This window comes from Streptomyces sp. NPDC090119, assembly GCF_044747085.1.
Lineage (GTDB): Bacteria > Actinomycetota > Actinomycetes > Streptomycetales > Streptomycetaceae > Streptomyces.
The window spans coordinates 565593-610018 of the sequence record NZ_JBIVDK010000002.1 but is presented as its reverse complement, the minus strand read 5'-3'; the positions used below and the strand labels follow the sequence as shown (position 1 = coordinate 610018).

Sequence of the window (44426 nt, the reverse complement as noted above, 5' to 3'; positions counted from 1 at the left end):
GGACGGGGACGGCGCCGGGATCCTGTACCGGCAGGCCGCTGACCTTGGCGACACCAGTGCCTTGGTCCGCCTGGTCGAGCTCCGGGAGGAGGTCGGCGATCGGGACGGAGCCGAGTCTCTGGCTCGGCAGGCCGCTGACCGTGGCGACACCAGCGCCCTGATCCACCTGGGCGACCTGTGGGAGGCGGCCGGGGACTGGGAAGGCGCCGCGATCCTGTACCGGCAGGCGGCCGATCACGGCGACAGCGTCGGCCTGCTGGGACTTGCCGAGCTGCGGGAGAAGAGCGGGGACCGGGACGGCGTCGAGTCCTTGGCCCGGCAGGCCGCCGACCTCGGCAACCAGGACACCCTGGTTCGCCTGGCCGAGCTGCGGCAGGAGCTCGGGGACCGGGACGGCGCTGCAGGGTGGTACCGACAGGCGGCTGACCATGGCGACATCAGAGCCTTGCTGCGTCTGGCCGAGCTACGAGAGCAGGACGGGGACTTGCATGGCGCCGAGGTCCGCTACCGGCAGGCCGCGGCTCTCGGCTGCGTCGATGCCCTGATGTGCCTGGGCAACATGCGGGATGTGGTGAGGGACCAGCACGGCGCCGAGGACCTGTACCGACAGTTCGCCGACCACGGCGGCTCCCTCCCGGCGTACCCCTCACCCCTGACGAGCCTGTGGCCACGTGGGCTGGATCCGGACGGCCGGCCGACACCTCGATGGCAGTGATCCAAAAAGCTGATACTCGCAAGCGCGGGCGGTCCGAGGGTTCCTGCATCCTTACGGAGTGTCGTCAAACTGGCGAGGGAAGCGCCTGCGGCCGCTCGCCGCGTTCTACCGTGCTGTCAGTGCCTCGTGAAACCCTGTCACCTCTTCACCTCATCGTGCTCCAGGGGAGAGCCCACATGCAGGATCAGCCCATGCGGTACTGCCTCATCACGCCCGAAGGCGATCTGTCGTTCGACACCGCGACCCTCCCGGAGATACGCATCCGTCTCGGCGCGAACATGGCCGGCGAGACCGGCCTTGAGTGGCTCGACAGCCTCTACCCCGTAGCCGCGTACTACTACGTGCCTTTCGCTCAGGACACGAGGCGCATGAACAAAGCCGCCAACGGAATGTTCTGGGAGCTGAGTGCGCCCGTGGAGCGCGCCGACGACGATGGCGAGCCGGAGGAGCGCGATCCGGCTGACCGTGTCATCAAGATGCGTGGTCCGGTCGCGTTCATCAACCGGTACGCCTGGGGCGTGTCCGAGGAGCAGGAGGCGGCTCTGCGCACGTCGTATACACAGGTGGTTACGCGGCTCAGGGATCGCGGCTGGCTGTAGCCCGACTGCATTACGGCGCCCTCCTGCGTCCGAGGCGGGGGCGCCGCACTCGGTGCCGACTGCACCCCGACTGCGGACGGGCTTTCCCATTTACATCCCCGCCCATCTACCGGAATGATCTTCCCTAGCTCAGAGGAGCCCAGGGGGAAGCATGAACATCACCAGAGCAATCGCAGCAGCCGGTGCAGTCTCGCTCGTTGCGGCCACCGCTGGGGCGTGCGGTAGCAGCGAGCCAGCACCTCGTGTCACCGTAACCACCACCCAGACCGTGACCGCAGCCCCCAGCAGCCCGCCCGCCCAGGACGAAGGCGTTGCACTGAAGATGGGCACCGCTCAGACCCTCCAGGACGATCAGGGCGTCACCTTCACCGTGCAGGCTATGGAGTACCAGCAGCCCTTCAAAGGGCCGCAGCCGGAGAAGCCGGACGCCAGCCTGGGCGGCGACACCTGGGCCACAGTCCGGGCCAAGGTCTGCGACGGCAGCGGGGGACCGCTCATCGTGGACCAGTCTGTCTGGTCATTGAGCTATGTCGATGGCACCAGCATTGCGACGACCGGCCTGAACGGAGGGGACATGCCGAAGCCGGAGTTCCCCGTGGAGAAGACCCTCAGCCCCGGCCGATGCGCGGCCGGCCTGATCTCCTTTCCGGTGCCCGGCAAGAAGAGGCCGGACCGGATCTCGTATCAGCTTGGAGGAAGCTCGCCAATCGAGTGGGCCGTCCGAAAGTAGCGATGCCATCCTGAGGACCCGCACAGCGAGTGTGATGGCCCCGCCGTGCACTGGAGACCTTCCGGGGCGAGGCACGGACCGGCGTCGCGCGGTTGGCAGGATGTTCATGTCCGACTCTGTTGCATTTTCGCCAAGTGAGACACATCACCAATTCAGGTTCGATCTCCACCCGCCCCGCCGTTTCTCGACTGTCGGCCCGGGGGGTCACCTTCTTCTTCTGGCTCGGAGCAGGGCTGTGATCACGGACACGGCGACTGCGGCGAACACCAAGACGAACAGTGCTTGCCCCCAGACCGGCAGGTCGGGGCCGCCGCCGGGTGCGGCGAGCTGGTGGTGGTTCATCGGGGGTCCTCTCGGTGCGGAATTGCCATTGTGTGGGGGCGACCGTCCGGCGGGAAGGTGTGGCTGACGTCGGGTCAGGGTCGTATTTGCGGATGATGGGCCGGTTATGTGCCGAAGAGAGCTGTTCCTCCCCTGAGCCCCTCGCTGACGGGCAACACACGCGATGTGTCGTCGGATTAACGCGCGGAGTACGGGCGGTGTCGCGGCTCGCGACGATCGGTTGCCCTGCGGTAAAGCTGCTATAAGGTGTCGCTGGATCAGGCGTGCGAAGGCGCGCCGATTGTTCGCCCGTTCGGGTACGCGAATCCGCTGCCCGCGGGCATCCCGCGACGGTGAAACGTATACGGCGGCAGCCAAGCCCCTGCGTACTGATCGGCCCGTGACGGGGTCGAGCCGGATCGGCGGGAGGACCCGCCACCCACGAGGAGGAAGCTCAGTGCCGGGACGCGACAAGGGGCCGGACACCGGCCAGGGGCCGGCCGTCACCGGCGAGCCGATCGCCGCGGCACGACCGGTCATCGGCGAGGAGGAGATCGCCGCCGCCGTCCGCGTGCTGCGCAGCGGCCGGGTGGTGCAGGGCCCCGAGGTCGCCGCGTTCGAGGAGGAGTTCGGCGAGCTGGTGGCCGGCCGGCACTGTGTGGCGGTCAACTCCGGCACCTCGGCGCTCCAGCTCACGCTGCTGGCCCTCGGGATCGGACCGGGCGACGAGGTGATCGTGCCCTCCTTCTCCTTCGCCGCCTCCGCCAACGCGGTGCGCCTGGTCGGCGCGGAACCGGTCTTCGCCGACATCGACGCCGACAGCTTCTGCCTCGACCCGGACGCCGCTGCCGCCGCCATCGGCCCGCGTACCGCCGCCATCATGCCGGTCCACCTCTACGGCCACCCGGCCGCGATGGACCGTATCCAGCCGCTGGCCGACGCCCGTGGACTGGCGGTCGTGGAGGACGCCGCGCAGGCGCACGCCGCGGCCCTCGACGGCACCCCGGTGGGGGCGTTCGGCGCGGCCGGCTGCTTCAGCTTCTACCCGACCAAGAACATGCACGCCCTGGAGGGCGGCATGGTCTCCACCGCGGACCCGGCCCTCGCCCGGACCCTGCGCCTGCTGCGCAACCAGGGCATGGAGCAGCGCTACGCCAACGAGATCGTCGGCGCCAACATGCGGATGACCGACGTCTCGGCCGCGATCGGCCGCGAGCAGCTGAAGAAGCTGCCCGGCTGGACCGAGCAGCGGCGCGCCAACGCCAAGGCGCTGGACGCGGGCATCACCACGGTCACCACGCCGCCCGTCGCACCCGGCGCGAGCCACGTCTACCACCAGTACACCGTCCGGATATCCGGCGACCGTGACGCGGCCCAGGCCCGGCTCACCGAGGCGGGCGTCGGCAACGCCGTCTACTACCCGACGCCGATCCACCGCCTGGTGCCGTACGCGAAGTCGGGTCCGTCGGCGTCCCGCGACTGGGACCTGCCGCAGACCGAACGGGCCGCGGCCGAGGCGCTGTCGCTGCCGGTGCACCCGTCGCTGACCCCGGCCGAACTGGACCGGATCATCGCCGCCGTGAACGCGCTGGAGGACGTGCTGTGACCGGGTCGGGTAAGAAGCTGCGCGCCGGACTCATCGGGGTCGGCGCGATGGGACGTCACCACGCCCGCGTGCTGTCCGGCCTCGACGGCGTCGAACTGGTCGCCGTGGTGGACCCGGCCGGGGACCCCGGCGGCGCGGCGCGCGGTGTGCCGGTGGTGGCCACCGTCGCCGAGCTGATCGCGCGCGGGGTGGACTACGCCGTCATCGCCTGCCCGACCGCGCTGCACGAACCGATCGGCCTGGAACTGGCCGAGGCCGGGGTCTGCGCGCTGATCGAGAAGCCGCTGGCCCACTCGGTGGCGGCCGCCGCCCGGCTGGTCGAGGCGTTCGAGTCCCGCGGGCTGGTGGCCGGTGTCGGCCACATCGAGCGGTACAACCCGGCCCTGCAGAGCCTGCGCAAGCGGCTGGAGGCCGGTGAACTCGGCGAGGTCTTCCAGGTCGTGACCCGTCGCCAGGGCCCCTTCCCGCACCGCATCGCGGACGTCGGCGTGGTCAAGGACCTCGCCACCCACGACATCGACCTCACCGGCTGGGTCACCGGCCGCGACTACGTCTCCGTCGCCGCCCGCACCGTCTCCAAGAGCGGGCGGCCGCACGAGGACATGGTCGCCGTGGTCGGCGAGCTGTCCGACGGCACGATGGTCAACCACCTGGTCAACTGGCTCAGTCCGCTCAAGGAGCGGTCCACGGTCGTCACCGGCGACCGCGGCTGCTTCGTCGCCGACACCCTGACCGCCGACCTGACCTTCTACGCCAACGGGGCCGTGGACACCGAGTGGGAGGCGCTGCGCGCCTTCCGCGGCGTCGCCGAGGGCGACATGGTCCGCTACGCGATCGCGAAGCGGGAGCCGCTCCAGGTCGAGCACGAGAAGTTCCGCGACGCGGTGCTCGGCGTGGGCTCCATGGCGGACCTCGTCACCCTCCGGCAGGGGCTGCGGACCGTCGAGGTCTCCGCCGCGGTGCTGGAATCCGCCGAGCGCGGCCTGACCGTGGACTGCGCGCCTGCCCGGGACACCGTGGCCGCGCACTGACCCCGGACCGGACGGCGGGCCGCCCCGCCCGCCGTCCGGAGGCCATCCACCGCGGACCGGTCACGGAGCCGGCGCACTCATCCAGAAAAGGCAGGCAATGGACCCTGAGAACGGCTCCGGGACGCGCGAGCGCCGCGGACGTGTCGTCATGCTGGTGGACAACGGGGTCAACGGTGACTCGCGCGTCCAGAAGCAGGCCCGGTCGGCGGCGGACGCGGGCTGGGAGGTGATCCTGCTCGGCCGCGCGCCGAACGGCAAGGTCGCCTCCTGGAAGCTCGGCGACGCCGACGTCCGGCTGATCGAGGTCGAGGCGCACCTCGACAAGCACCCCATGTACTTCCGGCGTGCCTGGCTGCGCCGCCCGTTCGCGTACCCGCCGTTCCACGTCGCCCGGTACCGCACCGCGCAGGTCGACGCCTGGCACGCCTATCTGCGCGAGCGCCGGACGAAGCTCGACGTCGCCGCACGCGAGGGCGGTTCGCCGCTGCGGATCGCGGTCGGCCGGGCCGCGCTGGTGCCGAGCCGCGGCGGCGCCTTCGTCGCCAAGCGCTGGGTGGCGTTCCGGCGGCACCAGCTGGAGTCCATGCAGCGGGCCAGGCGGCGCCAGGACACCCGGTACGACCGGCTGGTCGCCCGGATGCAGACGGTGCTGCGCGGCGACAGCGCCTGGCGGCGGCTGGAGCCGGGCATGTGGGACTTCGAGCTGGCCTACGGGCCGGTGATCGACCGTCTCAAGCCGGAGCTGATCCACGCCAACGACTTCCGGATGCTCGGCGTGGCCGCGCGGGCGGTCATGCGGGCGCGGGCGCGCGGCCGCTCGGTCAAGCTGGTGTGGGACGCGCACGAGTTCCTGCCCGGTATCAAGCCGTGGAAGGACACCGCCCGTTGGCATCCGGCGGCGGTGGCGATGGAGCGTGAGTACGCACCGGCCGCGGACGCGGTGGTGACCGTCTCGGAGATGCTCGCCGACATGCTGCGCGAGACCCACGGGCTGGCCGGGCGCCCGAGCGTGGTGCTCAACGCGCCGAGCGCCACCGTCGCGCCCGACCTGGCCGCCGAGCCGGTTCCCGACCTCCGCGCGCTGTGCGGGGTGGGCCCCGACGTGCCGCTGATGGTCTACAGCGGCGCCGCGGCCAAGCAGCGCGGGCTCGACATCATGGTGGAGGCGCTGCCCCGACTGGAGGGCGTGCACGCCGCGTTCGTCGTGCTGTACCCGGAGGACGGGTACATGCGCGGCCTGCGGGCCAGGGCCGCCGCGCTCGGTGTCGCCGACCGGATGCACGTACTGCCGTACGTGCCGCACTACCAGGTGTCGAGGTTCCTGGCGGCCGCGGACATCGGCGTCATCCCGATCCACCACTGGCCCAACCACGAGATCGCGCTGATCACGAAGTTCATGGAGTACGCGCACGCCCGGCTGCCGCTGGTGGTCAGCGACGTGAAGACGATGGGCGGCGTGACCGAGTCCACCGGGCAGGGCGAGGTGTTCCGCGCCGAGGACCTGGAGGACTTCGTGCGCGCGACGAAGGCGGTGCTGGCCGACCCGGCGCGGTACCGGGCGGTGTACGACCAGCCCGGCCTGCTCGACCAGTGGACATGGGAGGCGCAGGCCGAGATCCTCGACGACCTGTACGCCGATCTGCTGGACCGCCCGCGCCTGGAGCGCCTGGCGGAGCAGCCCGAACCCGCACAGACCGGAGTCAGATCGTGAGCGAATCCGCACCGGCCGCGGAACCCGTCGTCCCCGCCGGGCCCGATGTCACCGTCGTCGTCGCCGTGTACAACACGATGCCGTACCTCACCGAGTGCCTGGACTCCCTGGTGGCGCAGAGCATCGGCCTGGACCGGCTGGAGGTCGTCGCCGTCGACGACGGGTCGACCGACGACAGCCCGAAGGAGCTGGCCCGGTTCGCGGCCGCGCACCCCGGCGTCTTCCGGGTGATCACCCAGGAGAACTCCGGCGGCCCGGCCGCCCCCAGCAACCGGGCGCTCGACGTGGCCACCGGCCGCTACGTGTTCTTCCTCGGCTCCGACGACCACCTGGGCCCCGAGGCGCTGGAGCGGATGGTGGCCGCCGCCGACGAGCACGGCACCGACGTCGTCGTCGCCAAGATGGTCGGCGTGAACGGGCGTTGGGTGCCCCAGGCGGTGTTCGAGCGCACCCGGCACGACGCGACCCTCCGCAACTCCCCGCTCCCGTGGGCGCTGTCCAACACCAAGCTCTTCCGCCGCGCGCTGATCGAGAAGCACCACCTGCGCTACCCCGAGGACCTGCCGATCCTCAGCGACCAGCCGTTCACCCTGGAAGCCTGCTTCCGCGCCGAGGGCATATCGATCCTCGACGACTACGACTACTACTTCGCGGTCCGGCGCGGCGACGAGGGCAACGTCACCTATCGCGGCAGCCTGGAGCACCGGCTGACCGGCACCGAGCGCATCATGCGGCTCACCGAGCGGTTCACCGAGACCGAGGACGAGCGCTACGGCCTCAACCGCCGCCACCTCACCAGTGAGATGTCCTTCGTGCTGGGCTACCGGCTGCTGGCCGCCGAACCCGACGTACAAGAGCGGATCATGGCGGGGGCCCGGCCGCTGCTGACGGACTTCGCCACCGACGCGCTGCTCGGCCGACTGCCGCTCACCGACCGCGTCCACCTGACGCTCGCCCGCTCCGGCGCCTTCGACCTGCTGCTGAGCACCCTGCGCTTCGAGGCGGAGCACGGCGGCGCCGAGCAGGTGGACGAGAAGAAGCTGCCGCTCACCGTCGTCGACGGCCGCGCCCACCTCGCCTACCCCTTCGTCGGCGACGCCCGGTTCGCCGACCTCACGGCCCTCGTCGACCGCACCCGCGCCGCGGTACGCGGACTCGGCAAGGCGCGGGCGTCCTTCGTCACCGACGCCACGGGCCCCGCCCTGATGCTGACCGCTGACACGCCGGTACCGAGCTACGGCGGCCTCGTCCGCTCCGCGTCCCTGGGCTGCGAGCGCAAGCCCGCGGGCGGCGTACCGACCGGCCTGGACTGCCAGGTCGAGTACGCCCCGGCCGACGGCGGCACCCGGCTGAGCACCCGTGTCCCGCTCGCCCCGCTGCTCGCCGCCGCGTCCGCCGGGCGTACCGCCTGGTCGCTGCGCTGGCGGCTGGACACCACCGACGGCGAGCTGCCGGTCCCGGTGGCCACCGGGACCGGCACCACCGGTGGCCCGGCGTCCGTGCGGCTGCGGCGCGGCCTGCACCTCTACCGCGCCTCCGCGACCGTCGAGTCCGACGGGACGCTCACCTTTGTCCTGAACCCCATCCGGCTGCGCCGGGTGATCGCTCAACGCCTGCGTCGGCTGCGGGCCACCGGAAGGAAATAGCAGTGCAGATCTGTGTCGTCGCCCTGGGCAAGATCGGGCTGCCGCTCGCGGTCCAGTTCGCCGCCAAGGGCCACCGGGTGATCGGTGCCGACGTCAACGAGAAGGTCGTCGAGCAGGTCAACGCCGGGGTTGAACCGTTCCCCGGCGAGGCCGAACTCGACATCCGGCTCAAGCAGGCGGTGGAGAGCGGCCTGCTGACCGCGACCACCGACACCACCGCGGCGGTCCGCGAGGCGGACGCCGTCGTGGTCGTCGTCCCGCTGTTCGTGGACGCCGACGGCGTCCCGGACTTCGGCTGGATGGACTCCGCCACCCGCGCCATCGCCGCCGGTCTGCGTCCCGGCACCCTGGTGTCGTACGAGACGACGCTGCCGGTCGGCACCACCCGCGACCGCTGGGCGCCGATGCTCGCGGAGGGCTCCGGCCTGACCGCCGGTGAGGACTTCCACCTGGTCTTCAGCCCCGAACGGGTGCTGACCGGACGGATCTTCGCCGACCTGCGCCGCTACCCGAAGCTGGTCGGCGGCATCGACGAGGCGTCCGCCGCGCACGGCGTCCGCTTCTACGAGTCGGTGCTGGACTTCGACGAGCGCCCCGACCTCGCGCGCCCCAACGGCGTCTGGGACCTGGGCTCCGCGGAGGCGTCGGAGCTGGCGAAGCTCGCCGAGACCACCTACCGCGACGTCAACATCGGGCTGGCCAACCAGTTCGCGCGCTTCGCCGACCAGGCGGGCATCGACGTCACCAAGGTCATCGAGGCCTGCAACACCCAGCCGTACAGCCACATCCACCAGCCGGGCATCGCCGTCGGCGGCCACTGCATCCCGATCTACCCGCGGATGTACCTGTGGAACGACCCGCAGGCCACCGTGGTCCGCTCGGCGCGCGAGGCGAACGCCGCCATGCCGCTGTACGCGGTGGACCTGCTGGCCGCCGCGTACGGCGACCTGACGGACGCCGCGGTGCTGGTGCTCGGCGCCGCCTACCGGGGCGGGGTGAAGGAGACCGCCTTCTCCGGCGTCTTCCCGACCGTCCAGGCGCTGCGGGAGCGCGGCGCGGTGCCGTACGTCTCCGACCCGATGTACACCGCGGACGAGCTGGCCGCGCTCGGCCTGCCGCCGCACCGCGGGGAGGCCGTCACGGCCGCCGTCCTGCAGGCCGACCACGCGGAGTACCGCGAGCTCGCGCCGTCAGACCTTCCCGAGGTGCGCGTCCTGGTCGACGGCCGCCGCACCACCGACCCGGAGCGCTGGCAGGGCGTGCGCCGGGTGGTCATCGGCGGCTGAGTCCGCACCGCCCGCACGGTGCCGGGCCCGCTCCAGCAACAGGGGCAGGCCCAGCACCGTCGGCACCCACATGAGCACCCCGAGCCGGTCCGCCTCCTGGACCAGCGGGTGCGCGGCCACCTGCACCACGCCCACCAGGGCCGTGGCCGCCGCGAACCAGCCCAGCCCCCGGCCGTGGCGGGCCAGCGCCCAGCCCGCGAGCAGCGTGGGCACCACGTAGACCGGCATCGTGGCCTGCTCGCCGATCCAGTGCGCCCAGTAGCGGACGTCGAGATCGATCAGCCGCCCCCAGGGGTCCGCCACGTCCGGGGACGCGAAGTGCCGGGTGAAGGTGTCCTGGAGCGTGGTGGCCGACGACGGCAGGGCCAGCGCGGACATCGCCGCGCCGGTCGCCACGGCGCCCAGCGCCGCCAGCCCGGCCAGCAGCGTCGTACCGTGGTGCCGCAGCCGCGAACCGGCCCAGCAGGCCACCGCCGCGGCCGCCAGCAGCCCGGCCAGGACCAGCGCCGTGGAGTAGCGGGTGACCGCGCACACCCCGAGCGCCACCACCAGCAGCGGCGCCCCGGTCCACGGCCGCCGCCCGGTCAGCAGCACCGCGGCCCACACCGCGCCGAGGACGCACAGCGTCACCAGGCCCTCGCTGAGCGCCTGAAGACTCCAGCGGGCCAGCGGGGTGGCGAGGAAGACCAGCTGCCCGCAGAGCGCGGCCGGTGGCGTCAGCCCCGCGGAGCGCAGCAGCCCGACCACCAGCAGCGAGCAGCCCGCCGCGGTCAGCAGCCCCAGCGTCCGCATGCCGTCCGCCACGCCGAAGGCGCCCACGAAGGGCGCCGCCAGCAGCGGATAGCCGGGACGGGAGGAGAAGATGGCCTGGTAGCGGGGGTCGGCGGTGGTGATGTCCGGTGCGTCCGCCCAGCGGGCCACACAGTCGGCCGCGCTCATCGTGCCGGTGGGCAGCGGCGCGCCGTCGAGCGGCGCCAGATCGGCGGTCGCCCGCGCCGCGTCCGCCCGGGTACGGCAGAAGGCGTCCAGCGCCTCCCGGTGCGCCTGCTCCCTGCTCTGCCCGGCGAACTGCTCCGCCGACCGCGCGTACCGGTACGAGTCCGGGTACAGCGACCACTGCCCGCCCGCGGTGAACTGCAGCAGTACGAAGACGACGGCCACGGCGGCGGCGAGCGGCCACGCGCGGGCGGTCAGCGCCCGCGACGCGGCGGCGGCCCGGCTCGCACCGGGTGCCGTTCGCGGCACCGTCATGACGCGTCGGCCGCGCCCTCGGGTCCGGCCGGGGTGAGCACCCCGGCCCGCTCGGTGTAGCGCTCCCCGGTCCGCGGGCACTGCCATGTCCCCGGCTCGTCGGCGCTCTCGACGAGCCGCTCGCCCGCCCGGCCGACCCAGCCGATACGGCGGGCCGGGACCCCGGCGACCAGCGCGAAGTCCGGGACGTCCCGGGTCACCACGGCCCCGGCCGCGACCAGCGCCCAGCGCCCGATGGCGACCGGCGCCACGCACACCGAGCGGGCGCCCAGCGACGCCCCCTCGCCTACGGTCACACCCACCGCTTCCCAGTCACCGCCGCGCTTCTGCTTGCCCTCGGGGTCGACCGAGCGCGGGTACTGGTCGTTGGTGAGCACCGCGGCGGGGCCGACGAACACCCCGTCGCCCAGCACGGCCGGCTCGTAGACCAGCGCGTAGTTCTGGAGCTTGACGTTGTCACCTATCCGTACGCCGGTGCCGACGTAGGCGCCGCGCCCGATCACGCAGCCCGCGCCGAGCACCGCCTGCTCGCGGATCTGGGCGAGTTCCCAGACGGTGGTGCCTGCCCCCAGCTCCGCGGTGGCGTCGACCTGGGCGGTGGGCTTGACCGTGTAATCCACAACTGCGCCTTTCCGAAAACGCTCCTTGATCGGCCGAGCATACGGCGCGCCGCCGACACCGGCTGCTTTGCCCGGCCTTTACGGCCCCGCGTGCGAGGGGCGGCCGTGTGCGTCACGGCTCCGCGTCCTGCCGGAGGTTCCGGCTCAGCATCGTCGCCCCCAGCAGGGTCAGGGTGTGGATGACGGAGTTGCCGTGGCGGTGGCTGGTGATGAGGCCCGCGTCCCGGAGGGCCGTGGTGTGGTGGGTGGCGGTGGCGGGGGTCACCCCGGCGCGGTGGGCGGCCTCGGTGGTGGTGGCTCCGGCGGCGGTGGCACGCAGGACCGTCGCCCGGGCCCGGCCGAGGAGGACCTCCAGGGAGGGGGAGCCCGGCGTCGCGCGGGGTGGCTCGTGGTGCAGGGAGTAGATGAGGACGGGGGGCAGCGTCGGGTCGGCCAGGGAGACCGGGCCCTTCCAGCAGAAGTACGAGGGGATCAGCAGCAGCCCGCGGCCTTCCAGGCGGATGTCGTGCTCCGTCGGGTAGGCGCCGATCTCCAGCCGGGGATGACGCCAGCGGACCGTCGGGCCGAGTCCGCCGAGCAGGCCCTCGGTGCCGCCGTCGAGCAAGTGCCGGGCCAGGCGCACGCGTTCGCTGTGGACGCCCTCGTGCATCCACTCCTCGTGGGGCTCGATCACGGTGCGGTGGTAGGCCCGCAGGACGCTCACCAGCTCCTCGCGCGCCCCCTTCTCCGGCAGCCGGGCCAGGTGGGGCGGGATACGTCTTATCCGGGACAGGGCCGCCAGCTCCGCCGCCACCCGGGCCGGGGGAGTGGCCAGGATCGCCGTCAGGCCCGCTTCCAGACCGGCCGCACCCTCCACCGGGGTGAGGAAGTCCGGCCAGTACGACGCCCGGGGATAGAGCGGAAGCAGGAGTCGGCGTACCGCGCTCTCCAGCCCGGCCTCCCGTAACCGCTCGCGGGCCGTGCGGTACCAGGCCGCGTACGCCCAGCGGCCCGCCGGGGTCTGGAAGCGGTGGAGGCTCGCGGCGATCTCCCACAGCGGGTGCGGGGCGGCGGCGACCCGGGTCCGGGCCAGATCCTCGGCCGAGAAGTGGAAGCGAAGCACGCTCAACACCCTTTCCACCGGCGTCATTTGACCCTCTTCGAATGAGCATGACAGCCGAAAGCACACACCGGAGCATGAACTCGCTCCGCCGCACCGATCCCCGAGGCACCACCCGCACCTTCCGCATGTCCCCAGCCGTACGACGAACGGACACCGAAGGAAACCGATGGCGAAGATCCTCACCCACCCGGCCGCGGCGGCGGCCCTGCTCGCGGCCCTCGCCGTCTCGGCGCCCGCCACCGCGTCGGCCGCACCGGCCAACGCCTCAGCCACTGCCACCAGTTGCTACGGCGGTGCCGTCACCGTCAGCTATGGCGACGCCGTCGAGTTCGGCCCCTACACCACCACCTCCCGCTGCGCCGACATCAACCTCCGCATGGTCAGCGGTGACGCCGAATTCGTCTGGGCCTGCGTGAAGTTCACCCGCGTCGGCGAGTGCAACTACTGGACCAAGGTCGGCCGGAGCTGGAAGACCATCGCCACCGACGTCAAGGACGGCAGCAAGTTCACCGTGCCGCTCGGCGTGGACCTCGAAGGCTCCTCCGCGCGCGTCCAGATCGCCTTCTGAACCCCCCTCTCTCCCCAAGTGATCGGACCCGACATGACCCGCACCCGGAGAACGGCGGCCGTCCTCGCCGCCACGACCGCGCTCCTCGCCGCCGGTGCCACCGCGCCCGCCGTCGCCCAGCCCGAGCAGGCCGCCGCCGCCACCTCCTGCTACGGCGGCGCCAAGTCCCTCACCTACCGCTACTCCACCGCCGCGGTCGAGTACGGCACCTACACCACCACCTCGCGCTGCTCCGACATCAACATCAAGCTCAGCAGCTCGGCCACCGGCTTCCTGGACGCCTGCATCGTCTTCGTGGACCACACCACGCTGTGCAACCACGACAACACCTACTCGACGTTCGGCCCCCAGTGGGCGACCGTCGCCACCGACGTCAAGGACGGCACCCGCTTCAAGCTGCGCGTGCACGCCTACGACACCGACGCCCAGAACGTCCCGTTCCAGCTCGCCTTCTGACCACCTGTACAAGGGAGTTCACGATGACCTTCGCTCCGAACCGCCGCACCATCCTGCGCGGCACCCTTGCCGCCACCGCGGGCATCTTCGCCGGGCCCGTCCTGCTCTCGGGCAGCGCGCAGGCGTACAACTGGACGCGCACCATGAACCAGGGCGCCACCGGCGCCGATGTCACCGAGCTGCAGATCCGGGTGGCCGGCTGGGCGGCGGACTCCGCCTCGCAGTCGCGGGTGGGCATCGACGGCGACTTCGGTCCGGGTACGGCCGCCGCGGTGCGCCGCTTCCAGGCCGCGTACGGCCTCTCCGCCGACGGCAGCGCCGGGCCCGCGACCCAGGCGCAGCTCAACGCCCTGGAGCAGTCGGACGGTTCGACCGCACACTTCAACTGGACCGAGTTCTACGACCGTTCGAGCGGCAACTTCAACGGCGGCAAGGTGAGCGCGGCCGCCGTCAAGGAGAACGCCCGGCGGGCCATGTACAAGCTGGAGGCGCTGCGCAAGAAGCTCGGCAACGTGCCGATCACCGTCAACTCCGGCTTCCGCAGCATCGCCCACAACGCCGAGATCGGCGGCGCCAGCGACAGCATGCACCTGTACGGCACCGCGGCCGACCTCGACGTGCCCGGCGTCGCCAACCGCACCGTCTACCAGAAGGCCGAGACCTGCGGCTTCTCCGGCCTGGAGCGGTACGACGTCGACCACCAGCACGTCGACAGCCGCGCCGACCTCGGCCGTTCCTGGTGGTGGGAGAGCGGCACCATCTGAAGCCGCCGCAGCCCGGGGCCGGGGACCGCACGAGGTCCCCAGCCCCGCCCGCACCCCCACCGCCCCCACCCGGAAGGTCACACCCCCATGCCCCGCATACCCCTGGGCCGCGCGGCCCTCGCCGGTCTCGGCACCCTGGCCGTGATCGCCGCCGCCGTGCAGCCCGTCAGCGCCGCACCCCGGACGGACAGAGCCGAGGGCCCCGTCGCCCGCGCCTTCAGCAGCGCGGCGGCCGAGTACGGCGTCCCGCGCGACCTCCTGATCGCCCTCGGCTACAGCGAGACCCACCTCGACGGCCACCACGGCCTGCCCAGCCAGGCGGGCGGCTACGGCGTGATGCACCTGGTCAGCAACCCCGACCAGCACACCCTGGAGCTGGCGTCCCGGCTGACCGGCGACACCGCCCGCGAACTGCGCACCGACACCGCCGCCAACATCCGCGGCGGCGCCGCCGTCCTGCGCTCCTACGCCGACCACGCCGGACTGAGCGCGGCCGAGCGCCACGACACCGACACCTGGTACCCGTTCCTCGCCCGGTACGGCGGCGCCACCGACCCCGCCACCGCCAAGCTCTACGCCGACACCGTCTACACCTTCCTGGCCCAGGGCGTCACCGCCCGCGCCGAGGGCGGCGAGAAGCTGACCCTGCCCGCCCGCGAGGTCGCCCCCGAGCGCGGCAGCCTCGCCCCGGCCGCGCAGAGCCCCGACTACCCCTCCGCCCTCTGGGTCCCGGCCAACTCCGCCAACTACGCCGTCGGCCGCACGGCCGCCATCAGCAAGGTCGTCATCCACGTCACCGAGGGCTCGTACGCCGGGACGATCAGCTGGTTCCAGAACCCGTCGGCGCAGGTCAGCGCGCACTACGTGGTGCGCTCCTCGGACGGGCAGATCACCCAGATGGTGCGGGAGAAGGACACCGCCTGGCACGCCCGCTCCGGGAACGCGACCGGCGTCGGCATCGAGCACGAGGGGTACATCGACAACCCGAGCTGGTTCACCGACGCGATGTACCGCTCCTCCGCCGCGCTGACCGCCTCCATCTGCGCCCGCTACGGCATCCCCAAGGACCGCGCGCACATCGTCGGCCACTCCGAGGTGCCCGGCAACGACCACACCGACCCCGGTCCGAACTGGAACTGGACCTACTACATGCAGCTGGTCGGCGGCAGCACCGGCGGCGGCGAGGTCCAGCTCAGCTTCCCGTCGTACGACACCCTGCGCTCCGGCTCCACCGGCGCCCAGGTCTCGGCCGCGCAGTCGCTGCTCAACGCGCAGGGCTTCGACGCGGGCACCGTCGACGGCAGCTTCGGCACGAAGACCGTCTCCGCCGTGACCGCCTTCCAGAAGGCCCGCGGGCTCGGCGCCGACGGTGTGGTGGGCGCCCGTACCTGGACCGCGCTGCTCTCGGCGGGCAGCACGCCCGCGCTCGGCCAGGGCAGCACCGGCGCCGCCGTCCAGCGCCTCCAGCGGGCGCTGACCGCCGCGCTCGGGCGGACGATCACGGCGGACGGCGACTTCGGCTCGGGCACCGGACAGGCCGTGCGGGACTACCAGACCAGCCGCTCGCTCGGCGTCGACGGTCAGGTCGGACCGGCCACCTGGGGCGCGCTGCAGGCCGGACGCTAATAGCCTGGGAAGGCACGTGCGGGGGGAGCCGCCCGTACCTTCCGATCCAGGTGGGGGGCGTTCGGAGCATCGCCCATGACCACTACGCGCACCTTCCGATCCGACCGTGCCACGGACCGCACCGGCCTCGGCGCCGCCGCCGACTGGGGGCTGCTGTTCATCAGAATCACCTTCGGCCTGGTGATGGCGGCCCACGGGGCGCAGAAGCTGTTCGGGATCTTCGGCGGGCAGGGGCTCACCGCGACCGGCAAGGGGTTCGAAGCCATCGGCTACCGGCCGGGAAAGGTCTTCGCCACCATCGCGGGACTGTCCGAACTGGTCGGCGGCCTCGGCCTGGCCGTCGGGCTGCTGACGCCCCTGGCCTGCGCCGCGCTGATCGGCGTCATGATCAACGCGATGGCGCTGGTCACCGGCGCGCACGGCCTGTGGGCGTCGGACGGCGGGCTGGAGTACAACCTCTGCATCGCCGCCGTCGCCCTCGGCATCGCCGCGACCGGCCCCGGCCGCCTCTCCCTCGACCGCTTCTTCCCCTGGGGCCGGGGCGGCTGGTGGTCGGCCGCCCTGGCCCTCGGCCTGGGCGGCATCGGCGCGGCGATCACCCTCAGCTTGTAGACACAGCGGGGTTGCTCAGCCGACGATCGCGACCGGGGCGTCCCACGCGTCGCGGTCCACCGTGATCGTGTAACCGCCGCGCGTCTCCTTGCTGTTGACCATGTACTGGTGGGCGCGGCTGTGGTCGGTGAACTGCTTCGGGTTCCAGGGCCAGTCGGCCGTGGTGGTGTCCTTGCCGTCCCACAGGGCGTACCAGAGGTTGCCCGGCAGGTCGGTCCGGTCGGTGGCGGTGGCGACCGCCTTCGCGCTGGAGCTGGTGAAGCCGTAGTAGCCCGCGCGGTACACCTTGCCCCGCAGCGTCTTGCTGAAGGAACGGACGTACGTCAGCACGGCGTCGTTGCACGCCTTGTTCGCGGTGTCGTACGGCTCCATGTCGAGGTAGACCGCGCTGCCCGCCTTCATGCCGAGCGCGGACGCCTTGGCCACCGCGTCCTTGGCGTCCGCCGCGCCGAGGGAGGCCGCGTCGGCGGCGGTCATCTTCTCCGGGTTGGCGCTCTTCTGGCAGGGCGGCTGGGCGCCGACGTAGAGCGGGATCAGCTTCCAGCCCATGGAGTTGACCGACTTCACCCAGGACGCGGTCAGGTTCGGCTGCGCGCAGCCCCGGTTCTTGCCCCCGATGTAGACGGCGGCGGCGCCGTAGTAGCCCGTCGACTTCCACGCCTTCATCGCCGCGGCGGACGGCGCCGTGCAGGTGTCGAAGGCGCGGCCGGTGAAGGTCTTCTGCGCGGGCCAGACCGTGGCCGCGCTGGACGCCTGCGCCGCGATACCGGCACCGGCGACTACGGCGACACCGGCGGTGGCCCAGGCGAGGTAACGGCTCTTCTTGGACAGCCGATGGCTGGACATCCCCACCCCAGATGCTCATGCCCCCCGGCACGCGAAAGGGCGCGGCGAGGGGCGAACGATGTGACTTCCGGTACGGCGGTCGCCCGGTTGCGGGACCGCTGACGCACGAAGTGACAGCACTCTAATGGAAGGGGTGTGCGAGGGGATGTGCGCCCGGTGTGCCGGTTTCCGTCAACTGGCCCGGAGAACGGGGTGATCGCATTCTTTTCGCCGGGCGGGCTTGGGGCGGTCGCGTTCTGGGCACCGTCCTCCTACCGGTGTTCGGTGTCGGTTGGGAGGAGGGTGACGTGGAGCGTCAAATTCGGGTACGGGTCAGTCGTCGGCCTGCGGCTCCGCGGGGCCAGGAGATCGACCGCAGGACGCCCTCGGGTCGCGTCCTGCCCTACTGAGACTCCGGCGCGGGCCTCAGGCGGCCAGCGGGGTCAGGACCAGCGGAGCGATCCGTCCCTCCAGCATCTCGCCCAGGCCCTGCACGGCACAGATGTCGGGGCGTTCCGCGATGTGCACCGGGATGCCGATGGCCTCCTGGAGCATCTGGTCCAGGCCCGGCAGCAGCGCGGTGCCGCCGACCATCATGATGCCCCGGTCCACCAGGTCGGCCACCAGGTCCGGCGGGCAGTCCCGGAGCACCTTTCCGATGCCGTCCAGGACGGCCAGCAGCGGGGTGTGGATCGCGGTGCGCATCGCCGCCGTGTCCACCCGTACGCTGCGCGCCAGGCCCGTGGCCACGTCCCGGCCGTGGATCTCGGTGGACACCGGGCCCTGCGGGGTCAGCCCGTTGTCCGACAGGGCGATCTGCAGCGGCCGCACCGACTGGCTGGGCAGCATCAACTCGTGCTTGTGCCGCAGGTGTTGCACGATCGCCCGGTCCACCGCCTCGCCGCCCACCGGAATGCGCTCGGCCGTGACGATCGAGCCCAGCGACAGCACCGCCACCTGGGTCGCCGCCGCCCCGCACACCATGACCATGGTGGCTTCGGGGCGTTCCACCGGAAGCCCGCAGCCGACGGCCGCCGCGATCAGCGTGTCCACCAGCTCCACCCGCCGCGCGCCGAGCCCGACCAGCGTCTCGATCGTCGCCCGCCGCGCCAGCGGGTCCGCCTCGTGCGGGGTGCACGCCGCCGCGCGGAGCCGGGGCTTGCGGCGCAGGGCGCGGCGCATCTTGTCGCCGAGCAGATGCCGCAGCATGCGCTGCGCCATCTCGATGTCCACGACGGTGCCGCCGGACACCGGCCGCACCACACGGATGTACTGCGGGGTGCGCCCGGTCATCTGCTCCGCGAAGTCACCGACCGCGATGAGCGCGCCGGTACGGGTGTTCACGGCCGCCACCGAGGGCTGGTCGACGACGAGTCCGGCGCCCTTCACATAGACGCGGGTGCGGGCCGCGCCCAGGTCGACGGCGAAGTGGCAGCGGCCCAACTGCTCCAGGCTGACGGTCACGGCAGTTCCTCCCGAGTGCGCTGACCATGGGCGGCCGCCGGATTCGGGGCCTCAGTGGAATCCTGCGCGGGCACCGGCGGGGGTGCCTTCTGGAGGGGGCCGGGCGGGGCGCCGCTGAATGGGGGGTTTCGGCGCGACCATGCCGTGTCGGGCTGGCCCTCGGGGGCCGGGAGTGTCAGCGGGACGGGGGTGTCAGCGGGACGGGGGTGTCAGCCGGTCCGGGGGTGTCAGCGCCCGCTTCATGATCTTGCCCATGTCGTTGCGGGGGAGCGCGGGGAGCAGATGCAGCACGCGGGGCCGCTTGTGCGGGGCCAGGCGGGCGGCCACCTGGTCGGCCAACTCGGTGAGCGTGGGCGAGCTTTCGGGGTCCGACGGCACCACCCAGGCCACCACCCGCTCGCCCAGGTCCGCGTCCGGCTCCCCGGTGACGGCCGCCTCGGCAACCGCCGGGTGCTCCAGCAGCGCGTTCTCGATCTCGCCCGCCCCGATCTTGTAACCCCCGCTCTTGATCAGGTCGGTGGCCTTCCGGCCGACGATCCGGACGTACCCGTCGGCCTCCCGCACCGCCACGTCCCCGGTGCGGAACCAGCCGTCGGCCGTGAAAGCGGCCTCGGTGGCGTCGGGCCGGTTCAGGTACCCGGTGAACAGGTTCGGGCCGCGCACCTGGATCTCGCCCACGCTCTCCCCGTCCCGCGCGGTCAGCTCGGTGCCGTCCTCCTCCACCAGCCGCAGCTCCACCCCGGACAGCGGCACGCCCACGGTGCCCGCGCGGGCCTCGCCGTCGACGCGTACGGAGGTGTTCATCAGGGTCTCCGTCATGCCGTACCGCTCGATCACCCGGCGTCCGGTCGCCGCCGCGATCCGCTCGTGGTCGTGCACGGGCAGGGCGGCCGAGCCCGAGACCAGCAGCCGGGCCCGGCCGAGGGCCTTCGCCAGCTCGGGGTCGGACGGCAGGGCCTCGGCCAGCCGGTGGTACATCGTGGGCACCCCGAACACCATGGTCGCGCCGTCGTTCAGCTCGCGGGTCACGCCCTCGGGGGAGAAGCGGCCCAGATGCCGTACCGAGCCGCCGCGCCGGAGCGGGCCGAGGACGCCGAGGACGAGTCCGTGCACATGGAACAGGGGCAGACCGTGCACCAGCACGTCGTCCCCGGTCCACCGCCAGGCGTCGGCCAGCGCGTCCAGGGTCGCGGCGAGCGCCCGGCGCGGTACGACGGCACCCTTCGGCGGGCCGGTGGTGCCGGAGGTGTAGACGATCAGCGCCGGGTCCTCGTCCCCGTGGGTGTCCTCGGGGACCTCGCCGGTGCCGGAGACCTCCAGCCGGGGCAGGTCCGCGAGTACGGGCGGGAGTTCGGCACCCGGCGCGGCCAGCACCAGCGCCGGTTCGCTGTCGGCGAGGATGTGCGCCAACTCCCCTTCCCCCGACCTCGGGTTGAGCGGCACGGCGGCCGTCCCGGCGAGCAGCGCCCCGGTCACCGCCACGGCGGTCTCCAGCTCGGGCGTCGCCCACACCGCGACCCGGCCGACACCCCGGAGCCGGGCGGCGACCGCCCCGGCGGCCGAGGCGAGTTCCGCGTACGTCAGCGAACGGGCGCCGAAACGCAGCGCGGTGCGTCCGGCCGCCAGGGGGTCCGTCAGGGCGGGAAACAGGGAGGACACGCGGGACTCCTTCGCTGCCGGGTACGACAGCCCCTTCCTACCCCACGATTCCCACCACACAGCTCACGTTGTCCGGCCCGCCCGCCGCGTCGGCCGCGTCGACCAGCGACCGCACGGCCGTCTCCGGGTCCTGGGCGGCGGCGAGCAGGTCCCCGATCCGGTCGTTGGGCACGACACCGGTCAGGCCGTCCGAGCAGAGCAGGTAGCGGTCGCCGGGGAGGGCCTCGTGCAGCCGGAGGTCGGGGTCGGAGTCGGCGCCCAGGGCCTTCAGCAGCAGCGACCGCTCCGGGTGGCTCTCGGCCTCCGCCGGGGTGAGGCGGCCCTCGTCCAGCAGGGACTGCACCACGCTGTGGTCGTGCTGGGTCATCTGGATTCCCTTCGTGAAGAACCAGTTCCTCGCTTCGGCACCGACGCTGGGGCTTCACCGAAGGGGAAGGTCAACAGGGGTGTCCCGGTTCCGGGGCGGTTGCTAGCCTCGCGAGCACCGAGCCGACGCAGACGACCAGGGAGCCCGCCGTGCCGCGTATAGCCCTCGCCACCTACGACCCCGGCACCGAGCCGAGCAAGGACCCCGATCTGGCCGGTCTGGTCGCGGAGTTGCGCGCGGCGGGCGCCGACGCGGAGGCCCGGTTCTGGGACGACCCGGACGCCGACTGGGCCGCCTACGACCTCGTCCTCATCCGCTCCACCTGGGACTACGTCTGGCGCACCGCCGAGTTCCTGGCCTGGGTGGACCGGGTCGACGCGCTGACCCGGCTGCTCAACCCGGTGGACGTGGTGCACTGGAACGTCGACAAGCGCTACCTGGGCGAACTGGCCGCCGCGGGCGTGCCGACCGTCCCCACCCGCTACCTCCCGCCCGGCGCCGAACCGGACCTGCCGACCGGGCACGAGTACGTGATCAAGCCCGCCTCGGGCGCTGGAGCCCGGTACGCGGCCCGGTACGCCCCCGGGGAACGAGAGCTGGCGGTACGGCAGTTGGCGCACATGCACGCCGAGGGCCTGACCGCGATGGTGCAGCCGTACATGCGGAGCGTCGACCGGCACGGCGAGCGTGCGCTCCACTTCTTCGGCGGGCGCCTGCTGCACGCCAGCAGCAAGGGTGCCGTCCTCGTCTCCGGCACGCCCTTCGACGCCGCCAAGACCGCCCACCCGAGCCTGGCGAAGTGGCAGCCCACCGCCGCCGAACTGGACGTGGCCGAGCGGGCGTTGGCGGCGGTGCCCGGCGGTGCCGAGCGGCTGCTCTACGGCCGGGTCGACCTCATCGACGGCGAGGACGGGGAGCCCTGCGTGCTGGAGCTGGAACTCACGGAGCCCCACCTCTTCCTCGAAGTGCACCCGGAGTCCCGGCCCCGCATCGTCCAGCTCATCATCGAGGCAGCCAAGGGAAGTTGAGGGCTCAGTCCCGCAGTGCCGTCCGCTGGAGCAGCCCCCAGGTGAACTCGGCGGCCATCGCGTGCGGTTCCCCGTCCCGGTCCGGTGCGGTGAAGGCGAGCGCCTGGCGGCTCGGGGCGGTGCCCTGGATCGGGCGGGCCGGGGCGAAGGCGGCGGCCACCTCCTCCAGGGTGCAGGACCACGGGGTGAGGTCCTCCAGTGTGCGCAGTTCGGGAGCCGGGGCGTCCGGGGCGCGCACCAGCCACTCGTTCCAGACCGCCCCGCCCTCCCCGACCAGCACCTCGAAGCGCAGGTCCGGCCAGAGGGGCAGCGCCCACCGCCACGCCTCGCACTCCAGGTCGCCGACCCGGCGCGGCTCGACCGACTCCGGCTCGCCCAGCACCGCGCGGTACCGGGTCGCGGCAGCCCGTGACCTGGGCGAACGGGCCATCGCCTGCCAGTGTTTGTTCGCCTCCCGCATCTCGGTCGCCGAGGCACCGAGCCGCCTGCGGGCGTCCTCCGCCAGCTCCGGATTGTGGTCGGCCATGCGGCGCAGCAGCACCAGGGAGAAGTCGAGAGCCATGCTCCCCATGGTGCCCGGCACGTGGGCGACCGTTGCCCGTGCGACCCGCGCTGACTAGCCTGTGTTCGCCCCACCGGTCACCGGTCGGGGTATCGAACACGGGCCGCCGTGCCCGTAGAGCAGGCAAGGAGGCCGGACGTGGGACGCCTCGTGCCCGCCGTGACGCGGGCCTTCGACATCCTGGAGCTGTTCCTCGACGGGGACGGCACCCTCTCCGCACCGGACATCGTGCGCCGACTCGACCTCCCGCGCACCACCGTGCACGAACTGGTCACCACCCTCGCCGCCCGCTCCTACCTGGTACCGGTACCGGGACAGCCCGGCCGGTACCGGCTCGGCGTGCGCCCGTACCAGCTCGGCAGCCGGTACGCCGAGCAGCTCGACCTCGCCGCCGAGGGCCGGGAGGTCGCCCGCGGCGTCGCCGAGACCTGTGACGAGACGGTCCACGTGGCGCTGCTGGAGGACACCGACGTCATCTACATCGCCAAGGTCGATTCCACGCACGCGGTCCGCATGGTCTCCGCGGCCGGGCGCAGGCTGCCCGCGCACTGCACGGCGGTCGGCAAGATGCTGCTGGCCTCGCTGCCCGCGCCGGAGCTGGCCGCCCGCGTCCCGGACGGCGCCGAGCTGGCCGCGATGACCCCCGACAGCCTCACCGACCCCGGCGAACTGCGGGACGCCCTCGCCGAGATCCGGCGCCGGGGCGTCGCGGTGGAGCGCCGCGAGTCCAACCCGGACGTGAGCTGCGTGGCCGCGCCCGTCCGCGACCGCACCGGGCGCGTGGTCGCCGCGCTGTCCATCTCGGTGCCGACGGTCCGCTGGAGCGAGGAACGCCGTACCGAACTGGAGGCACTGGCCGTCCGGGGCGCCGCCGAACTCTCCGCGCGGCTCGGCCACCGGGAGGCGGCGTGAGCGGCTACGAGGTCGCCGTCGCGGCCCAGGCCGAACTGGGCGAGGGCCCCACCTGGGACCCGGCCACCGGCCGCCTGCTCTGGGTGGACGTTCTGGGCAGCCGCGTGCACACCTACGACCCCGCCACCGGCCGCCGCACCGTCCGCACCACCGGCCAGCACGTCGGCGCCGCCAAGCCCCGCACCCACGGCGGCCTGGTGCTCAACCTGCGCGACGGCGTCGCCCTCCTCGACCCCGACGGCGCCTTCCGCTGGCTGCACCGCGACCCGGTACCCGACCGCCGCGCCAACGACGCGGCCGTCGCCCCCGACGGCTCCCTCTGGGCCGGCACCATGCGCTACGACGAGGCCACCGGCGGCGGCACCCTGACCCGGCTGACCGGCGACGGCACGGCCGAGACGATCCTCGCGGACGTCACCGTGAGCAACGGCATCGGCTGGAGCCCGGACGGCACCCTCATGTACTACGTCGACAGCCCCACCCGGCGCGTCGACGTCTTCGACCACGACGGCGACGGCGTCGTGGTCGAACGGCGCACCCTCGCCGTGATCGAGGACGGCGCGGGCTTCCCGGACGGGCTGACCGTCGACGCGGCGGGCTGCGTCTGGGTGGCGCTGTGGGACGGCGGAGCGGTCCGCCGCTACACCCCCTCCGGCGCCCTGGACCGCGAGATCCGGCTGCCGGTCCCGCGCACCACGGCCTGCGCCTTCGGCGGCCCCGACCTGACCGACCTGTACATCACCACCGCCCGCGTCGGCCTCACCACGCCCACCCCGCTGTCGGGTTCGGTCCTGGTGGTGCCGGGGGCGGGGGAGGGACTGCCCCAGCCGCCGTTCGCGGGCTAAGGGCTAGGCGAGTCCCGCCGCCTTCCGCTCCTCCGTGGTCAGGGGCGGTCCGGACAGCGGCGGGCGCAGCGGGCCCACGGCGGCCGCCAGCAGCATGCGCGGCGCGAGCAGCGCCTCCGCGCCCGCCTCCAGCGAGGTCACGTCGGTGACCCGGCGGGCGACCCGGCCGTTGCCCGTGGCGGTGACCAGCAGCCGCCCGACGTACGCGGCGAGCAGCCGGTCCCGGACCGTCGGGCCGGTCGGGGTGGCGCCGGGGTAGAACACGTCGGTGCCGATCGCCAGGTCCCAGGCGGTGCGCACCGTACGGCCCACCGCCCGCTGCGCCCGCCGGGCCAGGCCGGGCGCACCGAGGCCGCCCCGCCGCAGCACCGTGTCCCGCAGGGCGAGCGCCGACCGGGCCGCTACCGACATGCCGTGCCCGTACACCGGGTTGAGCGCGCACAGGGCGTCACCGAGGACCACGAACCGCTCCGGCCACTGGGGCAACCGCTCGTAGAACACCCGCCGGTTGGCGGTCGTCCGGGTGACCGTGACGTCGGTCAGCGGTTCGGCGTGGGTGAGCAGTTCACCGAGCAGCGGATGGCGCAGGCCCTCGTGCGCGTAGCGGAGGAACTCGGCCCCGGTGGACGGGGGTTCGTCGGTGCGGCCGCTGATCAGGGTGACCAGCCACTTGCCGTCCTCGATGGGCAGCAGCGCCCCGCCGTGCCCGATGCGCGAACCCCGCTGGTCCGGCTCGATGTTGACCACCGGGAAGCCGTCCCGCGCCCCCTCCGGCGCCCGGAACAGACGGCTGGCGTACGCCAGTCCGGAGTCGACCTCCCGGCGCTCCGGCTCGGGCAGGCCCAGCCCCGCCAGCCAGTGCGCGGCGCGGGAGCCGCGCCCGGTGGCGTCCACGACCAGGTCGGCGTCCAGGGTGCGTTCGGTGCCGTCGACGCGCACCCGCACCCCGGTCACCGCCCGGCCGGTACCGGTCGGGCCGAGGGCCTCGGCGCGGTCCAGCAGCTCGACCGCGCCGTCCGCCAGCACCCGTTGCCGGACCACCCAGTCCAGCAGGTCGCGGCCCGCGGGCAGCATGAACGCCGACTCCGGCCAGCGCCGGTACCAGCCGTGCGCCGACAGTGCCACCATGTCCGCGGTCATCGGCACCCGGCGCACCCCGGCCGCGCTCAGCGCCGCCCGCGCACCCGGCAGCAGCTCCTCCAGCGCGCGGGCACCGCCCGACCACAGCTGGTGGACATGGCGGGCCTGTGGCAGTCCCTTGCGCGGCTCGGGTCCCGCGGGCAGCGCGTCCCGCTCCACCACCGTGACACGGGCGCCCGTGGCGGCCAGCGCGCGGGCCGCGAGCAGACCGGCCAGGGAGCCGCCGAGCACGACGGCCGTGGGCTTCACTTCACTCATGTGCACAGGCGCTCTCTGCTGGGTCGGCGGCCGCACGGGCGCGGACCGCCGCGATCTCTTCGGGACGGCGGAGGGCTCGGGAGACGGCCCCGATCTCCTGGAGCAGGTCGGTGGTGTCCGGCGTAGCCGCCGTCACGGGCGGCTCCGGCATACGCCGCTTGGCCTCGACCGCGTCCAGGATGGTCACCGCCGAGGCCAGCTCCCGCGCCCGCCCGGGTGCGTGGCCGAGGTCCAGTGCGGCGGCGTACGCGCGGGCGCCGAGGGCGGTGTCGAGGTGCCGGGCCAGCGGCAGCAGCACGTCCCGGATGAACGTCTCGCGCCGGGTCAGCCGCAGCTCCGGCGCCGCCCGCAGCACGAACGGCACGCCCTCCCCGGCCGACGCCCGCATCAGCAGGTACAGCGGGCGCAGTTCGCGGTGCGCGAGCCGGACCCGCCAGCGGTCACGGGCGTACTGACCGGCGTGCGGCAGGATGAAGCCGACCGCGATCAGGATGGCGGACAGCGCGGCGACCGGCGGCGCGAGGTCGGTGCTCAGCCAGTCCAGATCGCCGCCCAGCCAGCGCGCGCCGACCGCGACCAGCTTGACCGCGTCGAAGGTCAGGTTCAGTACGTAGCCCGCGCCGAGCAGCTTCAGCCCCCAGCGCAGCCAGGCGTCCAGCCCCTCGGCGCGCACCCAGTTCCACAGCAGCCGCGCGGTGATCAGACAGGCCACGGCGTGCGCGCAGAGGTACAGCAGGATCTCCTCGCGCATGAACGGGGTGGTGGCGTAGTAGGTGTCCAGGTCCCGCAGCCGCTCCACCGGCACGTCGGCCAGCAGGAACAGCGCCCACAGGGCGGCGATCACCCCGCTGTACACCGACACCACCCGGCGCCGGGCCCGCCGGGTGACGGCCGAGCGGTCGGCCGGGCCGTTGCGCCAGGTGATGATCAGCAGCAGACAGGAGCCGCTGAACGCCATGAGCAGCGAGTAGCACCAGGGTGCGGAGATGTTGGGCACGCCGGTCAGCCGGTTCACCCGGGCGATGGTGGACGGCGAGCAGAACACGAAGACCGCACTGGCCACCAGCAGCAGACCGCCGACCGCGCGCAGCAGCGGGTCCCGCCACAGCCGGATGATCGTGGGCAGCTTGATCACCAGCGCGATGCTCAGCACCGCCGCCGGAATCCAGAAGGAGATCGAGAAGTCCCGCAGGGTGGCGGCGGGTTCCATGGCCGCCACGCTCACCGCGCGGCCCCGCCACGGCCGCGATAGCCGAGAGAACGCTGCACGGGGTCCAGGGGCTCCGCCGGACGCCCGAGCCGGTCACGGAACAGGGTGGCCAGGCGGTGGCCGAAGTCCTCGGCGGCGGCCTCGTCGGCCTCGCGGGAGCCGTCCCGGGCGGCCACCGTCAGCGCCCGTTCCTCCCAGCCGGACCCCTCCGCGAGCGCCAGGGTGGCGCCGCCGAGCGGCGGATGGTGCCGGTGCCCGGCGTGCAGATGCCACAACTCATGGCCCAGGACCACCAGTCGCTGCACGGCCTCGGCCCGCTCCTCCACGATGACCAGATCGAAGTCCTGGAACTCCACCCACAGCCCGGTGACCTCGAGCTCGTCCGGGAAACGCTCGAACCGCAGCTCCACCGGCCGCCCGCCCCGCCGCGCGCTCATCGCCGCGCACAGGGCACGGCACACCCCGTCCACGTCCGTCGGAACGTGCGGCAACGCGGCTATGTCGGCGGCGAGTTCCCTGGCCAGGGAGCGCATCGCGTGACCCGGCCGGGAGGGACGCAGCCGGGCGGCCAGCCGTGCCGCTCGCGCCCACGCGTCCGCGCTGACCATGTGCCGCCCTCTCCTCCCTCGCCCGACGCCGTCGCCGGACCGTCCGAGGGTACGCGCACGGGTGTGTCCACGTCATGCGGATCAGCGGGCCTTGTTCAACCCGGAACCACCCGTGCGCGTAACGGAGTTCAGCGGCCGGGAGAGGGCACCGGAGTCACCGGGAGCCCACCGGCGGCCGCGCCCAGCAGGGTCAGGCTCACCTTGCCCGGTCCGGACAGCGTGGTGAACTCCGACAGCACCGCCAGTGCCAGTGTGTTGGTGCCACGTGTGCGCAGAATCCCGTTCGGCAGCACGAAGGTGTGCTGCGGACCCACGTTGTTGATGTACTGGCCCATGTTCCAGCCGTTGAGGAAGATCTGCGCCCGGTAGGCCCGGTACGGATCGTCCTCCAGCCGCAGCCCCACCGAGGCGTCCACATCGCCCGGCACCGAAAGCCGGAACGAGGTGCGGTACCAGGTCACGCCCTGCCGCCGCTCCTCCCTCGGGAAGGTGACCGGCTCCCACTCCCGGTCGGGGAAGCCGGGCAGGTGCCAGCCCTCCCGCTCCCCGTACAGCCCGCCGTTGTTCAGCGGTCCGCGCACCGGGTCCACGGCCCGCTCGCCCTGCAGCCGCCAGGACACCTCCGGCGCCGCCCCGGTGAAGGACACCGAGGTCAGGCCGCGTGCCGCCTTGTGGGTGTCGTCGCCCTTGCCGTCCTGGTCGTGCTGCATGCGCCGCACCAGCACCGACAGCACATGGCGGCCGGGGGAGCGCAGCTCGGGTCGCACCGGGAAGGTGGCCGTCGCCTCCCACGTGCCCTTGCGGATGGTGGTCGTCTTGTCCGGCACCGGCAGCCGGTGGGTGCCCAGCGGCTCCCCGTCCAGCCACGCCATCAACAGCCCCTGGGTACCGGAACTGTAGGCGAGTTTGACCTCCTCGATCCCGGTACTCCCGCTGAACGCACCCCGGTACCAGACATCCCCGTAGTGGAAGCCGTAGTCGTCCGCGAACAGCACCGGGCCGCCCTCGGGGACCGGGGTGGTGCTGTACGACGACGTGCGGTCCGCCTTGCGCCACCGGGAGTCGTCGAAGTTCGGACCCGCCTCCGGGTTCTCGGTGCGCGCCCGCCAGCCGGTCAGCTCCGGGAGCCGCACCTCGGGCACGCGGGGCAGGGTGCCGGTGGTCATCAGGCTGCCGGAAAGGGTGACCCGGACCGGTACCCGGCGTCCGTTCCACACCAGGGTGTCGACGCCGCGCGGCCCCCACACCTCGATCACCGGATCGTCGTCCAGGTCACCGGTGAGCCGTACCTCGGAGCCGTGCACCTCGGCGTGGCGCAGCAACGTGGGGCCGTAGACCACGACGGTGCCGGACGGGGTGTCGTGGGGGAAGATCCGCATCGAGGTGGCGTCGTCCGCGAGGAGCAGCACCAGCGGGGTCTCGGTCCCGCCGCCGGTCACCAGCACCCGGCTCAGTCCGGCCTCCCCGAGCGGGGCACCGACGTGCAGCTCCCCGCCCTCGTACGCCCAGCCCGCCTCCGGGTCGAGACGGGTGACGTTCGGCTCCTGCGGGCAGTCCAGCACCAGCTCCGCCAGATCGCCCCGGCGGCCCGCGAAGACGGCGACGTCCCGCTTGCCCGCCGTCACGCACATCACGGGCTGCGCGGTGCTGTACTTCATCGTCCTGCTGCCGAGCCGCAGCCCGGTCGCCAGCATGCGGGCGTCCCGCGCGGGCACCGTGATCCGCAGCTTCCCGGCGTTCGTCGGCAGCTCGGCGGTGACCGGCTCCGTGCCGTCGTTGCGGGTGACGTACACCCGCGCGCCGGTGTCCGGGTTGGCCAGGTGGTACACCTTCAGCCCCGGCACCTTCACGTCCGCCGCCCGGTCGAGCCGCGCGAAGTCCGGCACCCGCTGGAACAGATGCCCCAGCTGGTGCATCGGCGCCATCTTCGCGGTGACGTTGCGGGCCTCGTCGATGGCCGCGCCGTAGTCGTACGACGTGTAGACGACCGGCGCGGGCAGCCAGCCCCAGCTGGTGCCGCCGAACGTCATGTAGACGTTGTGCAGGGTGAGGCCGTTGGCCAGGTTGGTCAGGTAGAAGCGGCGCTCGTAGGCCGAGTCACGGGTGCGCCGCGCCTCCGGGTACCCCTTGCCGTCGAACCAGGCGCCGCCCCACGGATCGAACCAGCCGCCGCCGAACTCCGGTACGAAACCCGGTGTGCTGGGTGAGGCGCTGGCTCCGCCCTTCGATCCGCCCGGCCCGAACTTCCCCCAGTCCGGCGGGTTCTGCGAGGGCGAGGGATAGCCGTCGAAACCGTACAGATAACCGCCCTCCTCCCCACCGGTGTCGAAGGAGCCCGGCACCCAATAACCGTTGCGGCCCTTGTCGTTGTGGAAGAGGGGTACGTCGATGCCGTCCGCCCGCACCTTCTTGTACAGGTGGGACATGTACGCCCGGCCGGTCGCCTCGGTGACGTGGGAGTCGTACTCGTTCTCGAGCTGGTACAGCAGCACCGTGCCCCGGCCCTGGGTGTACAGGTGCCGCCGGACGATCCGGTCGACCTGCGTCAGCCACGCGTCGACATGCCCCAGATAGGTGGGGTCGGCGGTGCGCGCGGTGCCCTTGGTCGCCGTCAGCCAGCCGGGGAAACCGCCACCGTCGACCTCGGCGTTGATGTACGGACCGGGCCGCAGGATGACGTACAGCCCCGTCTCGGCCGCCGTGCGCAGGAACAGGTCCAGGTCACGGACGCCGGAGAAGTCGAAGGTGCCCGGCGCGGGGGAGTGGTAGTTCCAGGAGACGTACACGCTCACCGTGTTGAAGCCGTGCGCCCGCATCTTCTGCAGCACGTCCCGCCACAGCGACGGACTCGGCAGCCGGAAGGGGTGCAGCTCCCCCGACCACACCACCAGCCGCCGCCCGTCGACCAGCAGCGAGTACGGGTCGTACCCGATGGTGTGCCGACGGCCGTCCGCGCGGGGCGGGGCCGGCGGGGGACCGGTCGGCGCGCTCCGGGCCGCGAACGCCGAGGGCGCTCCCGGACCGCCGCTGCCGCCCATGGCGAAGCCGAGCGCGGCACAGCCGGTCAGGGCACTGAAAGTACGTCTGCTGAGCGCCAAGGTCGTCCTCCGGTCGGACCCCATAAGGAACGTGGGTCCGGCCATTCTCCACGCCCCACCCGCCCCCGGCCGACCCAAGGGGCCCCCGGCGCGGGCGAATCACCCGGTACGGGGGGATGGCGCCCCGGTGAAGCAGACGGAAATCGCCGCCGCACCAAAGGTTCGCACGGACGTACGCCGGTCCTGGCCGGGCGATCGAGTCTGATCGACAGGACACCCCCTGACCCGTCTGGCTAACCCATCTGGCCCGCCGGGGCCGCGCCCGCCGCGTTCGGCCAGCTCTGGGCGTTGGGCCAGCCGGTGGCGCCGGCCGGGGCGAGGCCGGGGCCCGCCTGGGCGGCGGGGGTGCCCGGTGCGGTCATGCCGCGCACCTGGGCGGCGGTCAGGCCGCCGCGGGCCGGGACACCGGGCGGGGTCGGGCCGAGGGCGGCGGCGGGCGCGGGGACGGGGGCGGGCGCGGTCATGGGGGCCGGGGCGACGGCCGCCGCGGCCGGTGCGGGCGCCGGGTACGGGGACGCGGGCGCCGGTGCCGGGACCGGCGGCGGTGCCATGGGTACCGGGGGCGCCATCGGCGTCGGCTGCGGCGGCGGGGCGGGGGCCCGCTGCGGCACCGGCTGCTGCGGGACGGGTTGCTGCGGGACGGCCTGGGGCGGGAACGCGGGCTGGGGAGCGGGGCCCGGCTGGGCCGCCGGTACCGGCATCCCGCCGCCCGGTGGGGGTCCGGCGACGGGGAGCGGCAGGCCGGCACCGGCGGCCAGGGCGGCGGCGATCACCGGGGAGCCGGAGGTGGCCGGTGCGGCCAGCCTGGCTCCGGCCCCGTTGGTCTCGCCGACCAGCCGGTCCACCGCCGCCGTGCCCGAGCTGTAACTGGTCCCGGCGCCCAGCTCGGGCACGGCGGGCTCGTAGAGCACCTGCTCCAGACCGGCCACCAGACGGTGGACGTCGGTCTCGGGGCGCACCACGAGCCGCAGGAAGCGGCTCGACGAGCCGATCTTGTTGCCGCACTCGCGGACCAGGATGCGGTGCTCGGTGAGCAGCCGGTCCCGGACCACGGTGCCCTCGGCGCCGAGCGGGAGGCGCACGAAGAGGAAGTTGCCCTGCGAGGGATAGACGGTGAGCCCCGGCAGCGCCGACAACTGGCTGGCCATCTCCAGCCGGTCGCGCCGCACCTGGAGCAGGCTCTGCGTGTACTCGGCGCCGTGCTGCTTCAGCATGAACACCACGTACTCGGCGAAGGAGTTGAGGTTCCACTTGGGCAGCATCGAGCGGACCTTGTTCGCCAGGCCCGGGTTGGCCACCAGATAGCCGAACCGGATGCCGTGCAGCCCGAAGTTCTTGCCGAGGCTGCGCAGCACGATCACGTTGGGTCTGAGCATCGCCTCCTGCACCACGCTCGGCTCCGACTCGGCGTCGGCGAACTCCAGGAACGACTCGTCGATCACCACCAGGTCCAGGTCGGCCATCGCGTCCATGAACTGCACCACCGACTGCCGGGGCAGGAAGCCGCCGTCCGGGTTGTTGGGGTTGCAGATGACCGCCACCCGCGTGCCCCGCGCCCGGATGAACTCGGCGTACCGGCCGAGGTCCAGCGCGAAACCGTTGGCCTCCGGCAGCGGGAACATGTCGACCCGCTTGCCGGTCTCCATGGGCTGGTCGGTCCAGCGGCCGAAGGTCGGTACCGGCACCGCGAGCGACTCGCGGACCAGCAGATGGTCGATCCAGGTGATCAGCTCGGTCGAGCCGTTGCCCATCGCCACGCACTGCGGCGGCAGTTGGAGCAGCTGGCACAGCTCGGCCGTGATGGTGTCGGCGCCGCTCGGGTAGTACGTGATGATCTCGCGCAGCCGGGACGCCATCTCCTCGAACATCGCCGGGGTCGGGAAATAGGGGTTGCAGGGGATGCAGAAGTCCACCGGACCCGTACCGTCGCTCTCCCGCGCCAGCGCCGCCATCGAAGGGCTGTGCGCGGCGGTGCTGCGGAACAACGAGGTGACGTTGTCAGGCAAGGGGACCTCCGTCGAAGGGTGGCCCGCGCGGGGGACGCGGGCCATCCATGCATACGGAGGACTCCGGGGTGGTGTTCAACCCGAGCCCGAGCCCGGCCACTTCACCCGGCGTACGCCCCTCACGCCCCCGACCTGCGCTTGTTCCAGACGTCGAAGCCGACCGCCAGCAGCAGCGCGAGCCCCTTGATCACCTGCTGCCAGTCGGTGCCGACGCTCAGCAGGTTCATGCCGTTGTTCAGCACCCCGAGCACGAGCCCGCCGATGATCGCGCCGAGGACCGTGCCGACGCCGCCGCTCATGGAGGCGCCGCCGATGAACGACGAGGCGATGGCCTCCAGTTCGAAGTTGACGCCCGCCTTCGGCGAGGCCGCGTTCAGCCGGGCGGCGACCACCAGTCCGGCCAGCGCCGCGAGGACGCCCATGTTCAGGAAGACCAGGAAGGTGACCTTCTTGTCCTTCACCCCGGACAGCTTCGCCGCGGGCAGGTTGCCGCCGATCGCGTAGACATGGCGGCCGAAGACCGCGTTGCGCATGAGGTACCCGTAGCCGACGACCAGCGCGCCGAGGGCGATCAGGATGATCGGGGCGCCCTTGTAACTGGCGAGCAGCATGGTGAGGGCGAGGATCGCGGCGACCAGCGCGGCCAGCTTCAGCGCGAACAGCCGCAGCGGCGGCACCAGGAGCGCGAACTCCCGCTGCCTGCGCCTGCCTTGGACCTCCTGCCAGACCACGGCCGCGATCAGCACCAGCCCCAGCAGCAGCGTCGGATTGTGGTAGTCGGTGTCGGGGCCGAACGCGGGCAGGAAGCCGTTGCCGATCTTCTGCAGCCCGTCCGGGAACGGCCCCAGGGTCTGCCCCTTCAGCAGGATCTCCGTCAGCCCCCGGAACAGCAGCATCCCGGCGAGCGTCACGATGAACGACGGGATACCGAGATAGGCGATCAGATACCCCTGCACCGCCCCCGCCGCCGCGCCCACCAGCAGACACAGCACCAGCGCCAGCGGCCAGGGCACGTCGTTCCGTACGTTCAGCACGGCCAGGAACGCCCCGACGAACGCGGTCAGCGAGCCCACCGACAGATCGATGTGCCCCGAGATGATCACCATCATCATCCCGATCGCCAGTACCAGGATGTAGCTGTTCTGCAGTACCAGGTTGGAGACGTTGCGCGGCAGCAGCAGGTCCCCGTCGGTCCACACCGCGAACAGGACCACGATCAGGCCGAGCGCGATCACCATCCCGTACTGGCGCATGTTGCGGCGCAGGCCGTCCAGCATCAGCCGGAGCACGCCCGGCCCGGCGGGCGGCCCGCCGCGCTCCGGCGGGGCGGGGGCCGTCACGTCCGCGCTCATGGCGTCACCTCTTCGTCTCTGGTCATCGGGCGTCTTCGTCTCTGGTCATCAGGCGCATCAGCGCTTCCTGGGTGGCCCCGGCCCGTGGCACCTCGCCGGTCAGCCGACCGGCGGCCATGGTGTAGATCCGGTCGCACATGCCGAGCAGCTCGGGCAGCTCGGAGGAGATGAAGACCACCGCCCGGCCCTCCGCCGCGAGCCGCCCGATCACGGTGTAGATCTCGTACTTGGCGCCCACGTCGATGCCCCGCGTCGGCTCGTCCAGGATCAGCACGTCCGGGTCCGCGAAGATCCACTTGCTGAGGACGACCTTCTGCTGGTTGCCGCCGGACAGCCGCCCGACCGGCTCCAGCACGGTCGGCGCCTTGATGTTCATGGCGGTACGGAACCCCTCCGCCGCCCGCCGCTCCGCGTGCTCGTCCACGATCCCGCGCCGGGCCACCTTGCCGAGCGCGGTCAGCGAGACATTGCGGTGCACGGTGTCGATGAGGTTCAGCCCGTAGTGCTTGCGGTCCTCGGTGACGTACGCGATCCCGTGCCCCACCGCCTCCGCCACCGTCCGGATGCGGATCTCCCGGCCGTCCTTGAACACCGTGCCGCCCGCGTACCGGCCGTAGGAGCGGCCGAACACGCTCATCGCCAGCTCGGTGCGGCCCGCGCCCATCAGCCCGGCGATGCCGACGATCTCGCCCCGGCGCACCTCGATCGACACGTCGTCGACGACCTTGCGCTGCCGGTCGATCGGATGCCGTACGGTCCAGCCGCGCACCTCCAGCGCCGGGGCCGCGCCCGACTCCGCTTCATGCGGCGGGCGTTCGGGGAAGCGGTGGTCGAGGTCGCGGCCGACCATGCCCGCGATGATCCGCTCCTCGGTGGTCCCGGCCGCCCGCACGTCCAGCGTCTCCACCGAGCGGCCGTCCCGGAGCACGGTGACCGAGTCGGCGACCCGGCGGATCTCGTTCAGCTTGTGCGAGATCACGATGCAGGTGATGCCTTGCGCCTTCAACTCCAGGATGAGATCCAGGAGTTTGCCGCTGTCCTCGTCGTTCAGGGCGGCCGTCGGCTCGTCCAGGATCAGCAGCCGCACCGACTTCGCCAGCGCCTTGGCGATCTCCACCAACTGCTGCTTGCCGACCCCGATGTCCGCGACCCGGGTCTCCGGATGCTCGTCGAGACCGACCCGGCGCAGCAGCTTCGTGGCGTGCCGCAGCGTCTCCCGCCAGTCGATCAGACCGCGCCGGGCGTGCTCGTTGCCGAGGAACAGGTTCTCCGCCAGGGAGAGGTAGGGCACCAGCGCCAGCTCCTGGTGGATGATGACGATGCCCTGCCGCTCACTGGCCCGGATGTCCCGGAACCGGCACTCCTCGCCCTCGAAGAGCACCTCGCCCTCGTAACTGCCGTACGGATGAACCCCGGAGAGCACCTTCATCAGGGTGGACTTGCCGGCGCCGTTCTCCCCGCAGATGGCGTGCACCTCGCCGGGCCGGACGGTCAGGGTGACGTCGGAGAGGGCCTTGACGCCGGGGAACGTCTTGACGATCGAGCGCATCTCGAGCACGGGGGCCGACGTGCTCTTCAAGTCATCCGACTCGGCCATCACTTGAGCTGGGACTCGGTGTAGTAGCCGCCGTCGACCAGGACCTCGCGGTAGTTGCCCTTGTCGACGCTGACCGGCTGGAGCAGGTAGGCGGGCACGACCTTGGCACCGTTGTCATAGGTCTTGGAGTCGTTGACCTCGGGCTTCTTGCCGCCCAGGGTGGCGTCGACCATGTTCGCGGCGACCTCGGCGAGCTTGCGGGTGTCCTTGTAGACCGTCTGCGTCTGCTCCCCGGCGATGATCGACTTCACCGACGCCAGCTCCGCGTCCTGCCCGGTGACGACCGGCAGCGGCTTGCCCTTCCCGCCGTACCCGTCCGACTTCAGCGCGGACAGGATGCCGATGGAGATCCCGTCGTACGGCGAGAGCACCGCGTCGACCCGGCCGGACCGGTACGCCGAGGTCAGCACGTCCTCCATGCGGTGCTGGGCGGTGGTGCCGTCCCAGCGCAGCGTGGTGACCTGGTTGAGCGCGGTCTGCCCGGACTTCACCACGAGCTGCTTCTTGTCGATGTACGGCTGGAGCACCTTCATCGCGCCGCCGAAGAAGTACTTGGTGTTGTTGTCATCGTTGGACCCGGCGAACAACTCGATGGAGAACGGCCCCTTCTTGCCGCTGTCCAGCCCCAACTTGTGCGTGATGTACGTGCCTTGCAGCTCGCCGACCTTCTCGTTGTCGAAGGAGGCGTAGTAGTCGACGTTCTTGGAGCCGAGGATCAGCCGGTCGTAGGCGATGACCGGGATGTGCGCGTCGGCGGCCTCCTGGAGCACGTTGTTCAGCGACTTGTTGTCGATCGCCGCGATGATCAGGCCCTTGACGCCCTGGGTGATCAGGTTCTCGATCTGGGCGACTTGCTGGTCCGGGTCGTCCTCGCCGTAGACCAGCTTGGTCTTGTAGCCCTTGGCGCGCAGGTTCTTGACCACGTTGGCGCCGTCCGAGATCCAGCGCTCGGAGGACTTGGTCGGCATGGCGACGCCGATGGTGCCGCCCTTGGCGTCACCGCCCTTGTCTTCACTCCCGCCCTCACCGCTCTGCCCGCAGGCGGTCAGGGTGAGGGCGAGTACGGCGGTCGCGGCGAGGGCGACTCTGCGGGGGCGTGCGGTGTACCGGTCGCGCATGGGGAACCGTCCTTGGTCGTCTCGGCGTGCGGAATCTCGGCGTTGAGCGGGTCGGGCCGTGCGGTGGAGCGGGGTCACGCGGTCGTGGGGAAGCGGTGCAGGGGGCCGGGGAGGCGGCTGCCGAGCGGGGCCATGCCGTGGTCGGCGCCGTGCCGGGCGAGCAGGTCGAGGACCAATCGGCCGCGCCGTACCCGCTCCCGCGCGGTGTCCAGGGCGACGCTCCTCAGGTGGGCGCCCCAGGGGTAGATGCCGGGCGCGCGGGACAGGCCGAACTTCAGATACAGCGGGGCGCCGCGCCGGATCAGCTCGGCCACCTCGTACATCCGCACCTGGCCGCCGAGGTCGTCCGGCGCCTCGATGTACATGTCCATGGGAGCGCCGGACACCCGGCGGATCTCGGTGAGATGGGCGAGGGTGAGATCGCCGGGCACGTTGATCGAGTCGGCGCCCAGCCGCTCGAACACCGCGTAGGACACCGGGTTGACCGGCCCGATCAGCGCGGAGACCTTCAGCGTGGTGTCCGCCGGGAGCACCCCCGACTCCCGCGCCCGGTGCAGCGCCCACAGCACGCCCTCGTCGGCCACCAGCAGGCAGCGCACGCCCAGTTCGGTCGCGCGCACCGCGTCCTCGACACAGCCGGCCACCGCGTCGTGACCCCGGGCGCGCGGGCCGCCGCCGCCCGAGTCGGAACGCACCGCGCCGCCGGTGTCCCAGGTGCCGCGCGGCCCGGTGAACAGACACAGCTCGATGCCATGCTCGCGGGTCGCCCCGGCCATCTCGGTGATCTCGGCGTCCGTGAGCATCCAGACGCCGCTGCCCTGGCTGATCCGGTGCACCGGCACGTCCAGCCGCGCCGCCTCGGCCAGCACGACGGCCAGCGCCTCGGGCCCCTCGCACGACGGGATCTCGGTACGCCAGCTCCCGCCGCCCGGAAAGCGGTGCGGGGAGGCGTCGGCGGGGTCGGGGGCGGGCGCGGCAAGACCCAGAGCGGCGAGCGCCTGCTCACCGGGCCTGCGGACTGCCGGGGCGGAAAGGTCGGTCACGGGCTGCCCTTCGTGTTCGGTATGCCGGACAGAGTTCGGATCTTCGGGCGGAAGGGCCCCTAAGGGACGCTCGTACGCCGGGTCAGGGCAGCAGCAGCACCTTTCCGGGGCCCTTCTCCGCGACCGCCCGCGCGAACTCGGTCAGCGGCAGCCGGTGCGACACCAGGGGCAGGGGGTCCAGCAGCCCGGCGCCGAACAGCCGGACCGCGTGCGCCCAGGCGGCCGGGGGCGCCCCGAAGACCGTGCGCACCTCCAGCCGCCGCAGGACGAGGTCGGCCGGGTCCAGGCCGACGGCACCCGGCGCCGGAATGCCGGTCAGGACCAGGCGCCCGCCGCGCCGGAGCAGGGCGGCGGCCGTACTCGCGGCCTCGGCGGAGCCCGCGGCCTCGATCACCACGTCGTAGCCACCGGGCAGGTCCGGTCCGCTCAGCGCGAAGTCCGTGGCACCGAACTCCTTTGCCAGAGCTTCCCGTTCACGGTCCAGGCCCACCACCAGCAGCTCGCGCGGGGAGACCGCCGCGAGGAACCGCACCGCGAGCATTCCCAGCGTCCCCGTGCCGACCACCGCGACCCGCTCGCCCGGCCGGGCGTCGGCCAGCAGGGCGGCGGCCGCGACACAGGCGGCGGGCTCCAGCAGGGCGGCCGCGGTGAGGTCGGCGTCGTCGGGCAGGGGGTGCAGCAGCCGGGCCGGCAGGGTGAGGGTGGGGGCCATCGCGCCGGGGTGGGTGAAGCCGGTCTCCTCGTACCCCGCCTCGCACAGCGTGGTCTCGCCCGCATGGCAGCGGGCGCACACCTGGCAGTTGCGGAAGCCCTCGCCCACCACCTTGCGGCCGAGCAGCCGCTCCGGCACCCCGGCGCCCACCTCCCGTACCGTGCCGGACCACTCATGGCCGGGGACCACGGGGTAACGCACGTACGGCGCGGGCCGGTTGCCCCGGTACAGCTCGCGGTCGCTGCCGCAGATCCCCACCGCGTGCACGGCGACCAGCGCCTCGCCGGGGCCGGGTGGGCGGGGTGTGTGCGGCTCAAGCCGGTGCGTGCCGGGCCCCTCCACCACCACTTGTACGCTCACCGCGTCCCCTTCGGCCGACGCCGCTCCCAGCCCTCGGCCCACAGGTCGAACCGGGCCTGCTGCTGCGGGAACTCGGCCGCCGCGTCGGTGTCCAGCTCGACGCCGAGGCCGGGGGCGTCGGAGAGCTGGAAGTAACCGTCGACCACCTCGGGGGCGCCCTTCACCACGTTCTTGATCTCCGCGTCGGCGAAATCGTTGAAGTGCTCCAGGATCTTGAAGTTCGGTGTGCTGAAGCCGACATGGAGCGAGGCGGCGGTGAGGACCGGGCCGCCCACGTTGTGCGGGGCGACGAGGACGTAGTGGGCCTCGGCGGTCGCGGCCAGCTTGCGGGTCTCCCAGATGCCGCCGATGTGGCCGACGTCGGGCTGGATGATGTCCGCCGCCTGGCTCTCGAACAGCTCCCGGAACTCGATCCGGTCGTGCATCCGCTCCCCGGTGGCGACCGGGACGTCCACCTTGGCGGCCACCTTCTCCAGCGCCTTCAGGTTCTCCGGCGGCACCGGCTCCTCCAGCCACGCGGGGTCGAAGGGCGCCAGCTCGCGGGCGAGCCGGATCGCGGTGGCGGGGGAGAACCGGCCGTGCATCTCCAGCATCAGCTCGGTGTCCGGCCCGATCGCGTCGCGTACCGCCTCGATCAGGGAGACCGCGTACCGGCTGCGCTCGTGGTCCAGCTCGAAGTGACCGGTGCCGAACGGGTCGATCTTCAGCGCCCGGTAACCCCGCGCCACCACCGCGCGGGCCGCCTGGTGGTACGCCTCCGGGGTGCGCTCGGTGGTGTACCAGCCGTTCGCGTACGCCTTGACCCGGTCGGTCACCTTCCCGCCGAGCAACTGCCACACCGGTACGCCGAGCGCCTTGCCCTTGATGTCCCAGCAGGCCATCTCGACCACCGCGATCCCGGACATCACGATCTCACCGGCCCGCCCGAAGTCGCCGTACTTCATCCGGCGCACCAGGTCCTCCACGGCGAGCGGGTCCGAGCCCGCTATGTGGTTGGCCTCGGCCTCCCGCAAGTAGCCGAGCAGGGCGTCGGTATGGCCGAGCATCCGGGTCTCGCCGACCCCGGTGAGCCCCTCGTCCGTGTGGACCTGCACATAGGTCAGATTGCGCCATGGTGTGCCGACCACATGGGTGCTGATTCCGGTGATACGCACGCCCGTCCACCCCTCGGTGTTCGAAATTTCGTCATGCGTTCGAAATGCTGGCGTGACAGTAGGGAGGGGGTGTGGGGGGTGTCAATGGGGCGAACACGTAACGGTTCCGGCAAAGGCGTGTTCGCAGCGGCCTCTCCCGCACCAAACCTTCACAGCGGCATCTAGGAACGGGGCCCGAGTGGAATCTAGTCTTCCCGCGTCATGGACTACTGCCACCCGTGCCGACGGCACCTCAACGGCGCCCTGGCCTGCCCAGGCTGCGGCGCCCCCGTGCTGACAGCCGTCACGCCGGTCGCCACCGTCCCCGCGGCCACGGCGGCGGACCCCTACGGGCAGAGCACCCCCACCGCCCCCTACGGGTCGGACACCCCTGCCGCTCCCTACGGCTCGGACGCCCCCGCCGCCCCCGAGCAGCCGAAGGTGCCCCGGCAGGCAGACCGGCGCGGCGCGTACGAGCCGCCCACCGAACCCGCCGCCCCCGAGGACACCGACCCCGACGAGGCGTCCGAAGCCCCGGACCCCGCCTTCGACGGCAGCCGCCGCGACCGCAAGGCCGCCGCGCACCGCCGCCGCAGGCGCCGCACCCTCCTGGTGGTGACCGGGTTCGTGCTGGCGGCGGCCGCGCTGAGCCTCGCCGAACTCGGCACCGACGCGCCCTTCTCCTTCGACCGGCCCGCGTCCTCCGACGCCTCCCCGGACGGCGGCGCGGCCTCCGCCTCCCCGGACCCGACCGGCGCCCCGCCCGCCGACGCCTCGCCCGGCGCGTCCAGCACCGCCGATGCCTCGGCCTCCCCCTCGGACTCGCCCTCCGCGTCCCCCTCCGAGTCGGCCTCCAAGAAGGCGTCCGAGACCCCGTCGGCCACCCCGACCACCGAGCGCCCCGCCGCCACCACCCCCCGGAACCCGGCCCCGGCCCCCGCCGACCCCGCTCCCGCGAAACCCACCCCCACCCCGACCGCGGCCCCCACCACCGCGAAACCCACCCCGGCCCCCACCCCCACCAAGACCTGCGACCGCTTCCTGTGGTGGTGCGCCTAGTCCCGATCCGCCCACCACACGTCATGACGTGTGGTGGGCGGCCAGGTCGCGGGTAGGCGGACCCCGACGAGACCCGCCCGCCCGTGCTCCGGTGGACGGCCGTGCGACGCCCCGGTCCCCGTGCCCTCGGCCTTCCGGGGGCGACGGTGACACCGAGCGGGCCCCGCGGCGGTTGAGTCGAACAGGTACATCTCGCCGTACACGACCTCGGAATGCGTCGGCCGGGCCCGGCGCCGTGCGAGGACGAGCAGCGAGCAGCGGCTCAGTTGAGGAGAACGGATGAGGCAGAACAGCACCGTCCAGGGCACGGTCGCCGACGGATTCGAGGCGGTACGCGAGGAGTTCACCGCCTTCGTCGCCGGTGAACAGCCGGACTACGAAGGCCAGTTGTGCGCCTATGTGGACGGCCGCCGGGTCGTCGACCTGTGGGCCGGTGAGGACGTCGACGGCGGCTCGCTGTACGCCGTGTTCTCCTCCACCAAGGGCGCCGCCCACCTGGTCACGGCCCTGCTGGTCCAGGACGGCACCCTGGAACTGGACCGCAGGATCACCTACTACTGGCCCGAGTTCGGCGTCGAGGGGAAGGGCACCCTCACCCTGCGCGACCTGCTCGCGCACCGCGCCGGACTGGTCGGCACCGACACCGGCTTCAGCGCGGCCGAGCTGGCCGACGACCGGGCGCTCGCCGAACGCCTCGCCGACCAGCGCCCGTTCTGGCGCCCCGGCACCGCCTTCGGCTACCACGCGCTGACGATCGGCGCCCTCACCGGCGAGGTGGTCCGCCGCGCCACCGGCCACACCATCCAGGAGCTGTACGAGGAGCGGGTCCGCGTCCCCTACGGCCTGGACTTCCACCTCGGCCTGCCCGCCTCGCGCGAGCCCCGCTTCCGCGGCACCCAGCCGATGGTGCCCACCCCGGCCCAGCAGGCGGAGGCCGAACTGCGCCGCACCGGCCCGCACTCCCTCCCGTCCATCGCCACCAACCAGCACGCCCCGGACCCCACCGACCTGCCGTCGCTGCCGAACGACCGCGCCGTCCGCGCGAGCGGCCCGGCATCCGTGGGCGGTGTCGCCTCGGCGCGCGGTCTGGCCGGGATGTACGCGGCGATGATCAGCGAGGTGGACGAGAAGGCGCCGCTGCTGAAGAGCGACACCCTCGCGGAGTTCGGGCAGCCGCACTCGGTCGGCCACGACCTGGTGAACCGCGCTCACGGGGTGTTCGGCCTCGGCTTCGAGTGCACGGCCGACGTCTGGCACCCGTTCCTCGGCGCGGGCACCGTCGGCCACTGCGGCGCGGCGGGCTCGCAGGCGTTCGCCGACCCGCGCGCGGGCCTCGCCTACGGCTACACCCGCCGCCGCTTCGCCTACCCCGGCGGCGCGGCCCCGGAGAACGACCGGCTGGCGGCCGCGGTGCACCGGGCGGCGCTCGGCGGCTGAGCCGGGCCGCCGGGCGGACACATGGCGGAGGCCGCACCCCACGTCCAGGGATGCGGCCTCCGCGAGGTCCAACGACCGGTACCGGCGAGAAGTCACCGGCCGGGCTCAGAGCTTGACGATCATCTTCCCGGTGTTCTCGCCGCGCAGCATGCCGAGGAACGCGTCCACCATGTTCTGGATGCCGTCCACGACCGTCTCGCGGTACTTCAGCTCGCCCGAGGCGACCCAGGGGCCGACCTCGCGGACGAAGTCCGGCTGGAGGTCGTAGTGGTCGCCGACGAGGAAGCCCTCGATGCGGCCGCGGGTCTGGATCAGCCGGGTGAGGTTGTTCGGGCCGGGGGCGGGCTCGGTGTTGTTGTAGACCGAGATGGCACCGCAGATGGCGATCCGGCCGTTCAGGTTGAGTTCGCCGATCGCGGCCTGCAGGTGGTCGCCGCCGACGTTGTCGAAGTACACGTCGATGCCGTCCGGGGCGGCCTCGCGGAGCTGCTCGGCCACCGGGCCGTCCTTGTAGTTGAACGCGGCGTCGAAGCCGTACTCGTCCACCAGCAGCCGGACCTTGTCGTCGGACCCGGCCGAGCCGATGACCCGCGAGGCGCCCTTGAGCTTCGCGAGCTGCCCGACCTGGCTGCCCACCGCACCGGCCGCGCCGGACACGAAGACGACGTCGCCCTCCTTGAACCCGGCGGTGCGCAGCAGACCGGCGTACGCGGTCAGGCCGGTCATGCCGAGCACCCCGAGGTAGGTGGAGAGCGGCGCGGCGTCCGGGTCGACCTTGACGGCCTTCTTGGCGTCCACCGCGGCGTACTCGCGCCAGCCGAGGAAGTGCAGCAGGTGGTCGCCGACCGCGATGCCGTCGACGTCGGAGGCGACGACCACGCCCACCGCGCCGCCCTCCATCGGCTCACCCAGCCCGAACGGGGCGGAGTAGGACTTCGCGGCACTCATCCGGCCCCGCATGTACGGGTCCACCGAGAGGTATTCGTTCCGCACCAGCACCTGGCCCTCGCCGGGTACCGGCATCGGCACCTCGACGAGCGCGAAGTCCTCGGGCTCGGGCCAGCCGACCGGGCGCTCCAGCAGGTGCCACTCACGGCTCACGGCGGGAAGGGTGGGGGAGTCGGACATGTGGGGGGCTCTCTTCCTCAAACTACTTCAGTACCTGAAACAACCATGCGCCTGAATATTTCATGATGTCAAGTAACCCGGTATCCTGGACGGCATGTCCACCCAGCCGCCGCGTCCCGCCACCCGTCACCGCGCCGCCGACCCCCTGACCATGGAGGTCGTCGAGCTGATCGGCGACGTCGTGGCCCGCTTCCACGCGGACTACGAGGAGGCCGCGGCCACCCACACGCTCACCGGACCCCAGGCCCGCCTGCTCAGCCTCCTCGCCCTGCAGCCGCTGCCCATGCGCAAGCTCGCCCACCGGCTGAAGTGCGAGCCGTCCAACGTGACCGGGATCGTGGACCGGCTGGAGACGCGCGGCCTGGTCGAGCGCCGCCCCGACCCCGCCGACCGCCGGATCAAGCTCGCCGCCGCCACCGACGAGGGCCTGCGGGTCGCCCGCGAACTGCGCGAGGGCCTGCGCTTCGCCCGCGAACCCCTGGCCGGCCTCTCCACCGCCGAACGCTCCTCCCTGCGCGACCTGCTGCGCCGGATGCTGGACGCCTGAAACCCTCGGCTGGGGGTAAAGTCCCCGCCATGCGTGACTTCGGGGTGGGGTTCCGGCATCTCCTGGCCGGTCAGCGGTGGGTGGCCCGGCATGGACGGCAGTACGGCTTCGGGCTGCTGCCCGGCCTGATCACCCTCGTCCTCTATGTGGCGGCGCTGGTCGCGCTCGCCCTGTGGGGCACGGACGCCGTCTCCTGGGCGACCCCGTTCGCCGACGACTGGTCCAGCCCCTGGCAGGGCCTCTTCCGGGGCTTCCTCGCCGTCGTCCTGTTCGCGCTCGGCCTGCTGCTGGCCGTCCTCACCTTCACCGCGGCC

The 44426-nt window shown here is 72.6% G+C and carries 39 protein-coding genes and 1 pseudogene (1 of these 40 only partly in view); 20 read left to right on the top strand and 20 right to left on the bottom strand.

All coding sequences use genetic code 11. The features are described from left to right. The 8 genes from ACIPPM_RS10160 to ACIPPM_RS10125 all read left to right on the top strand — a co-directional run. A partial coding sequence (locus ACIPPM_RS10160; RefSeq protein WP_401445373.1) for a tetratricopeptide repeat protein occupies positions 1-715 on the top strand: 715 nt, incomplete at its 5' end. A gap of 176 nt (positions 716-891) precedes the next feature. Next, positions 892-1314 carry a hypothetical protein gene (locus ACIPPM_RS10155; protein ID WP_401445370.1) on the top strand — a complete coding sequence of 141 codons (423 nt, stop codon included), beginning with the start codon at positions 892-894 and terminating at the stop codon, positions 1312-1314. Positions 1315-1465: 151 nt separating this feature from the next. After that, positions 1466-2044 (top strand): DUF4352 domain-containing protein, encoded by a 579-nt coding sequence (locus ACIPPM_RS10150; protein ID WP_401445367.1) that lies wholly within the window; start codon positions 1466-1468, stop codon positions 2042-2044. Positions 2045-2822: 778 nt separating this feature from the next. After that, a complete protein-coding gene (locus ACIPPM_RS10145; protein ID WP_401445364.1) occupies positions 2823-3971 on the top strand; it encodes a DegT/DnrJ/EryC1/StrS family aminotransferase in 1149 nt (382 codons plus the stop codon). Between the two features lie 47 nt (positions 3972-4018). Then, on the top strand, positions 4019-5002 hold the full coding sequence (locus ACIPPM_RS10140; RefSeq protein ID WP_401446404.1) for a Gfo/Idh/MocA family protein: 984 nt from the start codon (positions 4019-4021) through the stop codon (positions 5000-5002). A 97-nt stretch (positions 5003-5099) separates the two neighbouring features. After that, complete coding sequence (locus tag ACIPPM_RS10135; protein WP_401445361.1) at positions 5100-6713, top strand: glycosyltransferase family 4 protein; 1614 nt, start codon at positions 5100-5102, stop codon at positions 6711-6713. Beyond that, positions 6710-8359 carry a glycosyltransferase family 2 protein gene (locus ACIPPM_RS10130; RefSeq protein ID WP_401445358.1) on the top strand — a complete coding sequence of 550 codons (1650 nt, stop codon included), beginning with the start codon at positions 6710-6712 and terminating at the stop codon, positions 8357-8359. Before ACIPPM_RS10135 ends, ACIPPM_RS10130 begins: the two co-directional genes overlap by 4 nt. 2 nt (positions 8360-8361) lie before the next feature. Further along, entirely contained in the window at positions 8362-9645 is a 1284-nt protein-coding gene (locus ACIPPM_RS10125; protein WP_401445355.1) for a nucleotide sugar dehydrogenase, read from the top strand. Here the strand turns inward: ACIPPM_RS10125 and ACIPPM_RS10120 are convergent. The 3 genes from ACIPPM_RS10120 to ACIPPM_RS10110 form a co-directional block, all read right to left on the bottom strand. Further along, entirely contained in the window at positions 9550-10896 is a 1347-nt protein-coding gene (locus ACIPPM_RS10120; RefSeq protein WP_401445353.1) for a hypothetical protein, read from the bottom strand. The genes ACIPPM_RS10125 and ACIPPM_RS10120 overlap by 96 nt on opposite strands. Continuing rightward, positions 10893-11516 (bottom strand): acyltransferase, encoded by a 624-nt coding sequence (locus ACIPPM_RS10115; protein ID WP_401445351.1) that lies wholly within the window; start codon positions 11514-11516, stop codon positions 10893-10895. The genes ACIPPM_RS10120 and ACIPPM_RS10115 overlap by 4 nt, the downstream gene beginning before the upstream one ends. A gap of 112 nt (positions 11517-11628) precedes the next feature. Continuing rightward, positions 11629-12618, bottom strand: a complete 990-nt coding sequence (locus ACIPPM_RS10110; protein ID WP_401446401.1) for an ArsR family transcriptional regulator — start codon at positions 12616-12618, stop codon at positions 11629-11631. 166 nt (positions 12619-12784) lie between these two features. Between ACIPPM_RS10110 and ACIPPM_RS10105 the strand changes: the two genes are divergently transcribed. From ACIPPM_RS10105 to ACIPPM_RS10085, 5 genes are all read left to right on the top strand, one after another. After that, complete coding sequence (locus tag ACIPPM_RS10105; protein WP_401445348.1) at positions 12785-13186, top strand: hypothetical protein; 402 nt, start codon at positions 12785-12787, stop codon at positions 13184-13186. 33 nt (positions 13187-13219) lie between these two features. After that, positions 13220-13642 (top strand): hypothetical protein, encoded by a 423-nt coding sequence (locus ACIPPM_RS10100; RefSeq protein ID WP_401445345.1) that lies wholly within the window; start codon positions 13220-13222, stop codon positions 13640-13642. Positions 13643-13665: 23 nt separating this feature from the next. Further along, positions 13666-14406 (top strand): D-Ala-D-Ala carboxypeptidase family metallohydrolase, encoded by a 741-nt coding sequence (locus ACIPPM_RS10095; RefSeq protein WP_401445343.1) that lies wholly within the window; start codon positions 13666-13668, stop codon positions 14404-14406. 87 nt (positions 14407-14493) lie between these two features. After that, positions 14494-16032: an N-acetylmuramoyl-L-alanine amidase gene (locus ACIPPM_RS10090; RefSeq protein ID WP_401445340.1), complete on the top strand. Its 1539-nt coding sequence runs from the start codon at positions 14494-14496 to the stop codon at positions 16030-16032. Positions 16033-16107: 75 nt separating this feature from the next. After that, positions 16108-16644: a DoxX family protein gene (locus tag ACIPPM_RS10085; protein WP_401445338.1), complete on the top strand. Its 537-nt coding sequence runs from the start codon at positions 16108-16110 to the stop codon at positions 16642-16644. A gap of 15 nt (positions 16645-16659) precedes the next feature. Here the strand turns inward: ACIPPM_RS10085 and ACIPPM_RS10080 are convergent, their stop codons facing one another. From ACIPPM_RS10080 to ACIPPM_RS10065, 4 genes and pseudogenes are all read right to left on the bottom strand, one after another. Further along, on the bottom strand, positions 16660-17490 hold the full coding sequence (locus tag ACIPPM_RS10080) for a glycoside hydrolase domain-containing protein (protein ID WP_401445336.1): 831 nt from the start codon (positions 17488-17490) through the stop codon (positions 16660-16662). Between the two features lie 405 nt (positions 17491-17895). Then, positions 17896-18933 (bottom strand): rod shape-determining protein, encoded by a 1038-nt coding sequence (locus ACIPPM_RS10075; protein ID WP_393598785.1) that lies wholly within the window; start codon positions 18931-18933, stop codon positions 17896-17898. Positions 18934-19125: 192 nt separating this feature from the next. Beyond that, entirely contained in the window at positions 19126-20592 is a 1467-nt protein-coding gene (locus ACIPPM_RS10070; protein ID WP_401445333.1) for an acyl-CoA synthetase, read from the bottom strand. A gap of 37 nt (positions 20593-20629) precedes the next feature. Further along, positions 20630-20950, bottom strand: a pseudogene (locus ACIPPM_RS10065) (PP2C family protein-serine/threonine phosphatase); the annotation flags it as partial. A gap of 158 nt (positions 20951-21108) precedes the next feature. On the opposite strand from ACIPPM_RS10065, the gene ACIPPM_RS10060 reads away from it, so the two are divergent. Continuing rightward, the gene (locus tag ACIPPM_RS10060; protein ID WP_401445331.1) at positions 21109-21987 is read left to right on the top strand and encodes a RimK family alpha-L-glutamate ligase; all 879 of its coding nucleotides are present in this window, start codon (positions 21109-21111) and stop codon (positions 21985-21987) included. A gap of 4 nt (positions 21988-21991) precedes the next feature. Here ACIPPM_RS10060 and ACIPPM_RS10055 read toward each other — a convergent pair whose 3' ends face one another. Continuing rightward, on the bottom strand, positions 21992-22549 hold the full coding sequence (locus ACIPPM_RS10055; RefSeq protein ID WP_401445328.1) for a hypothetical protein: 558 nt from the start codon (positions 22547-22549) through the stop codon (positions 21992-21994). Between the two features lie 138 nt (positions 22550-22687). Between ACIPPM_RS10055 and ACIPPM_RS10050 the strand changes: the two genes are divergently transcribed. Together ACIPPM_RS10050 and ACIPPM_RS10045 are read left to right on the top strand one after the other, a co-directional pair. Further along, the gene (locus ACIPPM_RS10050; RefSeq protein ID WP_401445326.1) at positions 22688-23461 is read left to right on the top strand and encodes an IclR family transcriptional regulator; all 774 of its coding nucleotides are present in this window, start codon (positions 22688-22690) and stop codon (positions 23459-23461) included. Further along, the gene (locus ACIPPM_RS10045) at positions 23458-24306 is read left to right on the top strand and encodes an SMP-30/gluconolactonase/LRE family protein (protein ID WP_401445324.1); all 849 of its coding nucleotides are present in this window, start codon (positions 23458-23460) and stop codon (positions 24304-24306) included. Before ACIPPM_RS10050 ends, ACIPPM_RS10045 begins: the two co-directional genes overlap by 4 nt. Before the next feature lie 3 nt (positions 24307-24309). Here ACIPPM_RS10045 and ACIPPM_RS10040 read toward each other — a convergent pair whose 3' ends face one another. The 11 genes from ACIPPM_RS10040 to ACIPPM_RS09990 form a co-directional block, all read right to left on the bottom strand. After that, entirely contained in the window at positions 24310-25704 is a 1395-nt protein-coding gene (locus tag ACIPPM_RS10040) for an NAD(P)/FAD-dependent oxidoreductase (protein WP_401445321.1), read from the bottom strand. Next, positions 25697-26914 carry an MAB_1171c family putative transporter gene (locus ACIPPM_RS10035; protein WP_401445319.1) on the bottom strand — a complete coding sequence of 406 codons (1218 nt, stop codon included), beginning with the start codon at positions 26912-26914 and terminating at the stop codon, positions 25697-25699. The genes ACIPPM_RS10040 and ACIPPM_RS10035 overlap by 8 nt, the downstream gene beginning before the upstream one ends. Positions 26915-26925: 11 nt before the next feature. After that, positions 26926-27522, bottom strand: a complete 597-nt coding sequence (locus ACIPPM_RS10030) for a toxin-antitoxin system, toxin component family protein (protein ID WP_401445316.1) — start codon at positions 27520-27522, stop codon at positions 26926-26928. 128 nt (positions 27523-27650) lie between these two features. Beyond that, positions 27651-30620 (bottom strand): beta-galactosidase, encoded by a 2970-nt coding sequence (locus ACIPPM_RS10025; RefSeq protein WP_401445313.1) that lies wholly within the window; start codon positions 30618-30620, stop codon positions 27651-27653. A 233-nt stretch (positions 30621-30853) separates the two neighbouring features. After that, entirely contained in the window at positions 30854-32626 is a 1773-nt protein-coding gene (locus ACIPPM_RS10020; RefSeq protein WP_401445310.1) for a pyridoxal phosphate-dependent aminotransferase, read from the bottom strand. Positions 32627-32745: 119 nt separating this feature from the next. Next, positions 32746-33978: a multiple monosaccharide ABC transporter permease gene (gene mmsB / locus ACIPPM_RS10015; RefSeq protein WP_401445308.1), complete on the bottom strand. Its 1233-nt coding sequence runs from the start codon at positions 33976-33978 to the stop codon at positions 32746-32748. A 22-nt stretch (positions 33979-34000) separates the two neighbouring features. Then, positions 34001-35575 carry a multiple monosaccharide ABC transporter ATP-binding protein gene (mmsA, locus tag ACIPPM_RS10010; protein ID WP_401445305.1) on the bottom strand — a complete coding sequence of 525 codons (1575 nt, stop codon included), beginning with the start codon at positions 35573-35575 and terminating at the stop codon, positions 34001-34003. After that, positions 35575-36693 (bottom strand): multiple monosaccharide ABC transporter substrate-binding protein, encoded by a 1119-nt coding sequence (gene chvE / locus ACIPPM_RS10005; RefSeq protein WP_401445303.1) that lies wholly within the window; start codon positions 36691-36693, stop codon positions 35575-35577. Before chvE ends, mmsA begins: the two co-directional genes overlap by 1 nt. Positions 36694-36767: 74 nt before the next feature. Further along, complete coding sequence (locus ACIPPM_RS10000; protein ID WP_401445301.1) at positions 36768-37736, bottom strand: hypothetical protein; 969 nt, start codon at positions 37734-37736, stop codon at positions 36768-36770. Between the two features lie 82 nt (positions 37737-37818). Beyond that, positions 37819-38808, bottom strand: coding sequence for a zinc-binding dehydrogenase (locus tag ACIPPM_RS09995; RefSeq protein ID WP_401445298.1), 990 nt, complete (start codon positions 38806-38808; stop codon positions 37819-37821). Continuing rightward, a complete protein-coding gene (locus ACIPPM_RS09990) occupies positions 38805-39962 on the bottom strand; it encodes a mandelate racemase/muconate lactonizing enzyme family protein (RefSeq protein ID WP_401445296.1) in 1158 nt (385 codons plus the stop codon). The genes ACIPPM_RS09995 and ACIPPM_RS09990 overlap by 4 nt, the downstream gene beginning before the upstream one ends. A gap of 201 nt (positions 39963-40163) precedes the next feature. Between ACIPPM_RS09990 and ACIPPM_RS09985 the strand changes: the two genes are divergently transcribed. Beyond that, positions 40164-41000, top strand: a complete 837-nt coding sequence (locus ACIPPM_RS09985) for a hypothetical protein (protein ID WP_401445294.1) — start codon at positions 40164-40166, stop codon at positions 40998-41000. Between the two features lie 279 nt (positions 41001-41279). Next, positions 41280-42437: a serine hydrolase domain-containing protein gene (locus ACIPPM_RS09980; RefSeq protein WP_401445292.1), complete on the top strand. Its 1158-nt coding sequence runs from the start codon at positions 41280-41282 to the stop codon at positions 42435-42437. Between the two features lie 105 nt (positions 42438-42542). On the opposite strand, the gene ACIPPM_RS09975 is transcribed toward ACIPPM_RS09980, so the two are convergent. After that, positions 42543-43565 (bottom strand): NADP-dependent oxidoreductase, encoded by a 1023-nt coding sequence (locus tag ACIPPM_RS09975; protein ID WP_401445290.1) that lies wholly within the window; start codon positions 43563-43565, stop codon positions 42543-42545. A 94-nt stretch (positions 43566-43659) separates the two neighbouring features. Here ACIPPM_RS09975 and ACIPPM_RS09970 point away from each other — a divergent pair, with 94 nt between their 5' ends. Both ACIPPM_RS09970 and ACIPPM_RS09965 read left to right on the top strand, forming a co-directional pair. Then, positions 43660-44112, top strand: a complete 453-nt coding sequence (locus tag ACIPPM_RS09970; protein WP_401445288.1) for a MarR family winged helix-turn-helix transcriptional regulator — start codon at positions 43660-43662, stop codon at positions 44110-44112. Positions 44113-44141: 29 nt separating this feature from the next. Beyond that, positions 44142-44426 carry the 5' portion of an EI24 domain-containing protein gene (locus tag ACIPPM_RS09965; RefSeq protein ID WP_401445284.1) on the top strand. 504 nt of this gene lie beyond the right edge of the window, so only the first 285 of its 789 coding nucleotides appear in the window; it begins with the start codon at positions 44142-44144; its stop codon lies off the right edge, out of view.

Coding starts and splice junctions, on each gene's coding strand:
- ACIPPM_RS10135 (WP_401445361.1), top strand. CDS start 5,100: ATGGACCCTGAGAACGGCTCCGGGACGCGCGAGCGCCGCGGACGTGTC.
- ACIPPM_RS10155 (WP_401445370.1), top strand. CDS start 892: ATGCAGGATCAGCCCATGCGGTACTGCCTCATCACGCCCGAAGGCGAT.
- ACIPPM_RS10035 (WP_401445319.1), bottom strand. CDS start 26,914: ATGGAACCCGCCGCCACCCTGCGGGACTTCTCGATCTCCTTCTGGATT.
- ACIPPM_RS10105 (WP_401445348.1), top strand. CDS start 12,785: ATGGCGAAGATCCTCACCCACCCGGCCGCGGCGGCGGCCCTGCTCGCG.
- ACIPPM_RS10100 (WP_401445345.1), top strand. CDS start 13,220: ATGACCCGCACCCGGAGAACGGCGGCCGTCCTCGCCGCCACGACCGCG.
- ACIPPM_RS10030 (WP_401445316.1), bottom strand. CDS start 27,522: ATGGTCAGCGCGGACGCGTGGGCGCGAGCGGCACGGCTGGCCGCCCGG.
- chvE (WP_401445303.1), bottom strand. CDS start 36,693: ATGCGCGACCGGTACACCGCACGCCCCCGCAGAGTCGCCCTCGCCGCG.
- mmsB (WP_401445308.1), bottom strand. CDS start 33,978: ATGAGCGCGGACGTGACGGCCCCCGCCCCGCCGGAGCGCGGCGGGCCG.
- mmsA (WP_401445305.1), bottom strand. CDS start 35,575: ATGGCCGAGTCGGATGACTTGAAGAGCACGTCGGCCCCCGTGCTCGAG.
- ACIPPM_RS10150 (WP_401445367.1), top strand. CDS start 1,466: ATGAACATCACCAGAGCAATCGCAGCAGCCGGTGCAGTCTCGCTCGTT.
- ACIPPM_RS10090 (WP_401445340.1), top strand. CDS start 14,494: ATGCCCCGCATACCCCTGGGCCGCGCGGCCCTCGCCGGTCTCGGCACC.
- ACIPPM_RS10120 (WP_401445353.1), bottom strand. CDS start 10,896: ATGACGGTGCCGCGAACGGCACCCGGTGCGAGCCGGGCCGCCGCCGCG.
- ACIPPM_RS09985 (WP_401445294.1), top strand. CDS start 40,164: ATGGACTACTGCCACCCGTGCCGACGGCACCTCAACGGCGCCCTGGCC.
- ACIPPM_RS10055 (WP_401445328.1), bottom strand. CDS start 22,549: ATGGCTCTCGACTTCTCCCTGGTGCTGCTGCGCCGCATGGCCGACCAC.
- ACIPPM_RS10085 (WP_401445338.1), top strand. CDS start 16,108: ATGACCACTACGCGCACCTTCCGATCCGACCGTGCCACGGACCGCACC.
- ACIPPM_RS09980 (WP_401445292.1), top strand. CDS start 41,280: ATGAGGCAGAACAGCACCGTCCAGGGCACGGTCGCCGACGGATTCGAG.
- ACIPPM_RS10140 (WP_401446404.1), top strand. CDS start 4,019: ATGGGACGTCACCACGCCCGCGTGCTGTCCGGCCTCGACGGCGTCGAA.
- ACIPPM_RS10080 (WP_401445336.1), bottom strand. CDS start 17,490: ATGTCCAGCCATCGGCTGTCCAAGAAGAGCCGTTACCTCGCCTGGGCC.
- ACIPPM_RS09970 (WP_401445288.1), top strand. CDS start 43,660: ATGTCCACCCAGCCGCCGCGTCCCGCCACCCGTCACCGCGCCGCCGAC.
- ACIPPM_RS10040 (WP_401445321.1), bottom strand. CDS start 25,704: ATGAGTGAAGTGAAGCCCACGGCCGTCGTGCTCGGCGGCTCCCTGGCC.
- ACIPPM_RS09975 (WP_401445290.1), bottom strand. CDS start 43,565: ATGTCCGACTCCCCCACCCTTCCCGCCGTGAGCCGTGAGTGGCACCTG.
- ACIPPM_RS10095 (WP_401445343.1), top strand. CDS start 13,666: ATGACCTTCGCTCCGAACCGCCGCACCATCCTGCGCGGCACCCTTGCC.